Source organism: Vibrio sp. 10N.247.311.13, assembly GCF_041467595.1.
Taxonomy (GTDB): Bacteria; Pseudomonadota; Gammaproteobacteria; order Enterobacterales; family Vibrionaceae; genus Vibrio; species Vibrio crassostreae_C.
Window position 1 is genome coordinate 1 of the sequence record NZ_JBFSUX010000018.1, and the last position, 57,671, is coordinate 57,671.

At 44.7% G+C, this 57,671-nt stretch carries 45 protein-coding genes and 2 pseudogenes (1 of these 47 running past the window's edge); 20 read left to right on the forward strand and 27 right to left on the reverse strand.

Going from position 1 to position 57,671, the window contains the following annotated elements; all coding sequences use genetic code 11:
- Nucleotides 1–76: 76 nt before the first annotated feature.
- The 3 genes from AB6E52_RS09995 to AB6E52_RS10005 form a co-directional block, all read right to left on the reverse strand.
- The gene (locus AB6E52_RS09995) at nt 77–739 is read right to left on the reverse strand and encodes an OmpA family protein (RefSeq protein WP_170967992.1); all 663 of its coding nucleotides are present in this window, start codon (nt 737–739) and stop codon (nt 77–79) included.
- Nucleotides 740–951: 212 nt separating this feature from the next.
- Nucleotides 952–2,175: an HlyD family secretion protein gene (locus AB6E52_RS10000; RefSeq protein WP_017081815.1), complete on the reverse strand. Its 1,224-nt coding sequence runs from the start codon at nt 2,173–2,175 to the stop codon at nt 952–954.
- Entirely contained in the window at nt 2,176–2,496 is a 321-nt protein-coding gene (locus AB6E52_RS10005) for a hypothetical protein (RefSeq protein ID WP_017072398.1), read from the reverse strand.
- Nucleotides 2,497–3,131: 635 nt separating this feature from the next.
- Between AB6E52_RS10005 and sstT the strand changes: the two genes are divergently transcribed.
- Nucleotides 3,132–4,346 carry a serine/threonine transporter SstT gene (sstT, locus tag AB6E52_RS10010; RefSeq protein ID WP_004732110.1) on the forward strand — a complete coding sequence of 405 codons (1,215 nt, stop codon included), beginning with the start codon at nt 3,132–3,134 and terminating at the stop codon, nt 4,344–4,346.
- Nucleotides 4,347–4,554: 208 nt separating this feature from the next.
- On the opposite strand, the gene AB6E52_RS10015 is transcribed toward sstT, so the two are convergent.
- The 3 genes from AB6E52_RS10015 to AB6E52_RS10025 form a co-directional block, all read right to left on the reverse strand.
- Nucleotides 4,555–5,766 (reverse strand): tetratricopeptide repeat protein, encoded by a 1,212-nt coding sequence (locus AB6E52_RS10015; RefSeq protein ID WP_102320670.1) that lies wholly within the window; start codon nt 5,764–5,766, stop codon nt 4,555–4,557.
- A 352-nt stretch (nt 5,767–6,118) separates the two neighbouring features.
- Entirely contained in the window at nt 6,119–6,721 is a 603-nt protein-coding gene (locus tag AB6E52_RS10020) for a response regulator transcription factor (RefSeq protein WP_048609831.1), read from the reverse strand.
- An 11-nt stretch (nt 6,722–6,732) separates the two neighbouring features.
- Nucleotides 6,733–8,604: a sensor histidine kinase gene (locus tag AB6E52_RS10025; RefSeq protein ID WP_102320671.1), complete on the reverse strand. Its 1,872-nt coding sequence runs from the start codon at nt 8,602–8,604 to the stop codon at nt 6,733–6,735.
- Nucleotides 8,605–8,813: 209 nt separating this feature from the next.
- Between AB6E52_RS10025 and dsrO the strand changes: the two genes are divergently transcribed.
- The 5 genes from dsrO to AB6E52_RS10050 all read left to right on the forward strand — a co-directional run bounded on the left by dsrO (nt 8,814) and on the right by AB6E52_RS10050 (nt 16,141).
- Nucleotides 8,814–9,650 (forward strand): sulfate reduction electron transfer complex DsrMKJOP subunit DsrO, encoded by an 837-nt coding sequence (dsrO, locus tag AB6E52_RS10030; protein ID WP_102320672.1) that lies wholly within the window; start codon nt 8,814–8,816, stop codon nt 9,648–9,650.
- Nucleotides 9,647–10,795 carry an NrfD/PsrC family molybdoenzyme membrane anchor subunit gene (gene nrfD, locus AB6E52_RS10035; RefSeq protein WP_102320673.1) on the forward strand — a complete coding sequence of 383 codons (1,149 nt, stop codon included), beginning with the start codon at nt 9,647–9,649 and terminating at the stop codon, nt 10,793–10,795. Before dsrO ends, nrfD begins: the two co-directional genes overlap by 4 nt.
- A 14-nt stretch (nt 10,796–10,809) precedes the next feature.
- Nucleotides 10,810–13,902 (forward strand): tetrathionate reductase subunit A, encoded by a 3,093-nt coding sequence (locus AB6E52_RS10040; protein ID WP_102320674.1) that lies wholly within the window; start codon nt 10,810–10,812, stop codon nt 13,900–13,902.
- Nucleotides 13,903–14,428: 526 nt separating this feature from the next.
- A complete protein-coding gene (locus AB6E52_RS10045; protein WP_102320675.1) occupies nt 14,429–15,070 on the forward strand; it encodes a c-type cytochrome in 642 nt (213 codons plus the stop codon).
- A 9-nt stretch (nt 15,071–15,079) separates the two neighbouring features.
- Entirely contained in the window at nt 15,080–16,141 is a 1,062-nt protein-coding gene (locus tag AB6E52_RS10050) for a c-type cytochrome (protein WP_102320676.1), read from the forward strand.
- A 141-nt stretch (nt 16,142–16,282) separates the two neighbouring features.
- Here the strand turns inward: AB6E52_RS10050 and AB6E52_RS10055 are convergent, their stop codons facing one another.
- Both AB6E52_RS10055 and AB6E52_RS10060 read right to left on the reverse strand, forming a co-directional pair.
- On the reverse strand, nt 16,283–17,212 hold the full coding sequence (locus AB6E52_RS10055) for a LysR family transcriptional regulator (protein ID WP_017058846.1): 930 nt from the start codon (nt 17,210–17,212) through the stop codon (nt 16,283–16,285).
- 26 nt (nt 17,213–17,238) lie between these two features.
- The gene (locus tag AB6E52_RS10060) at nt 17,239–17,679 is read right to left on the reverse strand and encodes an Lrp/AsnC family transcriptional regulator (RefSeq protein ID WP_009845852.1); all 441 of its coding nucleotides are present in this window, start codon (nt 17,677–17,679) and stop codon (nt 17,239–17,241) included.
- A gap of 141 nt (nt 17,680–17,820) precedes the next feature.
- On the opposite strand from AB6E52_RS10060, the gene AB6E52_RS10065 reads away from it, so the two are divergent.
- A complete protein-coding gene (locus AB6E52_RS10065; protein ID WP_102320677.1) occupies nt 17,821–18,405 on the forward strand; it encodes a LysE family translocator in 585 nt (194 codons plus the stop codon).
- 52 nt (nt 18,406–18,457) lie between these two features.
- Here the strand turns inward: AB6E52_RS10065 and AB6E52_RS10070 are convergent, their stop codons facing one another.
- On the reverse strand, nt 18,458–18,847 hold the full coding sequence (locus AB6E52_RS10070) for a DUF1294 domain-containing protein (RefSeq protein ID WP_102320678.1): 390 nt from the start codon (nt 18,845–18,847) through the stop codon (nt 18,458–18,460).
- A gap of 156 nt (nt 18,848–19,003) precedes the next feature.
- Between AB6E52_RS10070 and AB6E52_RS10075 the strand changes: the two genes are divergently transcribed.
- The 3 genes from AB6E52_RS10075 to AB6E52_RS10085 all read left to right on the forward strand — a co-directional run bounded on the left by AB6E52_RS10075 (nt 19,004) and on the right by AB6E52_RS10085 (nt 25,592).
- Nucleotides 19,004–20,776 (forward strand): alpha-amylase family glycosyl hydrolase, encoded by a 1,773-nt coding sequence (locus tag AB6E52_RS10075; RefSeq protein WP_102320679.1) that lies wholly within the window; start codon nt 19,004–19,006, stop codon nt 20,774–20,776.
- Nucleotides 20,777–21,129: 353 nt separating this feature from the next.
- Nucleotides 21,130–24,828: a pullulanase-type alpha-1,6-glucosidase gene (pulA, locus tag AB6E52_RS10080; RefSeq protein ID WP_102320680.1), complete on the forward strand. Its 3,699-nt coding sequence runs from the start codon at nt 21,130–21,132 to the stop codon at nt 24,826–24,828.
- A gap of 434 nt (nt 24,829–25,262) precedes the next feature.
- The gene (locus AB6E52_RS10085) at nt 25,263–25,592 is read left to right on the forward strand and encodes a hypothetical protein (RefSeq protein ID WP_017058851.1); all 330 of its coding nucleotides are present in this window, start codon (nt 25,263–25,265) and stop codon (nt 25,590–25,592) included.
- A 102-nt stretch (nt 25,593–25,694) separates the two neighbouring features.
- On the opposite strand, the gene AB6E52_RS10090 is transcribed toward AB6E52_RS10085, so the two are convergent.
- Entirely contained in the window at nt 25,695–26,522 is an 828-nt protein-coding gene (locus tag AB6E52_RS10090) for a MalM family protein (protein ID WP_017058852.1), read from the reverse strand.
- A gap of 165 nt (nt 26,523–26,687) precedes the next feature.
- The gene (lamB, locus tag AB6E52_RS10095) at nt 26,688–27,929 is read right to left on the reverse strand and encodes a maltoporin LamB (protein WP_198594323.1); all 1,242 of its coding nucleotides are present in this window, start codon (nt 27,927–27,929) and stop codon (nt 26,688–26,690) included.
- Between the two features lie 434 nt (nt 27,930–28,363).
- Between lamB and glgX the strand changes: the two genes are divergently transcribed.
- The 3 genes from glgX to AB6E52_RS10110 all read left to right on the forward strand — a co-directional run bounded on the left by glgX (nt 28,364) and on the right by AB6E52_RS10110 (nt 33,192).
- Nucleotides 28,364–30,349: a glycogen debranching protein GlgX gene (gene glgX, locus AB6E52_RS10100; RefSeq protein ID WP_017069732.1), complete on the forward strand. Its 1,986-nt coding sequence runs from the start codon at nt 28,364–28,366 to the stop codon at nt 30,347–30,349.
- Between the two features lie 240 nt (nt 30,350–30,589).
- Nucleotides 30,590–32,332, forward strand: coding sequence for a diguanylate cyclase domain-containing protein (locus tag AB6E52_RS10105; RefSeq protein ID WP_102320682.1), 1,743 nt, complete (start codon nt 30,590–30,592; stop codon nt 32,330–32,332).
- 131 nt (nt 32,333–32,463) lie between these two features.
- Nucleotides 32,464–33,192, forward strand: a complete 729-nt coding sequence (locus AB6E52_RS10110) for a tRNA (adenine(22)-N(1))-methyltransferase TrmK (RefSeq protein ID WP_017069730.1) — start codon at nt 32,464–32,466, stop codon at nt 33,190–33,192.
- A gap of 105 nt (nt 33,193–33,297) precedes the next feature.
- Here AB6E52_RS10110 and AB6E52_RS10115 read toward each other — a convergent pair whose 3' ends face one another.
- Entirely contained in the window at nt 33,298–34,242 is a 945-nt protein-coding gene (locus tag AB6E52_RS10115) for an acyltransferase (protein WP_017063993.1), read from the reverse strand.
- 332 nt (nt 34,243–34,574) lie between these two features.
- Between AB6E52_RS10115 and AB6E52_RS10120 the strand changes: the two genes are divergently transcribed.
- The 3 genes and pseudogenes from AB6E52_RS10120 (at nt 34,575) to AB6E52_RS10130 (ending at nt 36,715) form a co-directional block, all read left to right on the forward strand.
- The gene (locus AB6E52_RS10120) at nt 34,575–35,375 is read left to right on the forward strand and encodes a ferredoxin--NADP reductase (RefSeq protein WP_017063994.1); all 801 of its coding nucleotides are present in this window, start codon (nt 34,575–34,577) and stop codon (nt 35,373–35,375) included.
- 65 nt (nt 35,376–35,440) lie between these two features.
- Nucleotides 35,441–35,521, forward strand: a pseudogene (locus AB6E52_RS10125) (cytoplasmic protein); the annotation flags it as partial.
- 201 nt (nt 35,522–35,722) lie between these two features.
- Complete coding sequence (locus tag AB6E52_RS10130; protein WP_017066331.1) at nt 35,723–36,715, forward strand: 2-hydroxyacid dehydrogenase; 993 nt, start codon at nt 35,723–35,725, stop codon at nt 36,713–36,715.
- A gap of 120 nt (nt 36,716–36,835) precedes the next feature.
- Here the strand turns inward: AB6E52_RS10130 and AB6E52_RS10135 are convergent, their stop codons facing one another.
- The 8 genes and pseudogenes from AB6E52_RS10135 to ltnD all read right to left on the reverse strand — a co-directional run bounded on the left by AB6E52_RS10135 (nt 36,836) and on the right by ltnD (nt 46,195).
- Nucleotides 36,836–37,708: a patatin family protein gene (locus AB6E52_RS10135; RefSeq protein ID WP_050647742.1), complete on the reverse strand. Its 873-nt coding sequence runs from the start codon at nt 37,706–37,708 to the stop codon at nt 36,836–36,838.
- A 217-nt stretch (nt 37,709–37,925) separates the two neighbouring features.
- Nucleotides 37,926–39,377, reverse strand: a complete 1,452-nt coding sequence (locus tag AB6E52_RS10140) for a catalase (protein ID WP_102320683.1) — start codon at nt 39,375–39,377, stop codon at nt 37,926–37,928.
- Nucleotides 39,378–39,663: 286 nt separating this feature from the next.
- Nucleotides 39,664–40,840: pseudogene (locus AB6E52_RS10145) on the reverse strand (glycerate kinase).
- Nucleotides 40,841–40,953: 113 nt separating this feature from the next.
- On the reverse strand, nt 40,954–42,408 hold the full coding sequence (locus AB6E52_RS10150) for a GntP family permease (protein ID WP_017086589.1): 1,455 nt from the start codon (nt 42,406–42,408) through the stop codon (nt 40,954–40,956).
- Nucleotides 42,409–42,586: 178 nt separating this feature from the next.
- Nucleotides 42,587–43,363: a 2-oxo-tetronate isomerase gene (gene otnI, locus AB6E52_RS10155; protein ID WP_102320684.1), complete on the reverse strand. Its 777-nt coding sequence runs from the start codon at nt 43,361–43,363 to the stop codon at nt 42,587–42,589.
- Nucleotides 43,363–44,010 (reverse strand): aldolase, encoded by a 648-nt coding sequence (locus AB6E52_RS10160; RefSeq protein WP_171349682.1) that lies wholly within the window; start codon nt 44,008–44,010, stop codon nt 43,363–43,365. The genes otnI and AB6E52_RS10160 overlap by 1 nt, the downstream gene beginning before the upstream one ends.
- Before the next feature lie 11 nt (nt 44,011–44,021).
- The gene (gene otnK / locus AB6E52_RS10165) at nt 44,022–45,278 is read right to left on the reverse strand and encodes a 3-oxo-tetronate kinase (protein WP_102320685.1); all 1,257 of its coding nucleotides are present in this window, start codon (nt 45,276–45,278) and stop codon (nt 44,022–44,024) included.
- A gap of 2 nt (nt 45,279–45,280) precedes the next feature.
- Nucleotides 45,281–46,195 (reverse strand): L-threonate dehydrogenase, encoded by a 915-nt coding sequence (ltnD, locus tag AB6E52_RS10170; protein WP_017072298.1) that lies wholly within the window; start codon nt 46,193–46,195, stop codon nt 45,281–45,283.
- A 280-nt stretch (nt 46,196–46,475) separates the two neighbouring features.
- On the opposite strand from ltnD, the gene AB6E52_RS10175 reads away from it, so the two are divergent.
- Both AB6E52_RS10175 and AB6E52_RS10180 read left to right on the forward strand, forming a co-directional pair.
- Nucleotides 46,476–47,234, forward strand: a complete 759-nt coding sequence (locus tag AB6E52_RS10175) for a DeoR/GlpR family DNA-binding transcription regulator (protein WP_017072299.1) — start codon at nt 46,476–46,478, stop codon at nt 47,232–47,234.
- Nucleotides 47,235–47,414: 180 nt separating this feature from the next.
- Complete coding sequence (locus tag AB6E52_RS10180) at nt 47,415–47,876, forward strand: hypothetical protein (RefSeq protein ID WP_102320686.1); 462 nt, start codon at nt 47,415–47,417, stop codon at nt 47,874–47,876.
- 43 nt (nt 47,877–47,919) lie between these two features.
- Here AB6E52_RS10180 and AB6E52_RS10185 read toward each other — a convergent pair whose 3' ends face one another.
- From AB6E52_RS10185 to AB6E52_RS10200, 4 genes are all read right to left on the reverse strand, one after another.
- Entirely contained in the window at nt 47,920–50,151 is a 2,232-nt protein-coding gene (locus AB6E52_RS10185; RefSeq protein WP_102320687.1) for a hypothetical protein, read from the reverse strand.
- Nucleotides 50,152–50,582: 431 nt separating this feature from the next.
- On the reverse strand, nt 50,583–50,921 hold the full coding sequence (locus AB6E52_RS10190; RefSeq protein ID WP_017060926.1) for a hypothetical protein: 339 nt from the start codon (nt 50,919–50,921) through the stop codon (nt 50,583–50,585).
- Nucleotides 50,922–51,120: 199 nt separating this feature from the next.
- Entirely contained in the window at nt 51,121–52,095 is a 975-nt protein-coding gene (locus AB6E52_RS10195) for a Gfo/Idh/MocA family protein (RefSeq protein WP_102320688.1), read from the reverse strand.
- A 3-nt stretch (nt 52,096–52,098) separates the two neighbouring features.
- Nucleotides 52,099–52,422: a putative quinol monooxygenase gene (locus tag AB6E52_RS10200; protein WP_102320689.1), complete on the reverse strand. Its 324-nt coding sequence runs from the start codon at nt 52,420–52,422 to the stop codon at nt 52,099–52,101.
- Between the two features lie 106 nt (nt 52,423–52,528).
- Here AB6E52_RS10200 and AB6E52_RS10205 point away from each other — a divergent pair, with 106 nt between their 5' ends.
- The gene (locus AB6E52_RS10205; protein ID WP_017069718.1) at nt 52,529–53,386 is read left to right on the forward strand and encodes a LysR substrate-binding domain-containing protein; all 858 of its coding nucleotides are present in this window, start codon (nt 52,529–52,531) and stop codon (nt 53,384–53,386) included.
- A gap of 28 nt (nt 53,387–53,414) precedes the next feature.
- Here AB6E52_RS10205 and AB6E52_RS10210 read toward each other — a convergent pair whose 3' ends face one another.
- The 3 genes from AB6E52_RS10210 to AB6E52_RS10220 form a co-directional block, all read right to left on the reverse strand.
- Nucleotides 53,415–54,623 (reverse strand): winged helix-turn-helix domain-containing protein, encoded by a 1,209-nt coding sequence (locus AB6E52_RS10210; RefSeq protein ID WP_102320690.1) that lies wholly within the window; start codon nt 54,621–54,623, stop codon nt 53,415–53,417.
- Nucleotides 54,624–54,657: 34 nt separating this feature from the next.
- Nucleotides 54,658–55,305, reverse strand: coding sequence for a DsbA family oxidoreductase (locus AB6E52_RS10215; RefSeq protein WP_017060931.1), 648 nt, complete (start codon nt 55,303–55,305; stop codon nt 54,658–54,660).
- Between the two features lie 180 nt (nt 55,306–55,485).
- A complete protein-coding gene (locus AB6E52_RS10220) occupies nt 55,486–56,283 on the reverse strand; it encodes a Cof-type HAD-IIB family hydrolase (protein WP_102320691.1) in 798 nt (265 codons plus the stop codon).
- A 262-nt stretch (nt 56,284–56,545) separates the two neighbouring features.
- Here AB6E52_RS10220 and AB6E52_RS10225 point away from each other — a divergent pair, with 262 nt between their 5' ends.
- A protein-coding gene (locus AB6E52_RS10225; protein ID WP_017064013.1) for a glycosyltransferase family 2 protein crosses the window boundary here: on the forward strand, nt 56,546–57,671 show its 5' portion. Its footprint extends 38 nt past the window's final position; the window shows 1,126 of its 1,164 coding nt (coding positions 1–1,126); it begins with the start codon at nt 56,546–56,548; the stop codon falls past the right edge of the window.

Below are 57,671 nucleotides of genomic sequence, written 5' to 3' on the forward strand. Positions count from 1 at the left end.
AATAATCACCCATACTGGCCGTTTCTATCTGAGATCCAATTAGGAAACAAAGCCTGAGAAAGGTTGCATCACCTCGCTAGATGGCTTGGATACTGATCTCGACACGGCGATTGCAGGCTCTTCCGTCTTCGGTTGCATTGTCACAAATAGGGTAACGTTCACCAAGGCCGCTGGTACTGATTCGTCCACCTTTCACTTTTTGATTCACTAAGTAAGCTTTTACTGAATCAGCACGTTTCTCAGACAACTGCTGATTAGAAGCATCATTGCCAGTACTGTCGGTATAGCCTTTGATCTGCAAATACGAATCTGGGTACTCGACCAATATTCTCGCAACACCATTCAATGAATTGTATACCGTCGCTTCAAGTAGGTATTCACCAGAGCGAAAACCGATGCCGTTTTCCATCACCAACACTAACTCATTTTCACCAACACGCTTTACTTGAACGCCTGAATCTAGCAACTCCTGACGCAAAGCGTCCTCTTGCTTATCCAGTGAGTAGCCGACTCCTCCACCGATGAGACCGCCAGCCGTTGCCCCAATTAACGCTCTCTTTTTCCGTTCTTTTGAATTATCTCCAGACAGGAGACCAATCGCAGCACCAGACAAAGAACCAATCGCAGTCCCTTTTGTTGTGGAATTCGTTTCCATCTCACCAGTCGTTGCGTCCTGACGTTGAGTCGCCTGACAGCCCACCAAGCTCGTTAATAGCAACAGAGAGATAATAGGTTTAATGCATCTTTTTATTTCAGAAGATATGAATAGCATAAATATATTCCAGTTAAATTTAGACTTTCGATTAAATATTCACTGAATAGCAAACATATTAAAATTACAGACCACGACTGTGGCCCGTAATTTCATTAATAATCTTATTTTGAATAATTCGGAATTAAATAACCGAATTAACTCTAGTTCTAGCTCTAGCTCTAGCTCTAGCTCTAGCTCTAGAAAGAGTAGAAATAGTAGAGCTGCGACTTCATACGTAAAATGATTCCACGTATTACATCAAGAAACGCCATAAGCTCTGTTGGCTTTTCTCCGCTAATCCAAGCTAAACCAACCGAGCCGACTGGTACGCTATAGCCTTCAGGTTCAAAGACTTTCAACCTAACAAAGTGATGTTTGTTTTGTAGGTTCTTGCCTGTCGTAGAGCGAACATTCTGGTCAAAGCCAAGCAAGTTACTTTGCGCTTCGCCGGTTGCTTCAATAATACCTTCAACCTCTGCCGTGAATACTTTCCCTGGATAAACTGGCGTTGTAAATTCAGCCAATTGACCCGGTTTAACATTTCTAATCGCTTGATGATTCACTCTCATCAATACGTATTTCTCGTTGGTGTACATCTGCAATCGTGGAACTCTAGAAACAAGCTGACCTTCACGAAGAATAAAGTTAGTCACAAAGCCATCAGCGGGTGCATAAATCTTGGTGCTATCAAGATCCCATTTTGCTTTATTCACCTTCTGAATTGTTTCGTTAAAGTCTGACTGACGGGATTCAACCGAGAGTTCCGCTTTGGTTATTTGTAGCTTGGCTTTCTCTACATCAGATTTCTTTTTGCTCAGCTGTGACTCAAGCTTGGCCACAGTGTACACAGCAGAATCGGCGACCGTTTGCTGGTTATCAATCATGCTTTCAGTGATCGTATTACGCACGACTCGGTTTTGTTCAAGATAACGCTTCAACGTTCTTTTCTGTAAGTCTCTATTTGACTGAGCAGCTGAAAGCTCACTTTGTGTCATTTCAAAATCATGTAACGCTGCCTGATAGCTGGATTCAGCGATTTTTACTTCTTCAGCCGCAGTGCTAACCGCTACGTTTGCCGAGTCGCGCGAAATCTTCGCTTGTTCATAAGCAATTTGATAAGGCTCGTTTTCAATCTCATAGATTAACTGCCCTTTCTCAATGCGTTGGTTAGGGGTGATATAAATCTGGTCGACCTTACCCGAGACATTGGTTGAGGTTGGGCGAAGCTGAATGTGAGGAGACTGCACCACAGAGCCTCCCGACAAATCCATTGGTGTATAGTTAATTAATCCTACCCACACAAATAACAACCAACCACTGCCTCCTAGATAAGCGAATGCTTTCGTCCCTGTGTTCCAAGGCATGCCAACAAGTCTTAATAAATAGATGAACAAACACCAAACCGCTAAACCTTCTAACATTTAGACATCCTCTGATTGATTAACTTGAGCCGGAGAATTCCATAAATCACGCAGTCGGATAATGGCTTTTTCAAAATCTACAAAAGCAATGATAATGGCGAGCACCCACACCCAGTGCCAAATGAAGCCAATCCAAGTGAGCGCGGTAATCAACCCTATCTGATGGTGGTCAGTCTTATGAGCCTTTTGAATAGGGATCTCGTGAAGCTTCCAAAAACCGAACAGGCCAGCCGCTATGGTGCTGATCAGCACGATAGCGGCTGCTATATGTAAAACGGTATCTGCAGAGGTCTCTACATAAGGGATACTGATTAAACTCATTGCTCATACTCTTGTAAATTAAGACCAACACAGGATATATGCCACCCACTTACAACGGCAATTTTAGATAAATTACGTCATATAAAATAACATGATGATATAAATCACCAGATAAGGTGTGCGATATATCAAAGTAGCAAGGTATTAAGTTCAGTAGCCTGACGCTATTAAGGAGAGCTGATGAGATTCACAGCTAACGCTGCTTAAGTAGGTGGGAATGCCGATAGAAAGATTAGATAACGACAAAACATGGCAAGTCATGCACCAACGTAGATTAAGCAAAGTAGGTGATGTCTATGATGTCTGTTGAAGTGGCTTTTTTACCTATACAAGTTTAGGCAGCTATTTCCGAACACAATGTTTTTATCAGTAATGGTTTACACACCATAAATACTAGAACATTAAGCCAATGGAACATTATTCAGCAGACTTATACCTCAACAAAAGCACAAAAATTTAACATTTAGCTCTAAAAACACCACGCAGCGCAAACAATCACCCTAAAAGTAAACTATTCCTAGACACCCTCTTAGATCCCGCTAATATGACCGCCCATTCCACTAGTGTATAGTTGGATTTGGTACAACTTTATAAAAAATACATCACTATAATAAATTAACAATTGCAGGTATTTTATGCAAAATCACAACATGCTCGCCCGCATCGCTCGTGGAAATCTCGTTCTACAGATCCTTGCTGGTATTGTTTTCGGTGTCGTTCTCGCCATGGTTTCTCCTTCAGCAGCTCAAGATGCAGGCCTATTAGGTAGTCTGTTTGTTGGTGCTCTGAAAGCTGTTGCCCCAATTTTAGTATTCATTCTTGTTGCAGCTTCTATCGCAAACCAAAAGAAAGGTCAGCATACTCATATGCGTCCAATCATTGTGCTTTACCTGATTGGTACGTTCTCTGCAGCACTGACTGCTGTAGTACTGAGCTTCATGTTCCCAACCACTTTGACACTGGTTGCTGGCGCTGAAGGTGCTAACCCTCCTCAAGGTATTGCAGAAGTTCTTCATACGCTTCTATTCAAGCTTGTAGATAACCCAGTTAGCGCACTAATGAACGCGAACTACATCGGTATTCTTGCTTGGGCAATCGGCCTTGGTCTTGCACTGCACCACGCATCTGCAACAACCAAAGCGGTTTTCGAAGACCTTAGCCACAGTGTTTCACACATTGTTCGCTTCATTATTCGTCTTGCGCCATTCGGTATCTTCGGCCTTGTTTCGACTACATTCGCAACAACGGGCTTCGATGCATTAGCAAGCTACGGTCAACTGCTAGCGGTTCTACTAAGCTCAATGCTGATCATTGCTCTTGTCGTTAACCCACTGCTTGTCTTTGTAAAGACAAAACAGAATCCATACCCACTTGTACTGCAATGTATTCGTGAATCTGGTGTAACAGCATTCTTCACTCGTTCAAGCGCTGCAAACATCCCAGTGAACATGAACCTTTGTAAGAAGCTAGAGCTAGATGAAGATACTTACTCTGTATCAATCCCTCTAGGCGCAACCATCAACATGGCAGGTGCTGCAATCACCATCACTGTGTTAACGCTTGCAGCTGTACACACAATGGGTATTGAGATTGATATCTTCACTGCGATTCTACTAAGCCTTGTTGCTGCAATTTCAGCATGTGGTGCATCAGGCGTTGCCGGTGGCTCACTGCTACTGATTCCTCTAGCTTGTGGCCTATTCGGTATCTCAAACGATGTAGCGATGCAGGTTGTAGCGGTTGGTTTCATCATTGGTGTGATTCAAGATTCGGCTGAAACAGCACTTAACAGCTCAACTGACGTAGTGTTCACTGCGGCTGTATGTAAAGCTGAGCAAAACAAAGCTTAACAGCTCTTGGGTATTAGGCTTTAGCTCTAAGCTCTAAGCTCTAAAAGCAAATAGCACACAAATAAAAAGGGAAGCATTCGCTTCCCTTTTTTGTTGTCTTGGTTTTCTAGATTACGGTTAGAAGCTATATAGATTTATAGATTTATAGATTTATAGATTTATAGATTCAGTCATTTTTGTCTAACTCATCAAAGCTAACCAACACGTTTTAGTGGTTGCTTTTCCAGCTTGGATCCACGGCTGCCTGACTGAAGTCTAGAGGGTCACTATTTGGGGTCGCTTGTCTCTCTGTTGATGCTTGCTCGGAATTAGGTTGTTGGCTGTAATCAACATTCGTATCTTGAGCACTCGCCGTTTGAGTATCTAGATGGCTGGTCTCTACACTTAATGGCTCAGCCTCTTCATCAGACGCTTCTTTCACTTTCTTTGGAATCGGTATATTGCGTTTGTAAAGCTTGTTGAGCGCCTTAATAATTGAGTGCTTGGTGATTGCTTGTTGGGTCAGCTTGGTCATGATCGGTTTAGTCAGTGCTTGTAAGCCCACAACCGCATCGACACCTAGCTCACCGCCCACTTTATCTCTCTGCTGCTTAGCTTCTGAGTAGCCAAAATGAGCAGATAGGAATAGCCAGATATAAGCAATTGCATTACCGTGTTCACCATGGTCGATCCACGCTTCACCCGCTCTAAACATTGCCTCTGCACTGTTCTTTTCTGCTGCTGTCTCAAACCAGTACACAGCCTCACCATGGTTCGGCTCTACGCCAACACCATTTAAGTAACTCATACCCAGTTTGATCTTGCCGTCTAGGTTGTTTTTCTCTGCCGCTTTGCGATACCAATCAACAGAGCTTTCTGCAGAGTAGTCTGGATTTTCTTTGTCTAGGCACCAGTCACCCATGAATAGCATCGCTTCGGTATTACCACCAGCGGCAGACTCTTCAATATAGGTGTAGCCTTTGGGGATGTTCTTCACGGTCCCACGTCCATGAACCAGGGCTTTACCCATCTCAAATTTCGCCGACATATCGTTATCTAAGGCAGAGATCGCAAGCTGCCAAAAGTTGGCTTGTTCTCTCAAGATCAGATCTTCTTTGCGCTTCATACTTAAGCGAACAATGCCGTACATGCCGTTGACGTTATCCAAATGCGCCGCTTTATCGTACCAATATAACGCTTCCTTGATATTGTTACGTTCAGCCTCTTTCGCTAAATATAGAATCGACGGGACATGCCCTGTTTCTGCTTTAAAGTGGCGCTCTTTTTGCTCTTGGATACGTGCCTTTTCAATCGCCTTTCGGTAAGCGACAGCTCGCGCTTTACGTTCTTGTTCCAAGCGCTGCTTTCTTAGTGATAAAGAAATCAGCCACACAGCAACAAGTATTAACGAAAGAGCGGTCGCACCAATTGCGATTCCCATTGTACTCATAAAATATTTAACCTAACTCGGCAGATACAAGACTCGACGTTGAGAGTGTGTTCTACCCATAGTGAATGTTATGTTTCGAATTACAGGGAAAAGTGCAGTTACTGGCACGTTCCGCCTTAAAATGAACTTAGTTCAGTATCTCAGGATTACATTGCGATAAGAAGCCTAGGAGGTTCAATCCGTATGCAGTCCATAGACGATGTGATCTTGCTTCAATATAGATAAATTATGAAGGCTGCCTTTCATCAGGAAAGTCCTAAAGCTTAGTGACGAAATTGATGTTTTTCCCATCAACAATTTCGTGCAACTGCCGTACAACTCTCTTACAGGAATAGCTCTATACCTAGGTCAATTGACCGTATATGTAAGCCAACTCGGCAACCGTCTTCGCTGAGAATTTCTTCATCAAGCTTGCTCGGTGTACTTCCACTGTTCTCATGGCAATGCACAATTCATCGGCTATTTTCTGGTTACGCTTACCGTCGATAATTTGTTTGAGGATGTCTATCTCACGCTCGGTTAACGACGCGTACGCTTGGCGATACACATTCATGTGTAAGTGCTTTTCTGAAGCGTCCAAACCTTGCTTGATCGCCTCAGCTAACTCATTGCCTTTAACTGGCTTTTGAAAGAAATTCACCGCGCCGGCTTGTAAGGCTTCAACCGCCATTGGCACATCACCGTGCCCCGTCAGGTAAATCACCGACAGTGGGCTCTGCGCTTTTACCATCAACTCATGAACTTGCTGCCCTCTCATCTCTGGCATTCGGCTGTCTAAAACCACACAACCCGGCGCACTCAAGTCCACTGAGTCTAAAAAACTGGGGCCATCTTCAAAAGCTGATACAGTGAAATCATGCTCTTCTAATAAGAACACCAACGAATCGCGCATCGACTCATCGTCATCAACCACATAGACAGGAAGCCTTTGATGAAGTTCAGACATAACAAGATTCCTTATGAATCATTTGAAAGAGAGAAAGGCAGTGTCACCGCAACATGACATCCATGTGGGGTGAGTGACGTGATCGTCATTTGACCACTGTGATCTTCAATAACATCTTGGCAAATCGCGAGCCCAAGCCCCAAGCCATTTTCTTTGCTGCTCACAAAGGCTTGAGTCACTTCTTGTTCAGTGAAATCTAAGCCCGTTCCGTTATCGATAATCGACAACATTATTTTATCCGGTTGATACTCGGTAATCACTTTAATTGTCGATGGTTCGTTGTTTTTGTTACCAATATCAGACGTAGCGCTTTGTTCGCGATGCATCTGAGCATTACACGCATCAGTCGCATTGTTGATCAAATTTACAACCACCTGCTGCAATCCGACGGGGTCAACATGTAGCGTGATAGGTTTACCCACGACATAACGTTCAATGGTTATCTTGTGTTTCTGTAATCGAAATTGCAGTAGCTCGATGGTATCTGTAAGAAGAACTTCTATATCAGTTTGAGATTTATCTGATGAGCGTTTTTTGATCATGTTTCTTAAGCGCTGGATGATCGCATCAGCACGGTCCACTTGCGACTGGATCTTCTCTAATACAGGCTCTATGTCAGTCAGCGGTTTGTTCTTCGAAATCCGCAGTAAACCACCTTCGCTATAATTCCGAATAGCTGCCAAAGGCTGATTAATCTCGTGTGCCAAGCTACTTCCCAGTTCACCAACTACCGCGATTCGTTGTGAGTGCTCTAGCTGTTCACTCTTACTTTTCAGCTTATAAAGCGTCGCTTCTAGTTGCTTTTTGCTGCGACTGAATTTGTATTCTAGCCAGAAGTGGTAAGCATTCAGAGACACGACAAGAATAAAGAACGCCCATGCCCACTGTTGATTGTACTTGAGCCAGATTAACGCTTCTTTCCACCAAGGTTGTTGCAGTGGATGCATGTCGAGTTGTTGATATAGCTTGTCGATCGCCAGCAAGCTTGTCGGTGACGTCCAACCCGATGCATTCGCTGCAATGGCTGGTGCACTGCTCTTTGGCATCGAAAACAGCACCTGACTCATTTGTTTAGCCAGTGCCGAAGAGGCTCGTTCTGTTTTGGCAAACGACCAATTAGAATACAGAGGTGTAGACACTTGGCATCGGAAGCCTTCAGGCGCTTGATTACCGATGATTCGATATTGCCCAGCCACCAGCAAACCTTCACTGATCATGTTCTCAACTAAACAGCTTGGTACGACAGCCGCTTCAATGTGCCCTTCACGTAGTTGATACAAGCTGGCGTCGATCGGGAAACCTAAAAATTGGGTGTTAGAGAAAAAGTGATTAGGGTTCAGCCCTTCTTGCATTACTTGGTAACGCATAGTCAAGTAACCGCCAAACGCATTTTCAGAGACAGCAGCAATCGGCTTTCCACTAAGTTGCTCAAACGAGATATACGGTGACATTCTTCTGACCACTAATGCAGAACCGATACTGCGCGTGCTGCTCACACCTTGATCGTCGTAATTGTGACTGGTCATGGTCGCCATCCAAGAGAGCGCGTATTGACGTCCTAAACGCACTGCTTGGCCGGGATTAGTGATAACAAAATCGACCTCGACCTTCTTTACCGCTTCCGCCATCTCTTCCAAATTAAAAGGCTTGAGAACAAAGTGTTTTCCTGGGATACGCTCAGACAACCAGTCCATCGTTAGTTGCCAGCGTTGTTGCGCTGCAAGTTTACCCCTGATGGCTAAAACACCCACTTCAATCGTCTGATCTGATTCAATCGTACTTGTCGCTACTGAAACAGGTTCCGTTTGAGCAGCGAAACAAATACCTGCACTCAAGTTCAGCCAGCACGTACTGATGAATGTGATGAAGTTGCGAACAGTCACGGACATCTCTTTATTCAATCGGATTACCTATTCAATGATTTCTCAACGCGTTGAAGCACTTTTAAATAAAGCATAACAGCTAGATAGCGAAAACCACATTTGTTCTAGATCAACTTTGATCTGGGTATGTGGAAATCCACAATACCCCGTGAACGGTCAAAAACTGACAATGAGCCTAACAGATCGAATACCCATTTATAGGTACCTCTATGGACTCATTGAAAAGACGGTTTCTCAGCCAATTCGGTAAAGTTTCCGCCGGCGCTGCGCTCATTCCCATTGCCGGAATCAACACCGCAGTCGCAAGCACAGCCATTCGCAATAACAACCAACCTGACCGCAAAGGCGAAATAGGTAAACGCTACGCCATGGCGATTGATTTACGTAAGTGCGTTGGCTGTCAGGCGTGCACTGTTGGCTGTAGCGTTGAAAACCAAGCACCAATTGGCCAGTTCAGAACCACCGTAAAACAGTATGAAGTCTCCCTTGATGATGGTTCGACTGCTCAACAAGACGTGAAATCTTTCATGTTGCCTCGCCTCTGTAATCACTGTGATAACGCTCCGTGCATCAAGGTTTGTCCAGTTCAAGCGACCTTCCAACGTGAAGACGGCATTGTAATGGTCGACAACAAACGCTGCGTAGCCTGTGCTTACTGCGTTCAAGCCTGCCCTTACGACGCTCGATTCATCAATAACGACACCCTTACCGCAGACAAATGCACCTTCTGCGCACACCGCCTTGAAGACGGCTTACTGCCTGCTTGTGTAGAAACCTGTGTCGGTGGCGCGCGTGTCATTGGCGACCTTAAAGATCCAAACAGCGAGATCAACCGTCTGCTCAATGAAAACCAAGACGACATCAAGGTGCTTAAGCCAGAGCAGAATACCAACCCCCATGTTTTCTATATCGGCATGAACGAGCGATTCGTTAGCCACATTGAAGGCCAACCTGCGATTTATGATCCAGCCGCCATCGATAACTCATCCTCTAGCAAACAAGAATTGGCAATCGCGACACAAGGCAAACAAGGAGAGACAGCATGAATATCACTGAGGTGTTAGTCCCCGCTCAAGAGATCGCTTGGCTACCGTGGGCGGTTCAATATTTCTTCTACATAGGTTCAGCCTACGCGGCCGCTATTTTGTTCTTGATTGCACTGATCTTTAAAAACTCAACCAGTCACCAATTCCGTTCTGCCCTTGTGCTTGTGATGGCCATTGGCGCGATTGTTGGACCATTAGCGCTTACTGGTGACTTGCACCAACCGGGACGTGCGTGGCACTTCTATGCTCATATTACGCCTTGGTCATGGATGTCATTGGGCTCTTTGTTTCTACCTTTGTTTTCTGGTCTGGCTGTCACGACGGCTTGGGTTTACCTGCGTGATGACATCGCACAGCTTAAACAAAGTGAAAACCCATTTCTAAAACGACTAGCTTGGCTAACACTGGGCCAGTGGCAATTATCGAACAAACTGATGATTGCTCTAGCCGCTGTCACTGCTGTCTCTGGCTTAAGTATCGCGCTTTACACAGGTGCCGAGATTGCAATTTTGGCGAGCCGACCGCTTTGGCATCAACCGGCTTCTCCGCTGCTTTGGTTTACGACCGCATTCTTTTCTGCAACGGGATTAACGTTGTTGATTTGGGCTCTACTGCCTTCAAACAAGCCAAGCTTAAAACCAACAGACCTCGCTCTAGTACAAAGAACCATTACCTTAACGGGTGGCCTTGCCATCATTCTCACCTCGATTTGGGCATCTAACCATGGTCACTTCAATCTGTATGAGAACGACGCTTGGGGCATTAATTTAGGCATCATGACCACCAGCATTTTGCTGTGCATGATCTTAGTGCTGCCACTACAACGCCTATCGCAAAGTAAGCTAGGAATTATCTGTGTTGCGCTTGCGACCATTATTTCAGCATGGGCGGTACGTTGGGTCACCATGATGGAAGTTCAAACCATTCCTCGTTTTGATGTGGGTCCATTCCCTTATGAATTACCAATGGGTAGTGCTGGGTTACTTGGCATCGTTGGCATGTGCGGCCTGTGGCTAGCACTTGCGTTGTTCGCCTCTGAAATCGTGTCTGCTGGATCGTCAAGATCAACTGGCTCTGCGACAAAGACAGCATCTAAGCCAAACCAAAACACATCATCACCACTTAACCGCTCACATAGCTTGTAGTCTGAGGAATCATCATGGATAACAAACGTCGTCAATTTTTGAAAACAGGCCTTGCTGCCGGTGGTGTTGGAGCTTTTGCTGCAGGTTATGCGACAACCACAAAGCACATGGTTCACGGTGCTATCGATGGCACCGCAGGTAAGAAAACCAATCACATCCATCACGGTAATTCGTTAGAGACGGAATACAGTGTCGATGAGCAAGGTGAGATCTCGCCGAATCCAAACCAACGTGTTGCACCATCTATGTGTTTTGGTTGCTGGACACTGTGTGGCTTACGTGTACGTATCGACAACCGTAATGACGAGATCTTGCGCATCTCGGGCAACCCGTATCACCCACTATCAAGCGACCAACAGATCCCGTTCAAAACACCGGTAAAAGACGCCTACATTGGCTTGTCTGGTGAATCCGGTATCCATAACCGTTCGACAGCCTGCGCACGCGGTAACGGCATGTTAGAGATTCAAAACAGTCCATACCGAATCACTCAACCGCTCAAACGCGTTGGTAAACGTGGTGAAGGTAAGTGGGAACCAATCAGCTACGAACAACTTATCTCTGAGATCACCGAAGGCGGTGACTTATTCGGTGAAGGTGAAGTTGAAGGCTTACGATCGATTCGCGACATCGAAACACCACTCGATCCGAACAACCCTGAATACGGACCAAAAGCCAACCAACTGCTTGTGACCAATGCCGGTAATGAAGGCCGGGATGACATCTTGAAGCGTTTTGCATTTAACAGCTACGGCACACGCAACTTTGGTCACCACGGATCTTACTGTGGCTACGCGTTCCGCGCAGGTTCAGGCGCAATCATGAACGATCTAGACAAGTTCTCGCACTTAAAACCCGACTTCAACAACGCAGAGTTCATTCTTTTCATCGGTATGTCTCCGGCTCAAGCGGGTAACCCGTTCAAGCGTCAAGCAAGACAATTGGCTGAGGCTCGTACCAACGGAAAACTCAGCTACACCATAGTGACACCAAGCCTTCCGGCAGGATCGTCAAGCCTTGCGGCGGGCGATCGCAATAACTGGCTACCGATCAAACCGGGCACCGATTCAGCATTAGTTCTTGGCATGATCCAATGGATCATCGACAACCAGCGCTACAATCACGACTTCTTGTCTCGCCCAAGCGCACAAGCGATGAAGAAAGCAGGCACCACACACTGGTGTAATGCATCTCACCTTGTGATCAGTGACGAATCGCACCCACAAAATGGGCGTATGCTTCGTGCATCGGATATAGGGTTGCTAGAAACAGGCGAACCGATGTCTGACGATGACGGATTCATCGCACTCAATGTGACAACGTCACTATTATCATCGCATATTCAGGTGAATGAAGCGGCTCTGTTCGTCGATCAAGATGTAGAAATCGATGGTCAGACTGTTCGCGTTAAATCTTCTCTGCAAAGATTGAAAGAAGAAGCCTTCAAATACGACCTTGCTTACTACAGTGAGCAGTGTGAGATCCCACAAGATCAGATCATTGCGTTAGCAAAACGCTTCACCAGTTACGGGACAAAAGCCGTCGTCGATACTCACGGTGGCAACATGCACACCAACGGCTTCTACAACTCATTCTCTATTCTGATGCTGAACGCTCTGATCGGTAACATCAATGCAAAAGGCGGTGCGATGGCTAAAGCGGGTGGCTACCCGACTTCTGTTGCAGGTCCTCGTTACGACTTTACTAAGTTCAAGGGTAAGACTAAACCTCAAGGTGTATTCTTGTCCCGCAGCAAGTTCCCGTATCAAAAAACCAGCGAATACAAACGTCGCGTTGCAGCCGGTGAGTCACCCTACCCAACTCGCGCGCCTTGGTACCCAATATCTGCGCCGCTGCTAACTGAGCATTTGTCAGCGGCGATTGATGGCTACCCATATCGCGCAAAAGCGTGGATCAACCACATGGCGAACCCACTTTATGGTGTTCCGGGTTTAGACAACTTGCTGGGTGAAAAGCTTAAAGATCCCAAACAGCTGGGTTTGATCGTCTCTATCGATGCGTTCATCAATGAAACAACAGCACTCTCCGATTACCTTGTGCCAGACACAGTAACCTACGAGAGTTGGGGTATGGCAACACCGTGGCATGGCGTTGCAACTAAGGCGATCACTGCTCGTTGGCCGATTGTTGAGCCTAAAACCTCACGCACTCAAGACGGACGTGCCATCAACCTAGAGAACTTCTTTATTGATCTAGCAAAAACGCTTGGCCTAGGTGGCTTCGGCGACAACGTAATCAAAGACAATCAAGGTAACTGGCACGGTATTCATAGCGCTGAAGATTTCTACCTGCGCTCGGCTGCTAACTTAGCGTTCGTAAAAGGTGGCGTGCCGAATGTCGATGCGGAAGATATTGTTTGGTCTGGTCTAGAACGCTTAGTGCCTGTGATGAACAAAACACTCAAGCCTGAAGAGATGCTCAAGGTAGCGTATATCTTTGCGCGTGGCGGTCGTTTCGAAGACGCCACCAATGCCTACACCAATGAAACCATGAAGTACAAATGGACCAAACCACTGGCAATCTGGAATGAAAAGCTCGGTACTTCTCGCAACACCATCAGTGGTGAGCAGTACATGGGTTGCCCGACATGGTATCCACAAAAGCTTGCAGACGGCACACCTTTGGCAGAGCAGTTCCCAGCAAAAGAGTGGCCATTTACCCTAACCAACTTTAAGTCCAACATTCACAGTGCGGTATCGAATTTGTCACCACGCTTGGAATCTATCAAGGGGGTAAATCCGGTTTACATCCACCCGCAAGACGCCTCTTCTGCGGGTATCAAAACAGGTGACGTATTTGCGATTGAAACACCGAGCTCAACCACACATGCGTTGGCGATGGTGATTGATGGCATCAAACCGGGAACATTAGGCTTTGAACACGGCTTTGGACACAAAGAACTCGGTGAGCGTGCACACTGGATTGGTGACACACAACAACCGGTGAAAATGAAGTCAAACGATGGCGTTAACATCAATGATATTGGCTTGATTGATCCGACGAGAGAAGGCAAAGGCGTCATGTTGGATTGGGTTGTGGGGGCAGCAGCAAGGCAAGCGCTTCCGGCTAAGATCTACAAGGTCTAGCTTAAACTCAGCAAGCTATAACTTAATCACTCATTCAAAACACTTCCTTATCTGATTTGCAGATGAGAACACAACAGGGCAACTTCGTCATTCGAGGTTGCTCTGCTTTTTCGTCCCCTTGATCTAGAAAAGCAGGCTATTTGGATAAACGTCCAATCTACATAAAGTACCCAATCTAGATAAAGCATCCGCTCTAAATAGAGTAATCAACCCAAAGCCATTAGGTAATCTTCATTTCACCACAACTTTTTTAGCCCGCATCCATAAAGCAGCTATGCTTATACAATCGATGCCATAAAAGAGCCTTAACAAGCAGTTATACCGAGGCGAACATGGCAGTTCCCTTGCATTTCATAAACGGCAGTTGGATCAACCTATAGAAGTTCACATCAATACCATTATGGTGATTGAGGTTATTAATGTGAGACTCACCTCAAGTTCCAAGTGAATTAATGTGGAAATCCACAATAGCGCGAACAACCAATTATGTCGAAAATGCATGCATTACAACCAATAGCGACGCCTCATGACTAAGCTGACAATTAAAACTCAAACTCTAACGCTTTGCATCGCTGCTCTAGGAAGCCTTTCTTTATCCGCTTTTGCACAAGCAGCACCTAATCCAATGCCAGAAGCCGCAGAAACTTGTAGCGGCTGCCATCAAGCCGACGGTAAAGGCATGCCCAACATTGCCCCTATGCTTGCAGGGCTCAATGCTGACTATCTAGAACATCAACTGGTTCTGTTCTCAAGTGGTGAGCGTCAAAGCGCGATCATGACGGGAATGGCTGACGGTGTATCTGATCCCGCAGTTCGTCGTGAGGTCGCAGAATACTTTGCATCACTACCTTCATACGAATTTACCGATTTAGAGCAGCGCGGCTCACAAGCCGATATCGATAACCCGTATCGTAAACTTGTATTCCAAGGTGATTGGGATCGAAACATTCCTGCTTGTGCTACCTGTCATGGACCAAGTGGTATGGGCGTAGACAAATTTCCTCGCCTAGCAAGCCAGCATGCCGACTACATTCAGACTCAGCTCAACGCTTGGAAAAATGGCACTCGTAAGGGTGATGATTTGAACATGATGGGTAATATCGCGGGCAAGTTAACCGATGATGAGATCAAAAACCTGTCTTACTACTTCGCCTCTTTCCGATACTAAAGGGCTCGCATGAAAACATTACTTCTAATTACCGCAACCCTTGCCTCTGGAATCGCTTATGCCGAAGCAGAGTTGCCAGATCGCCAAACCGAACTGCCCGCCGTTGAGAAGCCTCAAGATAACAAATATCTGGTGCCACGAGACTTGGTTGATATCCCTGCTGGGGAATTTGGTGACAAAGTAAAACTGGGCTATTCCCTGTTTGTCGATTCACAACAGATGCGTGGTACGTTCGTAGGCAATGAACAAAACTGTGTAAACTGTCACATGCAAGCGGGCATGAAGCCTAACGCAGCACCTCTTTGGGGTGCGTACATGGCCTACCCTGCGTATCGTTCTAAGAATGACAAGGTAAACAGCTACGCAGAACGTATCCAAGGTTGCTTCACCTACTCAATGAATGGTCTGCCACCGGCTGAGGGTTCAAAAGAGATGGTCGCACTGACGGCGTATTCATACTGGCTGGCGATGGGCGGCATCTTAGACAAGAACGGCATGCAAGATACACCCGTTCCTGAGATTAGCGATGCCGACTTACAAGTCGGTGGTAAAGCGGAAAGCTTCCCTCTCCCTGAAGAGCTGTTAAGCAAATACCCAATCGATGGCCGCAGTAAGTTGGCAGGGCGTGGCTATCCTAAGATTGATAATCCTGAACAAGAGCCATCGATAGCGCGTGGTGAAAAGGTTTACCAAACCAACTGCCAAACCTGTCATGGTCAAAATGGTGAAGGTATTAAAGGGGCTGACGGACGTTCATACTTTCCACCATTGTGGGGCGAAAACGCGTATAACTGGGGCGCGGGTATGCACCGGGTGAACACCGCTGCCTATTTCATCTATGAAAACATGCCGCTTGGAAAGAGCCAGCAACTTTCGATTCAAGATGCATGGGATGTGGCTGCATTTGTGAATAGTCATGAACGCCCACAAGATCCTCGATACAAGGGTGATGTTGCTAGCAATGCTAAGCGCTACCACAATCACCAAGGTTACTATGGCAAAGAAGTTGATGGTCATGTACTAGGTACCAAAGCTTATCCGAGTGGTAAAGAAGTGATTCATGAGCATTAATAGGTATTAGTGAATATGAGCCGTTCACGCCAGCTATAGCTAAGCTTTACATTGTAAATCAGTGATAGCCGGAACAATTAAAAAGGAGCCAGATCGTGTGACGATCTGGCTCCTTTTTAGTTTGAACTATTAGAAACACAACTAACCTTGCTGCATCTTCTCCCAAATCGTCGGAGAGCCGATATAGTCTTGAACCGTCGTAATGAACTCTTTGACCAGCTTGGTCTGTTTACGGTGCGGATACACAGCGTAGATTGCAGTATCAATCGTTGAAATCGGGTAATCTGGAAGCAACGTAACCAAGCCCAGATCTTTCATTGAGGCATACAGGTTTGATTGGTCAAGGAAGCCATAGCCTAAGCCATCTTTTACGCAAGAGACCATGGTGCGAACATCACTCACCTTATAGTTGCCACGAATCGTCAGGCTTTGAAAGGTATTACCATGCGGCTCTTCACTGATACGCAAGTGATCGACTGTCATATCGCCATTGGTATAAATCACCGCGGGTAGCGCGAGTAGATCTTGTGGCGTCTTCGGCTCTCCGTGCTCCTTCACAAAATCGTTCGATGCGACCAACATGAAGTTACTGTCGGCAATCTTCTTCGCAATCAAATTCGATTCAACAAGCTTACTGAAGCGAAACGCGATATCAAACTGCCCGGCAATGATGTTGGCGATCTTATCGTCTAGTGAGAGTACGATCTGAACATCTGGGTACTTTCTCATGAACTGAGTGATGATAGGTTGCAAATATTGCTGCCCAAAATAGATCGGTGAAGTAATTCGTAGCACACCTTTGGGTTCAGACTGGTATGAATCTGCAATTCCTTGGATCTGATTGATGGTGTCTTTCAGCACATAGGTTTGTGCGAGAATATCTTCCCCGGCCGAAGTCAACGAAAACGAGCGTGTAGAGCGGTTAAGCAGCTGAACACCTAAATCTTGCTCGAGCTTTTTGATCTGTTTAGAGAGTGATGAGTTGTCCATGTCATGTAAGGTTGCCGCTTTGGTAAACGACCCTTGTTGAACCACATCTAAGAACAATAACAACTGATTGGTATTTGGCACTGTGCCTCTCCTGAATTAAAACTCGACTAGCGTTCGTCTTTGGGTGTATCCATCACAACCATGGTCGTAATAGATTGCACCTGAGCACATTCCCCAAGCACATCGGCATGAAACTTCTTATAGCCCGGTAGATCTTTGGTTTCTACCCTTAGCAAGTATTCGTTGGCACCGGTAATGTTGTGACACTCCACTACCTCCTTTTCCATACTGACGTGCTGTTCAAACTCCAGCTGAGCCGCTTTGCTATGGCTTGATAACCCAATCGAAACATAAGCAATAAAACCGACCCCCATTAGCCCATTATCCAGAACCGCACGGTAACCTTGAATGATGCCTTTACGCTCAAGATCCTGGACGCGTCTTAAGGTCGCAGAAGCCGACAAGCCAATCCGTTCTGAAAGCTCAATGTTGGAGATTCTGCCGTCCAATTTAAGCTCTTGCAATATCCTTTCGTCAAATCTGTCCATAAGTACTTATTATTGTGCATTTAGTGATAATAGAGGAAATAAAAGCACATAATTGCCCCACTTTCCACCTACTATGTTTCTCAACACGTGAAAGTCATGACCGGTCAGTCACTTCGTTCATTTTTTTGCTGGAGAACCATAATGCCTTTAGAACAACTGAGCGCACTTGCCTTGTTTGCGTTCGTCTCGACCTTCACGCCGGGTCCAAATAACATCATGCTTATGACATCAGGAGCAAATGTTGGCTTTGCCCGCACTATTCCGCACATGCTTGGCATTGCTCTAGGGTTTGCAGCCATGTTGCTGCTGGTTGGCTTCGGTTTAATGGGTATTTTCAACGCTTATCCGGTTACGCACCAAATATTAAAGTACCTGAGCCTTGCTTACTTGGTTTACCTAGCGATTAAAATAGCAAAGAGTGGAAAAGCTAAAAGCACTGAAGCTTATAAACCGATGACCTTCATTGGCGCGGCAAGTTTTCAGTGGGTTAATCCGAAAGGTTGGTCAATGGCACTGACAGCCATTTCTGTTTATAGCAGCGGTAGTTCATGGTGGGAGCTTGCGATCATCGCAGGTATCTTCACGCTCGCCAACTTACCATCCGTGACATTCTGGACAGCGGCAGGTAAACAACTGCAACACTGGTTAACAACACCAGTCCGTATCAAAAGCTTCAACTACGGTATGGCAGGCTTGCTGTTAGCCTCAACGATTCCGATGTTATAACAAAATAGCTTTCCTATGATGGTTAGTAAGTGATTACTAGCCATCAATTTCATTACAAGTATCCAATAACCTCGCTAAGCCAACGTCCAAACGTCGCCTGCCCGCTCGGGGTTAGTGTCCACACAAACGCCGCAACATTCACTGCCACTGTCACCCAATATATCGCTCTGAACGGCTGTTTCTGCGTTTTATGACGCAGCTTATCTTGAGCGATCAACGCCCCTAGCCAACCACCAGCAACAGAAAAAATATGCAGGGTTTTCTCTGGCACACGCCAATTGCCATTGATCGCTGCTCGCTTGTCCTTCGCGTACACAAAAAACGTCACCACACCGATAACCAAATACCACACCAACAGCGCTTTAGAACTTTCTGCAAACAACACAGATACCGCCACCAGAACCAAATAGGTGATAACGATTTGAATAGATGAAGACAACATGACTCCTTTTGGGCAACAGCTCACATACTGTAGCGATTACGCCCTGTAGATTTTGATAAGGATGAGTAAGGCATATTGTAATTCGGTTAGCCTGCAAAGAATAAACAAGCCCTTTCATCCCTACATAACATGATGGAAGTTAAAGGAATTATAAATATGTACAACCAAAAGTACGCCATCTACCAAGTTTTTACGCGTTTATTTGGCAATAAAAACACCCAACATGTTCCATGGGGCACAATCGAGCAAAATGGCGTCGGTAAGTTCAGTGATTTTACCGACAAAGCGCTGTCTGAAATCCGCAAACTCGGTATGACTCATATTTGGTATACCGGAGTGCCACATCATGCGCTCATCAATGACTACAAGCACCTTGGTATTTCAGACGATCACCCTAGCGTGGTAAAAGGCCGTGCGGGATCACCATATGCCGTCAAAGACTACTATTCCGTAAACCCAGATCTCGCAGACAACCCTGAATGCCGACTAGAGGAGTTCGAGGCACTAATCAAAAGAAGTCACGACAATGGTTTAAAAGTGATTATCGATATCGTACCGAATCACGTTGCGCGTCATTATAAAGGCTTAAACAACCCAGAAGGTGTCAGTGACTTCGGCGCTCAAGATGACACAACGCTGGAATACCACAAAGACAATAACTTCTACTACATTCCCAACAGCACCTTTGAATTGCCAGACATAGAGCCCGCCTTTACGCCGCTAGGTGGTGAACAGCATCCCAACCTAAACTCCCCGTTTATAGAGACGCCCGCCAAATGGACAGGTAACGGCTCACGTTTAGCCAAGCCTAATTTCGATGATTGGTATGAAACGGTGAAAATCAATTATGGCATGCGACCAGACGGTTCAAAAGACTTCCCTGAACTACCGAGTGACTATGCTCAACGCAATTACATGGATCATTTCCGTTTCTGGGAATCTGTTTATGTGCCTAACTCTTGGGCTAAATTCCGAGATATCGCCTTGTTTTGGTTGAATAAAGGTGTTGATGGGTTTCGCTACGATATGGCTGAGATGGTTCCAGTCGAATTTTGGAGCTACCTTAATTCATCTATAAAGATGAAAAACCAAGATGCCTTTTTAATGGCTGAGGTGTACCAACCGGACTTATATCGCGACTATATCCACTTAGGCAAAATGGACTACCTCTATGACAAAGTAGATCTGTACGACGGTCTAAAAGACATCATGCTAGGCAATACTTCCACGGCTATCATCCCCAAAATCCAACATCAAATGATGGATATTGAACATCACATGCTGCACTTCTTGGATAACCATGATGAACAACGCATCGCGTCTCCTGAATTTGTAGGTGACCCAAATATAGCGAAGCCTGCAATGCTAGTCAGCGCGTTATTGAGTAGTTCTCCAACCATGATCTACTTTGGGCAAGAAGTCGGCGAACCGGGCGCGGAGAATGCAGGCTTTGGACAGCCCTCACGAACTTCCATATTTGACTACATCGGAGTCCCACAACACCAAAAGTGGATGAACCACGGCGCATTCGATGGCGGGCTATTAGACGAAAACGAAAAGCAGCTGCGTCACTTCTATCAAAAGGTAATGAACTTTTCGCTAGAGCACTCATCGATAACAGGTGATTACCAAGACTTACACCAGTGCTGTAACTTAAGTGATTCAGTCTACGCATTTCTGCGCTCTGACCACCAAGAGCTAACCATTGTTGCAGCTAATTTCAGCCAACATACCACTGAAAATATTCACTTTAAGATTCCAAGTGATGTAATCCAAAAACTCAAATTAGTTGATGGTCGTTACATACTCAATGAATATATTGAAGGCATAGCGCAACAAGTGCTCGACATTGAGAACAGTGTTGGCAGTTTTAATATTGAATTGAAACCGCTGGCGTCTTTGGCTTGGGTGTTATCCTTAAATGGATGATATACCTATCAATATAAATTACCGCACAGCTCGCTTTTAGCTAATTGATAAATAACTTAATTTCCACATTAAATTAACACTCTCTCAATTCGATATATTACTCACAATAATAAGGATGAGCTCTCATCCTTATTAACTACGCCTAGCCTCTACGCCTTACATTATTGATATTATGCAAATGAGTCATTGATCCAATAAATTTAACTTAAACCAAATACAAAGCGTGATATTGACACTAGGTTTCCTATTTTTATATATTAAAAATAACTTTATACATAGCCATCACAAATAGTTGACCTTGGTTAAAGCTAGGATATTCATCTTCATAAAAAGTGAAATATGGATATCAAAACGTGAACAACATAAATATTAATAAAATTATCTCTCTACGAAATACCTTCAACAATACCAAAAAGAAGAGCTTCAAACGCTCTACATTGGCCAAAGCAATGTTACCGCTCTTCACCGCTACTTTGATCGCGGGTTGTGGTAGTGATAATGATAGCGACAACGGTACAGCCCCTGGCAACAGTGGTTTATACCCTGCAGCTGAAAACGAAGTCGTTATTTACTACAAACGCGATGTTGCCGCTGCCAGCTCATCTGGCTCAACTTACGACGGTTGGGGGCTGCACCTTTGGAATGGTGAAGGCTGTACCAGCACAGATTTAGTCGGCATGGGATTAAGTGAAACCGGAACCGACTGGAACAGCCCTTACGAATATGATGGTATCAGCGATACTTACGGTGCCTATTATGTGTTGAAAGTTGACCCAGATGCCTCTGACCCACACAAATGCATGAACTTCATCTTGCACAATGGTGATGAGAAAGCATTTGGCAGTGCCAATTCTAAAGTCGAGTTAACTAAGCTTGGCGATTCACAAGGCGTATTTGGTTTCCATGGCAGCAGCGAGTTGTACTACGACCCTATTTCAGAGCGACCAGTCAATATTGATGGTCAAAAAGCACACTGGCTAGATGCAACCACAATTGGTTGGGAAGCGGCTAGCAATGCAGACTCTGTGAAGCTTTTCTATGCACTAGACAACAGCATCACAATGAACGATGACAAAGAGATTGTCGGTGGAACTGCAATTGAACTAAGCAAAGACGGAGAACTATCTTCTGAATTGAAAGAGCGTTTCCGACACCTTGCAAGCTTACCTGCCCTAGCTATCGATGTTGACGACAGCACACTTCGCACTATTTTAAAATCTCAGATAATTTTTGTTGCCTACAATGCCAATGGCGATGTTATCTCTTCAACTGAGGTTCAAAAACCTGGTGTGCTTGATGCGGTATTTGCTAGCGAAGATGCTGGTAATGCAATGGCTGAAGAACTAGGCGCAATTGTTGAAGGCAGTGCGGCGACCTTCAAGCTTTGGGCACCAACCGCGCAAGATGTAGAACTCGTTCTATACAGTGAAGATCTGCTAAGTTCACAAGTAATCCCGATGACGGAAAACACTGAGACAGGCATTTGGGCGACTGATGCCGTGTCTAATGCAGTGAACAGTTATTACCGTTACCAAGTGAAGGTTTATCACCCAACCACAGGCAATATCGAAACTCGCCTTGTGACAGACCCATACTCTCTCAGTTTGTCAAAGAACTCAGCATACTCTCAAGTGATTGACCTGAATGATTCAACCTTGAAACCAGCGAACTGGGACAACTACCAACGACCAACCGTAGAGAAAGACGAAGACCACGTACTTTACGAATCACACCTACGTGACTTTAGTTTCAGCGATAAGCTCGGCACAGCTAGCCTAAATGGCAAGTACCTCGCTCTTACAGAAGCCGATCGTGAGTCGGTCAAACACCTACAAGCTCTCCAAGAAGCAGGTTTAACTACGCTGCATATCTTACCAGCATTTGATATCGCTACCGTCGATGAAGATGCCGCGAGCCGTGTTGATATCACCGACACCGTAGGAAAACTGTGTGATGTAAAACCGACAGCTACCTTATGTGGAAGCGAAGACGAAAACAAAGTCATCGAAGACGTACTCGATGGTTATGACCCTTCAACGGGTGACGCACAAGCATTAATGAATGACCTTCGTATGCTTGATAGCTTCAACTGGGGCTACGACCCATTCCATTACACAGTTCCTGAGGGAAGTTACGCGACCGATCCTAATGGTTCTCAGCGTATTCTCGAATTCCGTCAGATGGTCAAAGCTACGCACGACATGGATCTTAAGCTGATCATGGACGTGGTATACAACCACACCAATGCGTCTGGTGTGAACGATAAGTCGGTACTGGATAAGATTGTCCCTGGGTACTACCACCGTCTTAACGTCAACACTGGTGGCGTAGAAAACTCGACTTGTTGTGACAACACTGCGACCGAAAACCTGATGATGGGTAAATTGATGGTCGACTCACTTAAGGTGTGGGCTGACGACTACAAAGTGGATGGTTTCCGTTTTGACTTGATGGGCCACCAGCCAAAAGATGTAATGGTCGAAGCATTGGAAGAAGTGCGCAAAATCGACCCGAATACTCTGTTCTACGGGGAAGGCTGGGACTTTGGTGAAGTCGCCAACAACGCCCGCTTCGATCAAGCGAACCAAATCAACATGGCAGGTACAGAAATCGGTACCTTCTCAGACCGTTTGCGTGACGCCGTTCGTGGTGGTAGCCCATTCGATGGTGGTGTCGACTCAGAAGGGAACCACCCACTTCGCTTTAACCAAGGCTTTGGTAACGCAGCGATTGCCAACGAAGAAACCAAAGTTGATCAAGATTCGATCAATGGTCGTTTACATAACCAAGACCTTGTTCGTTTAGGTATGGCAGGTAACCTCGCAGAATACGTACTGATTGATTACAAAGGCGATACCAAACTGGGTAAAAACGTTGATTACAACGGCGCGCCAGCTGGTTACACCAAGATGCCTTCCGAGAACATCTCTTACGTTTCCAAACACGATAACCAAACACTTTGGGATAACAACGCTTACAAGATCGCCACTGGTACTAGCTCTGCAGAGCGTGCGCGTATGCAGTCTGTATCGCTTTCTACCGTGATGCTAGGCCAAGGCATACCATTCATCCATATGGGTTCTGAACTGCTACGATCTAAGTCTATGCAGCGCGATTCTTACGATTCTGGTGACTGGTACAACCGCGTCATGTTTGATGGGACGGACAACAACTGGAATGTTGGCTTACCTCGTGAAGATAAAGATGGTGCAAACTGGGATCTGATCAAAACAATCATTGCTGACAGCGCGGCTAAACCAGACTCAGACGACATTGAGCTAACTAAGCAGCAATTCCTAGAGCTATTAAAGATCCGTAGCTCAAGCGAACTGTTCCGCTTAGATACAGCTGACGAAGTTATGAAGCGTGTCGACTTCCGTAACGTTGGCGAAGATCAAGTCGAAGGCCTGATTGTCATGTCGATCGATGATGGCGTGTCTGCGGGCGACGATCTTGACCCTGCAAATGATGCGATTGTGGCAGTTGTAAACTCAACTAATAAATCTCAATCATTCAAAATCACAGGAGCAACCGGCTTTACACTTCATGACGTTCAACAAAACTCGGCTGACGACACAGTGAAAGGTGCAAGCTTCGCCGCTGAAACCTTCACAGTCCCTGCACTAACGACAGCTGTGTTTGTACAAGCACAAAACGGTGCTCAAGGCGCTGGTTTGCCGGTTGATAACTCAGACAAGGATGTATCTAGCATTCCTCCGTACGGCCAAACAACCGTCTACGTTAAAGGTGACATGAATGGATGGGGCGCAACGGATGCTTGGGCAATGAACTTTGTTGCTAATGGAGTGTACTCTGTAACTGGTTATTTGGAAGTGGGCGAAAATAACTTCAAGTTTGCCGATGCAGATTGGGCAACGCCTAATTTAGGTTGCGACTCTCTTGAACTTGCTGATGGATCAATCGACCTAGGTACTGATGGTAACTGCCAACTAAGCGTAACAGAAGCTGGTAGCTATACATTCACTCTGAATGCGATTCACGAGCTGGATGACGATGTAGATGGTCCAGTTGTTTCAGTAACCAAGAATTAAACTATAAAGCTTAGATTCTAATAAAAAGATAATAAAACCAGCGAAAGCTAGCCTTTGGGAGACGTCAGTCTCCCTTTTTTACAACTATTGAACCCAGCAGATTTAAGCAAATAATAAACAACTGCATCGCCCATTAAAATTCGGGGCATTTCCAACCATACTTTATAGCCCCTACATTCGATTACATGGCTGAAAACTTAGAACTAAAGGGAAAGGATATTCCTTAGAACCGTTAAAACCAAATCTTAACGATATATCATAGTAGGAATGCCGCTCTCCCTTAAGTGAACAGAATTAATCCTGGCAGCCTTTTTTGAAGGGTTACGCCCTACAATTACGATTAAAATACATTCAATTCTCGATGTAATATTCTATCAACAGCAAAACACCGCAGTTGTTTGCGGTGTCGTTAAATTTTGATTAGGAAAACTTCCATGAACCGTAAACATATCATCAAAACCATCCAAATGGGCATCGTGACTACAGCATTGATGGGCGGGATGGCTTTGGCTAATACCACTGATCTTGTAGAATCTACCGACGCTGCTCGCGCCCTGGCACATACTCCTAGCACTGCAACAACGCAACAAATACAAGCTGAAAATGCCGCGCACAAACAGGCACTGCAAACACTTGAAAGCAACGGTAATGTTGATCAATATATGGAAACGGATAAAGCAGGGGAAACGACTACTGGTCACGTATCAAAATGCGAAAATACAGAAGTCCCTTTAGGCGAGAAAGTTGCTGAACATTGCAAATAAAAAGCATATACATTAAAGCGGTATTCGATAGGGTTCCTTAGAAGATGCTAACCGATGCTTAACTTACAAGCATTGCACTTTTAAAGGAACCCTTTATCTATATTACTTGGCGTTGACGGCTCGCACAAAGGCTTCTTGTGCACCTTCTATACCAAGGGCTTTTGCTTCATCTAATAAGCTAAGTGCTTTGGGAATATTGTCTGCGTCTACTGCTGCTTGAATGGCATTATGGTAGTAAGTTTGTGTTTCTGGTTGAATAGTCTCAACCTTAGCTGCTGCCGCTGGTTTAGCGTTAGATTCACTGCTAGAGCCAAATGAGAAGAAGCCCACTCTATCAATAGTCACTTCAATCTTACCGACATTCGCGTTTGGAACGGGGATGTCTTCTACTTCTGGCAGGTAGTTACCGCGGCCTTCCGCATCTAAACGTGCAGGGTGAATGACATCAGTAAAACCACCAAGATCTTCTTGCTCTGTATAGATAACTAAGTAAACAGATTCAGCAGTTGTCGGTGGGTAAAAATCATTTTCTGCAACAAGACGGTTGCCCAAATGCAACCTAGGCTTCGCGTATTCGAAGCTCTCTTTGCCATAACGCTCTAACTCGCGACCGTTTTTATCGTAAATCACGGCATTCGGCACAAATGCTGTATCACCGATCATGCTGGTGATCTTAATAGAGTATTCACCGCGATCCGCTGGTAGCTCGATCGCTACTACAGGGCTGTTTATACCCTGATAGTTTAAAATTTGACTGTCTGGTGTTACATCGAAAATTGCCGAGCTTGGAAGCTTCATCGGGGCAAATTGAAGACCAGCAATAGAGTTAACTTGTTCAGCCTGTGCCACTTGCACTTGCTCGACTACTTGTGCAGATTGACAACCGGCCAACGCAACACAACCACTCAACATTAGAGCTTTAAAATACATAACCCTTCCTTCTTGTTATTTTTTTAAGAAATTTACTAACTTTAATTACCACAAAGAGAACTATTCACCTAGGGAACGATCAACTTAATCGTACATTCCTTAAAAAAATAGCCGACGCGAGCCGGCTATGAATTAGGACAGTTTAGGATTGGTTAAGCTAAGTGTTTACCACCAAGCTTCAGCTTGGATACCGAACACGTACTCAGTATCGTCGCCGTTGAATGCATCTTTGTTTTCAGTATCTAGGATGTAAGAACCGTAAACACGAATTTCAGGACGAGCCCAGAAGCTGTCACCCATAGCCCAAGCTTGAGCTACTGTGAATTTAGCGTTACCGAAGTCTTCGGTCGCTAGCCCCGTCAGTGGGTTGGTTTCGCCACCAATGATGCGCTCACCAGCGTTGTAACCAGCTTCGAAGATTGTACGCATAGTGTCGTTCCACTTGTACATTGGACGAACTACAACTGAGTATTGGTCGATATCGAAAGTTTTGTTTGTGTAGTTACCATCTTTATCAGCACCACCGATGTCGCTACCAGATAGGTATGCTAGTTGGTGACCCATTTCCCAAGATTCGCCTAGGTTCATTACACCCCAGTTGATCAAACGGAAACCAGATGCATCGTTGAATGCTTCAGTACCACGAGCGTAGTATGTACCTGAACCCCAGAAGTTAGCCGCCTGAACACCGTAACCGTTAGTACCGTATTGAAGGATAGTTTGGTGGAAACCGTTATCCATACCTTGGTGAATGATCGCAGAAGCTAGTAGGCCATCATCCGCTTCTTCACTCTTATCATCAGAGTCAGTTGCAAAGTTGTACGCTAATGCTAGCTCTAGAGATGCATCTTGCCATAGGCCAATGTTCGCTAGACGAGCATCAAAAATGTAACCTGTAGACTCGTCGTGGTCACCGTCTTGAATCAGCGCAACAGAAAGCTTCTGGTCACCAATAGATAAGTTTTCAATACCACCACCGGTACCTGACGTGTTTAGGAAGTAAAAGTCAGTGATGTGGATATCTTTACGTTGGTAGTATGTTTTACCAGCCCAAAGCGTTGCTTCTTTGTCTGAAGCGATCACGCCTTTAGCTTTAACAGCAAATTGTGCAACGTTGAAATCACCGTCTTCCCAACCATTAGAACCGTTGTTGCCTTGAGCAATCATAGATTCTACGCGCCACGTTTGCTCGCCAGTTTTTAGTTCTTCAGCTAGACCAAACTCGTAGTAGTTGTCATTTTCGTTACCTAGACGACCAATACCGTTTTTATTTACTGATACGTCGCCGTTACCGTTACCGCTAATACCAGTACCAGCACGCATGTAGCCATTAAAATCTACAGCGAACGCAGAGCCAGCAGCTAATGTAGTTGCCACTGCAACAGCAATCAAACTTACTTTTTTCATTCTTAACTCCATTAAGGACGATTTATTTTAGGTTTTTATATTTTTGCTCTCTTGCGGCAACCAAAGGCAGTAATGGTAGTCGTAAGATAGAGAGGTTTAGGGTTTCCCCTGATTCGTTTCAACGGGGTCAATATTAAGAGGGGATGACAAATTTGACTTCCTCCGCCCCTAAGTTAATTAAGGGGGACTAGAGGGGAGTAGAAAATATACAGAATGGTGTTTTAAAGAGGTAGATCACTTAATATAGGAGGAGTAGACAGCACACAGATCTAATTATTCAACATAAGTGAGATCTAGCTCAAATATATAATTTGAACTTCATCGATGAATTATTTTTTTTACCGTAATTAATCTGTGAAGTTGCTTGACCTTATTGTGACAAAGCTTTTTACTTATAGTTCACTGATGTTGATAAACGAACAAGAAATCAAGCAATGACTAGAACGCTCGCTCGCCCTTATCCGCTAGGCGCAACGCTAGGTAACACTGGCTGCAACTTCTCTATTTATTCTCCTGACTGTAAATCTCTTTCACTCGCTCTTTTTGACGAGAACGACGAATTCACCACTTATAAATTGGAAAATGAATACGCTGATATCAGATATGTCTTTATTGATGGTATTAAAGCGGGGCAAAAATACGGCTTCATTGCCGAAACGGACAATGGCCCTATCCTGCTTTCAGACCCGTATGCCAAAGCAATAAGCGAACCGCTCGATTACGTCACGCCATATACCAATGAAAAAAGCTTTGCTATGGCGAAATGTGTCGTTGTTGATGACACCTTCGATTGGCAAGATGTAGAAAAGCCACGCATTAGCCGCGAAGATACCGTTCTTTTTGAAACGCATGTAAAAGGTCTATCTCAACTGCACCCAGAAGTGGCTGCCAATACTAAAGGACGCTACTTAGGGTTAGTGAGCCCTGAAATGCTTGCGTTCTACAAACAGCAAAATATCAACTCTCTACAGCTTTTGCCCATTGCCGCATGCATGCATGAACCACACCTATTAGACATGGGTAAAGTGAACTATTGGGGTTACAACCCATACTTGTTTATGGTGCCTGACCCTCGCTACGCAGAGAAAGATGCCGTAAACGAGTTAAAGACTGCGATTCGCGAACTGCACCGCAATGGCATCGAAGTCATTCTAGACGTGGTGTACAACCACACAGCAGAAGGTGGGGAAGGCGGAACCACCTTCAACCTAAAAGCACTCGATAGCCGCTACTACATTAAACATGGCTGCCATTACGCGAACTTCACTGGCTGTGGAAACACCGTCGACCTTACCCACCAGCCAGCACTCAACCTAGTCATGGATACGCTTCGTTACTGGGTAAGCGAATTCCAAGTCGACGGCTTCCGTTTTGACTTGGCAGCGACACTGGGGCGCGAAGGTGACAACTACAACCCTGAGGCTGCTTTCTTTAAAGCCGTAGCTCAAGACCCTGTACTTAAAGAAACTAAGTTAATCGCAGAGCCGTGGGATATTGGTCCTAATGGTTATCAAGTGGGTAATTTCCCGCTTGGTTGGAATGAATGCAATGACAAGCTGAGAGACATCACACGTAGCTTCTGGCGCGGTGATCAGGGTTACCTAAAAGAGTTTGCTACACGCCTAATGGGCTCTCGTGATATCTACAGTGCAGCGCACTGGCCTTACAAACTCACCGTCAACTACATCACTTACCATGATGGCTTCACCATGCAGGACCTTGTCTCGTACAAGCACAAGCACAATGAAGAAAATGGTGAGAATAACCGCGATGGGCATGGTGATAACCGTTCTGAAAACTACGGTGTTGAAGGTGAAACCGAAAACCTGTTAGTTATCGCAACACGTGAAAAGCAGAAACGCAACTTCATGGCGAGCCTGCTGTTTGCTTTTGGTATTCCTCATATTTTGACGGCCGATGTGTTATCTCATACTCAAAAAGGTAACAACAACGCTTACTGCCAAGATGGCGTGACCAGCTGGCTTAACTGGGAAGATTCAGAGCGCAAGACTTACTTCAAGACTTGGTTATCTGAAATGATCTCTGCTCGTCAGCAATACATGGTGCCGTTTATTAAGGCATTCAGTGGCGAAAAGCGTAACTCTAACCGCATCTTCTGGAGCCGTGTCGATGGCACACTTATGGAGCATGACGACTGGAACCGCTTAAGCTCAGTCGCTTTGCATTTAGGTATTGGTAAAGATGGCGACGAGTTAATTTATCTTATCAACCAAACCAATGCGCCAGCACGTTTCTCGTTACCGAATGACCGTGAACAAAACTGGGTAACCATCTGTGATACCAACTTGCGAAACGTTAAACCCGGTCATGCAGAAGGTGAAATGTTGTTGTCGCCAACTTCGATGGCAATTTTGCACTATTCGCCAGATCAGGCTGATTTGATTAAAGCAAAAGCTTAGTCAGCTTAATAAAACACCGAAAACCATAGAAGCCAGTTATATTTACAGCTGGCTTTTTTGTTAGCTGAATATCACAAAAATCATTCATCCATATGGAATCATTTGCATTGATGTGGTTAATGAAACTGTTTAGTATTGCCGTACTATAAAAATGAATCTATAACGTCTTTGGATATCATGGCTTTACCTAAAACATTAATTCGGCTTTTTAAACCATACATTATTTTATTAACTGGAGGGATGCTCTATCTTGCTATGACTCAGCTTGAAAAAGTAGAAACAGCAGCAACAGAACAATCATCATCAAACATTCGTATCGCAAGCTCTACCATTCGTTCCAACATCGAAGCCACATTCGGCAAACTCTATTTTTTAGAAACCAGTCTAGGCTTGCCTAAAACGGCTCCAATCGGTGATAAAAAATTCAGAGAATTGAGTGATAATATTCTAAGAAGAACACCAAATTTCTCCGATATCGTTCGATACCAACCTAACTCCCAACATTATGTCTCCACTCGTGGCCTTCCTCTTTCCAATGAACAAATCGCCACAATACAATGGCATTCAATAGACGGTGTTGTAGAAGATTTTTACATCTCTTCCGTTTACCAAAAAGCCGATGGACGATGGGTTTTCGCCGTTAAACACACTGCAGAAAAGCTCAACGAAGAAATATGGATTGAGTTTGATTTAATGCATACCACGCAAGGTTTAAGAGATTTAAAAACGCTTAATAATGGCTATGTATTTGTTGTAGACAGAGCAACAGAGCGACTGGTATTCCACCCGGATCCACAGCGTATCGGTTCTAAATCCATCAGCTTCCATGCAGGGATCAGCCACCAACTCTCACAAGGTGAAACCGTTGGTAAGCACGAATATTACTATCAAGATAACTTCAAAATATCGGTATTTGACGCAGACAACAGCTTAAATTGGGTGTTCATTGCGGGCACTGACCGCCATGACATCTTAACCAGCTCACATCAATTTACGTTGACGGGCTTAGTACTGGGCTCACTCCTGCTATTGTGGATTGGTGCCAACTATCTGGCTTATCGTTTGAACGTGTCCTTGTCGCAACTGAATAAAGTCGATGACCTTGTAAGCTTTAAGCGAGAGTTAAAATCCATACTGGATAGTTTCACCTACCAAAAAGGCATTCAATTCTGTCTCTATCAGCTTGAGAACCACGCATTCAGTACCATCGACTATCACGGAAACAAATCCACGGTACATTGTGACAAAGCCCTTGCAGAGCGATTTACACCGGACACTATGGCTTACCGAAGTGGTAAGTACGCCGATCCACTGGCGTGTAAACTCAAAATACACCAACGTCATTACTGTATTCCTTTGCACTCTCGTCAGCAGTTGATCGCAGTGTTGTACGTAAACGTAAACTTACCGATCAGCCAGAGTATTCTACGAATGATCCGTGATTACACTGAAGTCTCTTTGTCTAACTTACTGCTTCAACATCAATTGAGCAGCAAAGATCTGATGACGCAGTTAGACAATAAGAGCAGTTTCAGCATCGCCATCGAAAACTACGTGAGCGAGCCCGATACCTATGTCGCTCTGCTTGATATCGATAACTTCGACCACGTAAACCGAGCCTACGGTGAAGCGGTTGGCGACAAGATGATCAAGCTGACTGCAGAATCGATACGCAGTTACTTCCCCAAGCCAAAGGGACTTTGCTTGGCTCGTGTTGGAGGAAAGGAGTTCGCAGTATTATTCAAAGCCAATGATGTGAAAGATGCCAAATTCCAGCTAGATCAGTGCAGAGTCGCAATCGCGGAGAAAACCATCGTCACTCCAGATATCACCTTATCGCTAGGGGTTAGCGTGGGATACTCGCGAATAGAGGGTGAAACAGACTCAGCTTTAGCGCTGGCGGAACAAGCGAAACTTATCGCGCAACAACTTGGTAAGAACCGAGTGGAAGGCCATATCAGAGCCGTTGCCAAAGCATCGTAAACCTATACTTACATTTCTGTAGCCACTACAAAGCACCTAGGATTCACACCCTAGGTGCTTTTGTTTTTCTAGAAAGTCATTACAATGCGCCTTCGATAAGACAACATCCCTTTTCTAACGACACGAGCCTTATGAAGCTAAGTAACCGACTGCAAACTCTCCATTCCCTTGTCAGCAATGACTACCAACATATTTGGGACTGTTGTTGTGATCACGGCTTCTTGGGTGTTCAACTGTTGTCGGATAACAAAGCACCTCAGCTTCACTTTGTCGATATTGTCCCGTCTCTTATGAGCGATTTGGAAAGCAAACTTACGCGTTACTTTCCGCAAGGTGCAATAGCAGAACAGAAAGTGACTAGCCAATGGCAAGTCTACTGTATGGATGTCGCAGCTATCCCGCTTGAGAAACATACTGGCAAACACCTGGTGATTATTGCGGGCGTCGGTGGCGATCTTACTCAAAAGCTCGTCGATGATATTCATCGTCAACACCCAGACAAAGCGATCGATTTCTTGCTTTGTCCGGTGCATCAGCAATTCGAGTTGAGAAGCCATTTAAAGGCGATCCATTTTGGTCTTATTGATGAAGTGTTGATTGAAGAGAACCGTCGTTACTACGAGATTTTATTGGTGAGTAATAGTCGCGGTGATTCAGAAAAGAGCCAAACCGTTAGCGAGATATCAAACGTCGGTGACAAGATCTGGACACCAAGTTGTGATGAACAAGTGAAGGTATCACAGCAATACAAAGCCAAAACATTGCAGCACTACTTACGTATCCATCAAGGACAAGAGAAGCAAGGCAAACCTAGCCAAGTAAAGCATATTATTGATGCTTACCAGGCGGTTAAGCCATAGTAAGTACTAACTTAATGGTTTGAATATTAAGAAAGTCAAATTAATAAGAAAGCCGATAGTTCAATGAGCTATCGGCTTTATTAATGCTATCGATTCAGTTTTAGCTTACTGTTCTTGTTTCTTATAAGCCACATCAGGCTCGTCAACTGTCTCTACCTCAGAAGGCTTATCAACCCCATAAACCGTATCAAGGTAGACGTCTTTCTCTTTCCACGTGCTGTTCAACCAATTGTGGAAGCGACGTTTAAAAGCCTTATCTTCAAAGTAATTACCGTTCACGTTCTCATCCATTGGATGCAATTTAATACGCACAACGACCTTAGTCATTTTGCCCTTCAGCATATCTTCAAACGGAGAGGTTTGGTTTTCAGGGTAAGCTAAGGTCACATCCACGATGCCATCCAAAATTGGGCCCATTGCAGATAAAGCAAATGCCACGCCCCCAGTTTTCGGCTTCAATAAGTGGCGATAAGGGGTCTTTGCTGACGCCAGTTTCTCGTGGTTTGCACGAGTCCCTTCAACAAAATTAACCAATGTTGTCGGTGCTAATTTGAACTTAGTACACGCTTTATTGATTGCATTAAAATCATCATTACGGCGTTCTGGGTTGCGTAATAGGAACTCACGAGAGTGGCGTCTCATGAATGGCATATCTAAGCCCCAGCAGGCCAAGCCAACAAATGGTACGTACAACAATTCATGTTTCAAGAAGTACTTCGTCATCGGCATTTTGTCTTTTAGGATTGAAGACAAAATCACAATATCTGCCCAGCTTAGGTGGTTAGACATCATCAAATACCACTGCTTGGTCGAAATATCTTCCCCCCCTTCCACTTGCCATTCGATATCGTTATTGGCGTTCAACATCCATAAATTAAGAGAAGCCCAACACCAGAATGTGAAGTTAGCTAAGCGAGTGCATGATTTTTGAACGACAGAAATTGGCAAAATAAGTTTGATTAGGGCAAACAGGCTCACAGCCAATGCGGTGAATGCAGTATTAATGGTCACGAACAATACGTTCAAGGCCATACGAAGATTATCAAGCATAAAACACAGTTATATTGAGAACGAAAGCCGCCATTATACGCATCTATAAATTATTCTCTTCAGTAATTGATTGAATATCCTAGGGGTCAAACCACTCAACCTATGTTAACGATGTTCAACCAGCTAAAGTCTATTAAAACGAAACCAAAAACACATGTACGAGTCATTTGGACTCAAATAGTATATTGTCTTTTTGATAACATTCGACCCAATAATTAACCTCCAATCAGTATTGATAAGCATTCTCATTATTGGCGTGGTACATGCAACTCTAAAGTGTAAATAGTTGAGTATCCTTAATGAGATAACTTCTCTTCTTAAAGGTGGATGATATGACAGATATTCCTCATGGTTTAGTTACAGGCAAAGTCCTAAACAAAACAGAATGGACAGATCAATTGTTCTCACTCCAGGTTAGTGCACCTGTCTCTTCTTATCAGGCAGGTCAGTTTACTAAGCTTGGCTTGCTCAATAACGAAGGTGAGTTTGTGAGACGCGCTTATTCTATGGTGAATGCACCAGAGCATGAGCAAGGACATCAGCATCTAGAGTTTTTGATTATTAAGGATCAGAACGGTCAGCTCTCGCCTCAACTTCACGAATTGCAAGCTGGTGATGACATCTTTGTCGGGAAAGACCCAAGTGGCTTTATGACATTAGATGAGATCCCAGAGATCGCCGACGATCTATGGATGCTTTCAACCGGAACCGCGGTAGGCCCATTTATCTCAATACTTGAGAGCATGCAGATACAGCAAAATGAGTTGGCTTCAGACAAAGCCTCTTCATTCAAGAATCTGGTTCTAGTGCATGCTGTAAGAACAGAGCAAGACCTGACTTATCGAGATCGTATCACTCAACTCGTTAATCACTTTCAAGGGAGACTTAAATATGTGCCAATTATTTCTAGAGAATCAGTTACCGGAACTTTGCGCGGACGAATCCCAAATTTGTTACTTGGAGGCGACCTCGAGCAAGCCGCGTCTGTCGCTTTCAATCAAACCCGCAGTTTTTTCTACCTTTGCGGCAATCCGCAAATGGTTCGTGACACAAGCGAAGCGCTAACTAGCTTAGGTTTCGAAAAGCACTTACGCAGAAAACCCGGTCAATTCAGCAGTGAGAACTACTGGTAAATAACAACCGCCACTCGTTAGACAGAAGCACAACTTTCAAAGAACAGTTAGAGAAGAGGTTTTATATGAGTCATTTACGTATTCCGTCACACTGGAAAATTCAACGTTCCACACCCGAAAGTAATATTCATTCAATATTGATGAACTTATAAGCAAGCAACTTCGTAATGTGATTTTTAATGTTCAATAAGTGAAGACAAAAGATCAAATAACCATAGCAATTACAATGACTAATGGTGATAGACAAGAGAAAAAAACTCTAGCACACTGAATAGAGTTATTAGTTTTAATCCCGTTTCAGAGAATGAATTAGTGGGTTATTTATATTTTAGGTAAGAGAGGAAGCCATGCTCAACATTGCTTTTTTTAGCTCAAAATCATACGACGAAAAATCATTCGAACTGGCAAAAGGCGAACTCAACGCTGAGTTTCATTTTCACGATTTTCGACTCACCACAACAACAGCAAAAATGGCGCACGACAACGAAGTGGTTTGTGCGTTTGTAAACGATGACCTATCGCGAGACGCGTTAGAGATTCTTGCTCAAGGCGGCACCAAGTTAATCGCGATGCGCTGTGCGGGCTTTGACAAGGTCGACCTAGACGCAGCCAAAGAGTTTGGCTTGCAAGTGGTACGCGTTCCTGCTTATTCACCAGAGTCAGTAGCAGAGCACACGGTTGGCATGATGATGTGTTTGAACCGTAAACTACACAAGGCATACCAACGCACTCGTGATGCGAACTTCTCTCTTGAGGGGTTAGTTGGCTTTAACTTCCACGGTAAAACGGTCGGTGTGATTGGCTCGGGTAAGATTGGCCTAGCGACGATGCGAATTCTGAAGGGTTTAGGCATGAATATCCTATGCTATGACCCATATCCAAACCCGTTAGCTGTTGAGTTAGGCGCTAAATACGTTGAACTCGACGAACTTTACCAAGAGTCTGATGTGATTTCTCTGCACTGTCCGATGAGTAAAGAGAACTACCACTTATTGGATGCAACGGCATTTGAGAAGATGAAAGATGGCGTGATGATCGTCAACACCAGCCGTGGTGAACTGCTGGATTCAACCGCAGCGATTGAAGCGCTCAAACAAAGCAAAATCGGCGCGCTTGGTCTTGATGTTTACGACAACGAGAAAGAGCTGTTCTTCCAAGACAAATCTAACGATGTGATTGTCGATGACGTATTCCGTCGCCTATCTGCTTGTCACAATGTATTGTTCACAGGTCACCAAGCTTTCTTGACCAAAGATGCTCTGTTCAACATCGCCAATACAACGCTCACCAGTGTTGATGCCTTCTTTGCTGGCAACACCAGCGGTAACGAACTCGTTTAATCGCTAATTGAGTTAATAGCAGACTGAGTTAAAAACAAACTAGGTCTACAAATACAAAGCCACGCTATTCTGAAGTGAACAGCGTGGCTTTGTCGTTTATCCAGTATCCTAAAAACGTTCCTAGACGCAGAAATGACAATCTTCGGTGTCTAAACCATACACGCCTTTTCGAATGGCAAGGTGCTCTTCACCCGCTTTAATGCCCATCTCATAACCTGCATTAAGAGTACTTTGATCCATAGTTAAACGCTTTACTGCGAACGCTTCTGGCGGCGCTATCACTTTAATGGTCGCATCTTTGGGTGGGTTACGAATGAACTCCAGAGATTGATTGTAGTTGTCGGCACGCACCGCCATCGACTCAGCAATATTTGGGAATTTCTTTAATAGTTTCTTCAGCATCCATTGGTGCTTTTGAGGCTTCATTCGGTAACTTAAAGGATGAGAAAGAATCACCGTAATGTCTCGCGCACCACGACGGTATGCTTCACGCACCGGAATCGAATCCGCGACACCACCATCGGTATAACAGCCACCAGAGAAACACGGTGTTTCGCGGTAAGCGATAGGTAAAGCGGTGGTCGCTTCCACCACGTTAGAAAGGTTTTCTGGCTTAATATGGTAGTAGTCTGCACTGCCCGTATCGACATTTGTGACAGCAGCAATGAGTGGGATACTTGAAAACAGCTCACCACAATCGAGCGGATAACGTTGATTGGATTCGTTCCATAACCATTTAACGTCTACCAAGTTGCCGCCCTTGGCAAAGCGAGCAGGGTTAAAGAAGGTCTTATCGGTCGCCATCGTGGTGATCACATCATAACTGCGTTTTGGTGCATGAGATAAGTAGCCAACCAGATTCGACACACCTGCAGATACGCCGATGGCAAAGTCATAAGGACGGAAATCGTCTTGCATAAAGGCGTCTAAAACTCCGGCAGCAAAAATGCCTCTCATTGCTCCACCTTCAACGATTAATGCGCTCTTATTCATCTCAAACTCTTCTACTTTATAAACTGATAGTCGTAGAATAATCCCATCACTCTTACAAAGATAATGGGATAGATTTATCAATTCGATAGGTAAAAACTATCAATGTGGATTATTAAATTTTTCAATGATTTAGGGTTGCTTAATAAACAGCGAGATCAAAAAAGGCCGTTGAGTGATTCACTCAACGGCCTTTCAATTAACGAATCAAGATGATTGATTACGACTTAAATTCGCTCACATCGATTTCAAGCAGTTTACCAATGCCTTCACCGTATGCAGGGTCAGCTTTGTAACAGTGTCTTAGGTGACGCAATTGAATCTCTTTTGGCACGCCGCCTAGGTTGCGAGCAGTGTTATCAAAAAGAATCGCTTGCTTCTCTGGTGTCATTAGGCGGAACAAGTCACCCGGTTGCGAGAAGTAATCTTCATCTTCGCGGTGATCCCAGTGTGCTGCTGCGCCATCTAGGTTCAGTGCTGGTTCAGCGAAATCTGGCTGCTCTGCCCACTGACCTTCGTTGTTTGGCTCATAACCTAGTGTGCCACCGAAGTTACCATCGACACGCATCGCGCCATCACGGTGGTAGCTGTGTACTGGGCAACGAGGAGCATTCACTGGAATGTGCTGATGGTTAACACCCAAACGGTAACGTTGTGCATCGCCGTAAGCAAACAGACGGCCTTGTAGCATCTTGTCTGGCGAGAAGCTGATACCTGGAACCACGTTCGCCGGGTTGAATGCTGACTGCTCAACTTCAGCGAAGAAGTTTTGTGGGTTACGGTTTAGCTCAAATTCGCCCACTTCAATTAATGGGTAATCAGCGTGAGGCCAAATCTTAGTTAAGTCGAATGGGTTGTAAGGAACCGTTGCCGCATCAGCTTCTGGCATAATTTGAACTTTCAACGTCCATTTCGGGAAATCTTGGTTATCGATGCTGTCTAGCAAATCGCGTTGGTGGCTTTCACGATCATCACCGATCACTTGTGCCGCTTCTTCGTCAGACAAGTTCTTAATACCTTGCTGAGATTTGAAGTGGAATTTAACCCAGAAACGTTCGTTGTCAGCATTGATGAAGCTGAACGTGTGACTGCCGAAACCATGCATGTGGCGGTAAGTCGCAGGGATACCGCGATCACTCATCACGATAGTAATTTGGTGAAGTGCTTCAGGTAAAGAAGTCCAGAAATCCCAGTTGTTCTTCGCGCTGCGCATGTTAGTGCGAGGGTCACGTTTAACGGCGTGGTTTAAGTCTGGGAACTTAAGAGGATCACGAAGGAAGAATACTGGCGTGTTGTTACCCACCATATCCCAGTTGCCTTCTTCAGTATAAAACTTCAACGCGAAACCGCGAATATCACGCTCCGCGTCCGCTGCGCCACGTTCGCCCGCTACCGTTGTAAATCGTGCAAACAGATCCGTCTTTTTACCGATTTCAGAGAATAGTTTAGCTTTGGTGTATTGAGTAATATCGTGAGTCACAGTGAAAGTGCCGTAAGCCCCTGAACCTTTCGCGTGCATACGACGCTCTGGAATCACCTCACGATCAAAATGCGCCATTTTTTCTAAAAACCAAACATCTTGAAGAAGTTGAGGACCGCGTTTACCCGCAGTTTGGACATTCTGGTTATGAGCAACAGGACAACCCGCAGCTGTAGTTAATTTTTTACTCATCATCTATTCCTTATTACCTTTTAGATGCACCATCTTTGTTGCATCTTTACTTCTGAATGGTGGCTATTCATCACACAAAACCACGCAGTAATTAAGGATATAGAATACGCCTGGGCTAAAGTAAAATATAATCGTTTGTATTTATCGTTATCATGGATAAAACCTATCAAATTAATGATCTAAATCATAATCATTCAATATTGACAATAATATTTACAATATAATAATCATGAACTTACAACACGCAGAAAACCAAAGCTAGGCGCAGCCTACCTCGTAGAAGCCACTATTTTTGAGATATTTTGTGACCTAACCGTAAAGTCGCTGCGATATTTCTTGCCGTTCTTGTTAAGTTAAGCTCCGCCTCTTGTAATACTTTTTCTAAAGTTTGTGGCGATCTTACAGTTCCAAACAAGCTGCTCATTTCGCCGTAAAGCACTTCTACTTCGGTGCCTAAAGATCCGGCAATTCCTATGGTTGGAATGCCCTGTAAGCTCGCACGTTTGGCAATGCCATAAGGTGTTTTTCCTTGCAGAGTTTGATTGTCCATTTGCCCTTCACCGGTAATCACAAGATCTGCGCCTTTCAATACTTCATCGGCTTGCAAAACATCAAGCACCATCTCAATACCCGGTTTAATCTGCATGTTAAACAACAAACCAAGCCCCATTGGAGCACCACCAGCCGCGCCATAACCAGTACGCTTGTGAACGGGATCATCCCCACGAACACAACCTTGCGATTCAACTACTTGATTGAGCAAAATTCTCAAGCGCCTTATCAAGCATCACAACTTGTTCTGGGCTTGCGCCTTTTTGTGGGCCGAATATATGGCTAGCACCGTTATCACCACACAACGGATTATCGACATCGCACGCCACAATTAACTCGATATCAGCATAGCGTGAATCTAAACCAGTAAGATCAATCGATGATAAATCAGCTAGTGCAACGCCACCTCGGTTAAGCTCTTGCCCTGCATTATCTAACAGTGTCCCACCTAATGCTTGAACAATACCTGCACCGCCATCATTAGTTGCACTGCCACCCAATCCAAGAATAATCGTTTGAGCGCCCTGCTCTATCGCCTCCAAAATCAATTGCCCCGTTCCGAATGAAGAAGCAATCAATGGATCACGCTGCTCTGGTTTCAACAAGTCCAAACCCGATGCAGCAGCAATTTCAACCAGTGCCGTTTTGTTCGGGTTGCTATTGGATGACTCAAGCATCGCCCATTCAGCATTAACTTGTTGCCCTAACGGCCCTTCGACTTGCCTATGTCGCTTTTCACCAACAAGCCCTTGGAGCAATACATCCACAGTCCCTTCACCACCATCAGCCAAAGGCAATGTTACGTATTCAGCGTCTGGGAAGATTTCACGAAAGCCCTTTTCAATACACGCCGCCACAGATACAGCCGATAGAGATTCTTTAAACGAGTCTGGTGCAATAGCAATTTTCATACTGAGAGATCCAAAAGATTAGTAATTTTGATGAGTGCCCGATCCAAAAATGCCCCTATTGAAGATCAGCAAGCTAATCACTTAATAGGGGCAGTATATAAAGGTAAGTAGTATTAGTTAGTAACGGCTGTCTTTACTTGTGATTTCTCTTTGCTTTTTAGCCACACGAATACAGCACCTAGAACCGCAATTGGAATCAGTGGGTCGATCAACGTACCGCCTTTACCAAACACTAAGTTTAGAATCATGATGATGCTTGCACCAATCGCCCATGCGATAGTTGAAGACACAGACCAGATCTTAATTTGGTCAGCAAGTTCAGTAATACCTAACGTACGGTTGATGATGTGGAAGTATGAATCGTTCAAATGAGAGAAGCCAACCGGACCTACCGCACATGCAAGTGCTACGAATACTGGGTCTAGACCTAACGTTTCAACCAATGGCAGCGTCATCGTTGCTGCAACCATCATTGATGCCGTTGCTGAACCTTGGATTAGACGAAGCATTGAAGCAATTGCTAGTGGTACAAGTAGTGGTGGAATACCGCTGCTCGCGATAGCTTCGGCTACTTGAGGGCCAGCACCTGATGCTTTAAGTACTGCACCCATTGCGCCACCACAGCCAGTTACCACAAGAATTAGACCTGTAGTAGACAGAGCATCATCCATAGAGCTAACCATGTCTTTGCGCTCAATATGACGAGTAAGACCGTATAGCGCCATAAGAACACCGATACCAACAGCAACCACTGGGTTACCAATCAACGAAATAACGTTGTGCATTGCAGTGTCACCTTGACCAACAAGCGTGTTGATTAGGATGAATGCGATTGGCAGCAGAATTGGACCGAATGATAAAAAGTTACTTGGTAGCTCTCTGTCATCTGTTTCTTTTACTTTCTCAAGGTTTGCCCAATCAGCTTGGTTAGTAATCCATGTCTCACCGTTTGGTACGCGGTAGTACTCGTTACCTACTCGGCGAATATAAATCATAGAAAGAAGCATCATAGGGATAGAAACCATCAAACCCCATAACATGTATTCACCTAGATCTACACCCAGAATTCCAGCCACAGCAACTGGACCCGGTGTTGGTGGCACAAGTGCGTGAGTGATAAGCAAGCCAAGCGCTAGAGTTACACCAAGGCCAACCGCTGACTTACCCGTATCACGTGAAATTGCGCGAACAAGAGAATGCAAAATGATGTACGCAGAGTCACAGAAAACTGGGATAGCGACAAGTACACCTGTAAAACCTAGTGCTAAGTCTTCACGACCTTTACCACACAGCTTTACAAACGTTTTTGCCATTCTAACAGCCGCACCAGAACGCTCGAAACACGCGCCCATGATAACGCCGAACGCGATAATCAAACCAATACCACCAAGCACGCCACCAAAGCCGGCTTTAATTGCGTTGATCAGCTCTGTTGGTGCCATACCAGCGAATAGCCCCATGATGATACTTGCAATAATCATCGCAAGCGCCACTGGGATTCTTGTTTTAATGATCATGCCCATCATGGCTAAAATGCCAATTACGATGCCTATCAGTGCTCCATCCATTTTTATATTCCTTTTGTCTCTTTCTTCATTTTTAGAAAATTTGTAGGGTGGTGCATATGGGTGATACCGGGTCACCCATTGCACTTTATCGTTATGTGTTGGCTTACCTGTAAGCCGTGTTATCTAAATCAGTTTTTACTTTTATGATTCGTTACATATAAACGCCATTCACACCGCGCTATAAATAACTTTTTACCCAGCTAAGCCCCTCTTCTGTCGTGCTTCTTGGGTTATATTCACAGCCAATCCAACCTTGGTAACCTGAATCATCCAAAACACTAAATAAATGTGGGTAGTTCAGTTCGCCTTCCGATGGTTCATGCCTCTCTGGTACAGAAGCAATTTGGATATGACCGGTATAAGCAGCAACTTCACGAATCAAAGTACTTAAATCACCATCCATGATTTGCGCGTGATAAAGGTCGAGTTGAAGTTTCACATTTGGTCTATCGACCAACTTAATCAGTTCGACAGCTTCACGTTGATGCGCCACAAAATAGTTCGGAACATCACGGCTATTAAGAGGTTCAATCATCAATTCGATGCCTTGCTCAGCAAACTTATCAGCCGCAAAACGAATGTTTGAGATGAAGGTTTCAACGTGTTGTTGCTTAGTAAAGTTCTCATTCAATATGCCGGACATTGCATGGACTTTTTTACAGCCCAGAGCTTTCGCGTACATAAGCGCCGTATCAACACTAGCTTTAAATTCCTCTTCACGATCTGGAATAGCGGCAAAACCACGCTCACCCGCATCCCAATTACCTGGAGGCATGTTAAAAAGCGCCTGCTCAAAACCAAATCTCTGCATTTTTGCTGCAAGCTCTTCGGCCTCAAATGCATAAGGGAATAGGTATTCAACAGCTTTGAAACCGGCTTGGTGTGCTTTTTCAAAACGCTCTAGAAATGGTACTTCTGTGAATAACATCGTTAAGTTTGCTGCGAACTTAGCCATTATTTGCCTCTCCCTTTTAAATCCATCACTTCTTCGTCCGTTAGGTAACGGATATCATTCCCTTTCAATAAGAATGCTAATTTGGCGGTCTCTTCTAGCTCTTCAGCGTTATCAACGGCATCAACAAAGTCAGTGCCTGTTACTACTGGGCCGTGGTTTGCTAACAAAAATGCTCGATAATCACCTGCTCGTTTTGCCAACTCTTCAGCGATTTGTGGGTCACCCGGACGTAGGTAAGGAATCACTGGTAACTCACCAATTCGCATCACGAAATACGGTGTGAAAGCCTTAATCGCGTTATTACGATCCAACCCTTCAAGGCAAGACAACGCGGTAAGGTAAGTAGAATGCAAATGAACAATCGCATTGCATTCTGCATTATTTCTATAAATCGCTAAGTGGAATGCCGCTTCTTTAGAAGGCTTCTTACCTGAGATGTGGTTGCCATCGATATCAACAACCGACAATTCCTCAGCGACAAGGCGACCAAATGAAGAGCCTGTTGGTGTTGCTAGAAAATGCCCATTAGGTAATTTGATAGACAGGTTACCTGCACCACCAGTGGCGTAACCTCGTTCGAACATTGAACGAGCGAGCGTGACCATTTGCTCTCTTAACTGCTGCTCGTTCATCAAAACTTTACTCATTTGAATCTCGCTTATGAAAAGAATGATTGAGCTTTAGCGAAGAAGTTTTTATCACCAAAATTGCCCGATTTTAGCGCTAGTGATAGCTCACCTTCGACCGATTTAACCCAAGGCACACCTGGTGCGATTTGAGGGCCAATATGAAAACCTTTCACGGCTAGACTTTGCGTCACTACGCCTGATGTTTCACCACCAGCAACAATGAAGTTTTTCACACCATGTTGGTGCAGTTTGATAGCGAGTTGACTAAAAAACTGTTCAACGGCGTGGCTTGAAGCTTGTGCGCCGTACTCTTCTTGAATGGCTTTCAGTGCGGCGGCATCTGCGGTTGCATAAACCAAAGGAGCAAACTCGCCTTGGTTATTGGTCATCACCCAATCGAACACATCATTGGCGTATTGATCATTGGTTAAGCAAGCCTTCACATCGATAGCAAAGTGAGGAGCAAGCTGCTTGTATACCGCAACTTGTTGGTTAGTCATCACTGAACAAGAACCAGAGAACACAACGGTTGGTGCTTTGACTGGGCTACCGGCATGTTTTGCATCACTTTGGTCAGCAAGATGTCCTGTCCAATTTTTAGCGATACCAGCAGCTAGGCCTGAGCCACCTGTGATTAGCTTCAGAGATTTAGCCGCTTGACCTAACGTCACCAAGTGCTCTGCATTAAATGCGTCTACCACGGCGTAGCGACTACCTTGAGCTTTGAGTTCGTTAAAACGAGCGGTAACCGCATCAGCGCCCTGTTCAATCGTTTGAAAGTTAACTAAACCGGAAACACCTTCTGATTGTGCGTCCATCATTCGAACCACACTTGAATCCGTCATTGGTGTAACAGGGTGATTACGCATACCTGAATCACTGAGCAACTCACCAAAAACAAACAAGTGACCGTTGTAAACCGTGCGACCATTTACTGGCAATGCAGGGCAAACCATAGTGAAAGATTCTCCAAGTTCCGCCAAAAGTGCATCTGTTACGGGACCAATATTGCCCTCAGCGGTACTGTCGAACGTTGAGCAGTATTTAAAGTAAAACTGTTGGCAACCTTGAGATTGAAGCCATTTAAGCGCAGTAACCGAATCCGTCACCGCTTGGTCAACTGGGCAAGAGCGAGATTTAAGGCTGATCACCACAGCATCTGCTGATGTGTCAAACTCTCCCGTTGGAATCCCATTCAGTTGAACAGTGCGCATACCGTTTTCAACCAAGAAACCAGCAATGTCTGTTGCACCTGTAAAGTCGTCTGCAATAACACCTAATAACATGATTATTTCTCCGCCTTTGACGTGTTTACACCCGGCAGGTCAATACCTTGGAAGACTTTTATCACTGCACTGTCGTCTTCTTGACCAAATCCAGCATTACTCGCGCTAACGAACATGTTCAGTGCAGCACTTGATAATGGGAGTGGGAATTTCAGGTTTTGAGCGGTATCTGATACCAAGTTCAAATCCTTCACAAAGATATCAACCATAGATTTTGGAGAGTAATCACCATCGACTACGTGCTTCATGCGGTTCTCGAACATCCAAGAGTTGCCCGCTGCATTCGTAACAACGTCGTACATCAAATCAAGCGGAATGTTTGCGCGTGCGGCTAGTGCCATCGCTTCAGCGCCCGCAGCAATATGAACACCTGCTAGTAACTGGTGGATAATCTTAACGGTCGCACCAAGGCCAATGGTCTCGCCGATGTTGTAGACTTTAGCTGCAGTTGCATCAAGTACCGGAGCCAGTGCTTCAAATGTGGTCACCGCACCTGAAGCCATAATCGTCATTTCACCCGCTTCTGCTTTTACTGCACCGCCGGACACTGGCGCATCCAGCATCACAAGATCATGTTCAGCAAGCTGAGCTTCGATTTGTTTCGCGTCTTCTGCTGAGATCGTTGCCGAGACCATAACTGGCGTGTTAGGTCTCAGTGCCGCCGCAAGACCAGTCTTAAACAGTACCGTGTTAACTTGAGCTGCATTCACAACCAATACCAAAACTGAATCAAGTTTGTCGGCAAACTCAACCGCGCTTGTAGAGACCGCTTTTGCGCCATATTCACCCAAGTTTTCAAGCGCTTGCGGATTCAAATCGAAACCATATACATCAAGGCCTGCACGCACGCATGACTTCGCTGCGCCCATGCCCATAGAACCTAAACCGATAACACCAACAGATTGAACTTCTTTCATAGCAAGATGCCTTTCACGTAATTATTGAATTCTAGATTTGTTAATTCTTGTTTATGTTTGTGATTATATGTGAAGCAATCGAATGCGACTTAGTGACAAGTCACACATTTAACAAAAGTTAACATTAATGAGTAATTTAACCCTTTAGAGGCATTAGATAAGGGTAATTTCGGCAGCAATCACAGTTCTAATTGCTATTTCACAACAGATATTCACAGATATTCACAAAACAACCAAAGATTGATAGGATGATGAAAAATAAGAACATAGAAGAAGAATCATGATTCCAGCGGAACGTCAGAGAACCATTTTGTCACTATTATCACACCAAGAAGTGATCAGTATTTCTGAGCTTGTTGAGCACTTAGAGGTGTCTCATATGACTATTCGTCGAGATATCGTAAAGCTAGAGACATCAGGGAAAGTGATTTCAGTTTCGGGTGGCGTTCAGCTGACTAAAGCACTTCACAGCGAATTGTCACACGACATCAAGGTAGAACAGCAAGCAAGCGAAAAAGCTCAAATAGGTCAACTAGCTGCTCAATTGGTTCCTGAGTATTCGACTATCTACTTAGACGCTGGAACAACCTCTTTGGAGATCGCTCACCAACTTGCAGGGCGAGATGATCTGCTTATCATCACCAATGACTTCGCGATTGCCGCATACCTAATGAACAGCACACAATCTGAGATTTACCATACTGGTGGCAAGATTGACCGTGAAAATCAATCGAGTATTGGGGGAAAAGTAGCTGAGTTCTTGGCAGGGATGAATATTGATATTGCGTTTATCTCTTCTTCATCTTGGAATCTAAAAGGGCTCTCGACACCTTGTGAAAATAAGGTATTAGTCAAACAAGCCATTGTTCAAGCAGCTCATTCAAACTATCTGATTTCAGACTCAACCAAATACGGACGTATCGCTACTTTCCACGCCTTAGATTTAAGTGCGCTTGATGGCGTGATCACCGACATTGATCTTTCGAGTAGTGTGATTGATGAGCTTCAAGACAAAGGCATCAAGGTCATTAATTCGTAACGGATCCCTCATCAAATTTCAGGCTCACCAACCAAACATTCAGAACCTGAATACCACCACTCCAAAATCATCTGTTTATCTACTCGATAAAAATAATTCTTACAATTAAGCGTTTATATTCATTAATAATATTGGCGGCGGGCGGCATAATAGCCGCGAATCCTTCTAACGAGTTTGGTTATGTTCTACAAGCGTCTTTTGGTATTGGCTTTACCGCTTACTTTTGTGTTTCCCATCCATGCTGAAACGTTTGGTGAGCGAATGGCGCGCATCGAACAAGAGAATGTACTGGCGAAAACCATGAGTGAAGAACAAGTTGAATTGATACAAAAAGTCGTACAGACCAACCACTGCGCTAAAGTGGCGTTAACCCATCACCAACGCATTTTGGGGCAATATAAGGTTGAGACGTCTTCTTCGGAGTTATTCGTAAAATGGCGTCAACTCGGTAAGCAGTTAGACGCTCAATACGAGACAGATTACCCCGGCTACCCTAAGCACGATTTTCAAGAATATCCAGCAGCTTCAAGCAAAGTCGATGGCTACCTTTTTGCTCTAATCGACAATGGTTTAAACGAGCAATCGTGGATCGCCAAAGAGTTTAAGCAGTGTAAAAAGAATAAGCTCATATCCCGAACCTAAGCTCTAGTCTGCTCTGGTTCGAGAGCACTCACTCGCATTGGTTCTAATAAAGTAAGAACAGCCCTTCATAACCGCCAATTTCGATTTCACTCACATAGTCACCAACGTTGCCGTTAGCATCAACAGGTTTCATTGGGACATCCAGCGCAATGGTGAGTTTTGCCGCGTCATAAAAGCTCTGATTCTTACCGTGGAAATCCGTGCGATACAACACACGACCATTGCTGAACTCTCTCGCTAACACCATGTCCTCAGGACCACCAGCAACCACCTGATTTTCAGATTGATACATAAAGTACGTGAACGTCGGTAGAACGTGAGTCATGCCATTGGGCAGATCAGCATGCACCATTTCGTTCATCGAGGAATCGCCAACGATGGTGTAGTCAGCAGGCTGAGGTGTCGTTGTCGAAAGCATCAAAGGAATCGGCGCAAAGCCATGTGGGATTTGATGACTCGGCTCTCCCAAGTCAACGGCCAATAACGAACTGGGTTGGTAGGCGATGTTTTTAGGGACACCACTTTGCCAGAAAGTGTCAGCCGTCGTATTGCCACTTCCATAGACGTAACCATTGTTCCACTGATTAAAGTAGCTATGTTGAGCGTGTCGATTGAGGTGGTAGATCGCTAGGGTCGAGTATTGGTCTTGCTTCCAATTATCTTCACTATTTCCAAGATACTGAACTCGCCCATAACGCGTTGTCGCCTGAAAAATAACACTTTGCCCATTGTAGGCGAGCGCAGAATTATCCCAGAATTTTGAGATCCCCGAGTAACCACTAAACCCAGTAGACGGAAAAATGTAGTGCTCGCGTAAATACAGAGAGCCCGCCTCGCTAAGATGAGACTGTCCATTTCGACCCAGTAAGTTCGCGGTTCCGATATTCAACCCAATCGACGCATCACTTTCTAAAGCAGAAAGATTTTTGAGAAACGCTGAAAATTGTTGCTTGTAGAGATCATCCGCTTGATTCGAACCCGCAACAGCTCCTAACTCTTGAACATGCCCGCCAGAGTGAACATAGAACTGGTTCGAGCCAATGAGTTTATTTGTGTCGTCGTTGTACGCACCATTCAAACCTTGTCTTGCCCAGCTTTGCTTGTAGTAGCGATGAATAGCAGATAGATAATCCGCGTTTGCGACGTTCGTTAGCGACCAAGATGAGTTAGCGCTCCACATTCGACCAAATGGCACCACTCTTGATTCCCAACGAAAACGTGCTGTCGCGTTCTTATTGGTTCGATTTCGATACTCGCTTGGCGACAAGTAGTTATCACCATCTAGGTCTGCAGACACATCAAAACCACGGATTTTTCGCCATTGGCTGATAGCATTGCCGTCCGGGGTTGAAGTCGGAGCATCGGTTAACTTGACGGTTGGAAAACTGTTTTTGAGTTTTACTTCTTTTAAACGCGGCCTGTCGTCGGCATTCTCACTTTGCCAACGAACTCTCACAACGTATAAGCGCCCACCATCTCTCAAAAAGGTTGAACCAAAATACTGGCCGCCGCCATAACTCGCACCGCTCCCATCATGAGTTGTAGCTCTTAACCAGTTATCCGGAAGGTTCCAGATCACCGATTGGTTTTTGGTCATATTGAGCGTTTTGTCTTTCTTTACATCAAGCCTTTCCCATTGTGAAACCCTACCCTGAGAATCAATAGCAGTTGGGTATTCAATCCAAAATTCACCGCTGCCAGCAAACTGTGAGAACTTAAAGGTCAGCCGTTCGAACTGTTCAGCATGATAGACATACAAAGCCCCACCCTGTTCGAAATTCTCAAACACATCGGCATCCCACGGAGGCTCTTGATACAACCAAAAACCAGCATGGTCTTCACTGGCTGTATAACCCAAGATCATAGGTTTTCGGTTTAAAAGGGTCTTTTCGCCATGAGTTTTATCAACTTCGGCAATGACAGTATCTTCAGAAAAGTGCAGGAAATAGTCTTCGAAATTGAGGCCTTCTAACTCAGCTTGGTTACGGAGATCGTTCTCCAACCAACCCGAGTTCATCGCCATGACTTGGTTGTACATATAACCAATTGTCGTGGCCCGCTCATTGTCGGCTTTGTCGGCATAAGCTCCGAACACAATATCACTGTTGGAAATTTCCCAATCAATGACGGCATTCGTAGATAGTGGGGAGCCCAAAAGATCAACACCAACTTCATGTTGCCCTGGCATCACAACCGCTGTACCAACAGCAAAAGCGTAACCAGCGATTAAACATGACGGTATGAGTGCGAGCAGCCCAGAAATGTAGGTTTTCATGATTCAAATTTCCTAATCGATACTGTCATGCCTTAAATCACAAAACGAAAAGTCAGCCAACTTACGTGTCAATTTAGGAATCAAAATACGAAAAAAGTATCGACTACATGGCTCTATTGTTCAAGTGCTCGTCTGTCTTGTTTCATCGGTGGCAAGTAAAACGAGCAAATGCCGATTCAAAATCAATGCATTAAGGAAAATATAAGTTTTTGTGATTTTAATTTTATTTGGAAACCAAGTATCTCCGGCTAACGAGAAATCAGCTCAGATTTTCTCAAAATGAGAATAATACGGTTTGGAAGATGAGAAGTTATCAGAGCCTAGAACTCAGAATAGGACTTGGATTTGCTGTATCGAATCTCAGTTTGAGCGCCACACTATTGAAACTCAATTTGGATAGGCTGTCTAAACAAGAACGATGACAACGCTCCTTAAAGCCTCTTGTTCCACTTCCCTTGATGGTCGCGATCGCAATTTTCTTGCGTATCGTAGCTAACATGCTTATCGATATTCTTCAGTTGAATTCCAACTTGATTGAACGCTTGTTGAATAGCCCCTGAGACACTCTGTTGACCTTCGCCACTTAAGAAGTTCGTTCTATCCTGATTGGTATCGAATACACAGACAATTTTCAAACTTTGCGGAAAAGATGAGAAGTTGACCGAGTGAGTCACCCATAAAAAACCATCGAAGCCTTTCAGCGTGTCTTCACAAACGTCAGTTAACACGTCTCTGATTTGATTCTCGATTTTCTTATCTGATTTACGCATGCGGCAAAGGTCCTATTTAACACCTTAAAAAATAAGGTTTTTCGGTCAGTTTCGTACTAGCTGATATTGGACACTGTGGCGGTTTCAAATGCAAAGTATTTATTGGGGAGAGTCGACTGGAAGATATAGAGGAAACGCCTCATGTTTGATAGCTTACGAGGCGATCAAACATGAGACGAGTATAGAATTTACTAAAACATTAGCTCGCCGCTTGTTCCCAATCAGTTAATAACTTCATGATTACGCGAGAGTCTTGATGAGTTGCCATTGGCGCAGCAAGTTGTGTGTCACCTCGCTCAACCGCTTGGCGAATATTACGCACTTGATAATGGAAGCCATCGCCTTGCGCTTCGACTTTCACTTCACGTGTCGACGTTTCATAGATCTCTACCGTAAACGTGTTTTCTGCCGTCGGTAGCCATGGATTAGTATCTAGCGTGATACAGCCTTTGCTGCCTAGGATCGTAAAACCATGCTTTAAACCGTGGTCTTCAGCAGTGTGGATTTGTGCGGTAAAACGGTCGTTGAAATGCATCATCGCCGACGATTCACAGATATTGCCATCTTCGCCTCGTCGACCGATTGCTGAGATCTGCACGTCATCGAACACGCTCTCACCAAATTGCTGCTGCGCAACAGAATGAACCAGCGACATTGGATAACAACCTAGGTTGTACAACGCGCCTTTGCTTGCTGGGTTCACGAACTGATCAATCGCCGCAACGTAGGAACCTTGAATTGAGCGCACTTCGCCGATCTCACCAGTTGCCAGTTCTTGATGAAGCTTGGTGATAAGTGGATGGTTTAAATACATCAGACCTTCAGCAAAGAATACGCCCGCTTCTTTCACGGCTTGTAAAGCTTGCTCGGTTTTTTCCATATCAACCGATAACGATTTTTCACACAAGATCGCTTTGCCTTTTTGAGCCGCTTTAATCACATACTCATGATGAACATGGTTTGGCAGAGCAATATAGATAATGTCGACCGACTCATCTTCAATCAAGGCTTCATAGCTGTTGAAGGTTTGTGTTGGTTGGTATTGGGCAGCAAACTCGTTAAGTGTTTTTTCAGTGCGACCAGCAACGGCATACAGCTCGCTTTGAGCATCGCCTTTAATTGCATCCGCCATTACACCTGAGATAAAACTGGTTCCTAGAATTCCCCATTTCATGTCTTAGCTCTCCTGCTCTTGTGCTTTGATAGGCCCACGTTGCGTTTCGAATGCTTGAACCAACTCGGTAATATCACGCTCAATAAACGCTTGGGTATGAGGCATCACAAAGTGCTGATTGATCGCCTCGCGGTTTGCGTATTGCTCAAGCAAGATCACACGATCGCTTTGGCTTTGATCATAGGTTGCAATTGCTTGGAGGCAGCCCGGTTCGCTTTGCATGTCTAAACAAAACTGTTCGATAGCTTCGAGCGCAGCTGCTCGTTCTATGTTGGTTTTGATCTTAAGTTCGGCAGTAACAAAGATAGTTTCATTCGTTTGAGGCATTGCACGCTCTTATTTTAGTTAATTATCGGTTTGCCATTAATATAATTAACCCCTAATAATTGATAAACTCACGTTTTGTTTATTGTTTATCAACCAAAAGTGTTCAATGGATAAGTTAACCAGCATGAAAGTCTTCGTCTATGTGGTGGAACAAGGTAGCTTTCGCAGCGCCGCAAACCACTTCAACCTGTCGGCGACCATGATAAGCAAACATGTCCATTCCTTAGAAGCCAGTTTGAAGTCTCAGCTGATCCACCGCACCACGCGTAAGCAATCGTTAACCGATTCAGGACAACTTTACTATCGTGAGTGTAAGCGAATTCTCGAAGACATCAGCAATGCAGAGAACCTGATTCAAACCTTGGAAAATCAACCACAAGGCACGGTAAAAATAAACTGCCCTGTCACCTATGGAAACAAGGTACTTGCCCCTATCGTGGCCAAATTTCTCGCACATCACCCAACCATCAACGTTGAGCTGATGTTGAATAATGACCTTGTCGACCCTTATTCATCCGACATTGACCTGATTGTGCGAATTGGCGACCTGTCCGATTCAAGCTTGGTCGCAAGGTATTTAGGGGATTATGAGATGTGTTATTGCGCGGCGCCCGCTTACCTAAACCAACATGCTGAAATCAGAGTATTAGAAGACTTGGCACAACACCCATCGCTTGGATTCAGTTACAGCAGCCAAGCTCCTCACGCCACACCGAATAAAGAACGTGTGCGCTTGATGTCGAATAATGGTGATGTGTTGCGGTATGCCGCCCTGCAGGGTGTGGGCGTGTTGTTGCAACCGACTATCTTAGTCGCAGAAGAGATTGATCGTGGAGCGCTGTTGGAAATCCTACCCGGCATGGCGCCGTTACCAAAGCCGATTCACTTGCTCTACAAAACCAAGCAACTGTCGTTGAAGAACAGAACCTTTGTCGAGTTCTTGTTAGCTGCGTTTGCTGAGTAACTAAGCGCTTTCTAAACAACAAAGACCGCTAGACTGTTTGCCATTGGCTCATCAAGCGCTTGCCAAGATCAGAGGGCGTGGTGTTATGGACGATCATCTCATCACATTGGTTGAACACCATGAAGTGTTTTAGTTCATCGCATAAAGCATGAACCAACAACTCATGGTTTTTAATTCGCTCTTCCACAACCAAGTTACGGATATTGAGCAAACCACTCTTCCTGTCGACCTTGCAATCCATTCGTGCCACCAGCTCACCTTGCCACAGAATCGGTAAGCTAAAATAACCAAACTGACGCTTGGCCTCTGGAACATAGCATTCTAGGAGGTAATCAAAGTTGAACAATGATTGCATTCGCTTTCGTTGAATCAGCAGGTTATCAAACGGAGACAGTATCTTAAGCTTGGTTCTGGAAAGAGGTTGATTCAGCAGTTCAAAAGCACCTGGCAGGACATAGTAATCAGAGCCTTGAATATCTACTTTCAGAACCTGCTTATCTTCAAGCATCTGTTGGAGTGCTCTCTGAATCAAAGGCTTTGTGTTCTTGAGTAGGTAGCTCATTTCCGACGCTATTCCAACTCCGTTAGCCTCTAAGTAACGCTTTATGAGATGCTCGATGTACTCTTGTTCTGTCGGCTCAGAGGTATCAATTCCGCTCGGTAAAACTCGCTCGGTTAGGTCATACACCTTATGAAAGTTAACTCGGCTTGGCACCATTAAGTCGCCTTGCATGAACAATGTTTCTAATGCTTGCTTGGCCGGTTTACCGCCCCAACCGCCGGGGTTTGGCCTATCCCCTTCAAAATCTTTCGCCATCAACGGCCCTTCATTCTCAATACGTTTGAGAACATGAGCCATCAGTGCGTCATCCTTTTTATACCAATGCTTGAGCTTACCGCTCGCAAAGCCATTCTTGCGGTGTAGGCTGAATCGGAAGTCACGCATGGGTAAATACGCGGCGGCATGCGACCAATACTCAAATACTTCTCGACGCTCTAACAGCTTATCAAGATGGTTCAGTTGGTAATCTTGATTGCGATTCCAAAGCGTGTGGTGGTGAGCTCGCTGAATCACAGAGATGGTATCAATTTGCACATAGCCAAGGTTTTCAATCGCAGACAACGTGTTCGCCAAAGCGCCCCCATTGCATTGCTTTTTAGGTGGCAACTTCTTAGGCGGCAGCTTTTGCGAAAGCAATACCAGTTTTTGAGCTTGAGCGAGTGACAGTGATTCCATGAAATTCAGACTCTAATTGATAGCAATGATCCGTTTATGATTCAGCAATAAGCTCTTGAAGAATCTGCTTGTAGGTTTCTACCGTCTGCGCGCCCGTTACTGCACTCTTACGGTTGAACACCACAGTAGGAACCGCAGAGATCCCCATGCGTTGCCATTCAAACTCTTGCGCTTCAATTTGCTTCAAGTTGTCGGTGTTCTTTAGGCGCTTCAGTGCCTTCGTTGAGTCTAAGCCAACCGCTTCAAGCTCTTGTGCAATGACTTCAAGATCGGACAGGTCTTTTTGCTCTGTGAAGTGAGCAGCAAAGAAGCGTAGCTTTAACTCAGTCTGTTTGCCGTGCGCTAGTGCAAAATCGAGAAGCACATGCAGGTGACGGGAATTGACCATTCTCATACTGTCATAGAAATTGAAATCGAAACCAACCGCTTGGCCGCGAGCCGAAAGCTGTTCTCGTGAACGTTGGCTCTCTTCTGCGCTAGAACCGTATTTTCTCATGATATGGGCACGCAGGTTTTCGCCCTCTTGCGGCATGTCAGGGTTAAGCTCAAACGGCTGCCATTCAAGTTCAATCTGGTCTTCTAAACCAAGTTCCGCAACGGCTAGCTCTAAGTTTTTGTAACCGACTACGCACCACGGGCACATTACGTCAGAAATAATATCAAGTTGAAGTTTCTTGCTCATAATCATTCCAAATATCGTTACTAAGGCGTATCCAATTCAAAGTGAATACCCATCTTTCTGGTTAGACTACAACAAGCTGAACACTCGTTCAAATTTAACTCAATACAACAGCAGCCAACAAAAAAGCCAACTCATTTTCACGAGTTGGCTTTGATAAAAATCGAATCTAGCTTAAGAGCGTTACGCTAGCAACTTCTCAAGTACTTGGAACACACCCGCGTCAACGTTACTTGGCGCACCAAAACGTGCGATCTCTTTCAGCTTAGGATGTGCGTTTTCCATTGCGTAAGAGTGGTAGCTCTCTTTAAGCATTTCCAAGTCATTCAGGTAGTCACCAAAGCTCATGGTCTGCTCGTAAGTGAAACCTAATGTGTTTTGCAGATGCTTGAGCGCCGCACCTTTTGACGCTTCAGCGTTCATCACATCCAACCAAATTTTTGCGCTCACAACCACTTGGTAATTCTCACCAAACTTAGCGTCGATGCTTGGGTTTACTTTCTCTTGTGAACCATCAAAGTGGCAAATAGCAACCTTGATGAAATCGTCTTCTACCGCCAGCAAGTCTTCTACTTGCTCACGGCGATGGTAGTACTTAGAGATCTCAGTTAAAGCACGCTCGTCTTTGGTTTCGATGTATGCCGACTTCTTACCACACAACACAACATGAGCGCCTTCGATAGCTCGCGCTTCTTTGATGATGTCTTTGATGGCATCAGTATCAAGCAAGCAGCTGTAAAGTTCTTGGCCTTTGTGCATCACTAATGTGCCGTTTTCAGCAATAAACATCATGCGATCTTTAAGCGGGGAAAATGTTTCTAGCAAGCTGTAATACTGGCGGCCAGACGCGGCAGCAAAAATAATATCTTGCGCTTCTAAGCGCTCATAAAGATTGAAAAACTCAGGGTCGAGCTTTCCATGCTCATCGAGTAAGGTGCCATCCATATCAGTCGCGATAAATTTGATATTTTGTTGGGGCATGTCGGGCGTACCTATTATTGGATTATGATCATTCGTTATCTTGAGTAACGGTTCTGGGTTCGATTATATCGCTAGAGTCGCTGGTGAATACAATGCTTATTTTACCGCCTGTCAGTCACTGTTTCACATCTTTCCAAGGCAAACGCTAACAGAAGCGCATTCCAGTTTGAAGGGTTAAGTCCTACATACAAGATGTGCGCTAGGTCACACTCCACTATATTCTTTCCTGTCTCTCCATCACTTTATTCCGACCACAGTCATTATGATTTTAGCTATTATTACGACCTTGCTTTGCATCGTTACCGTCAAGTTTCTAATTACACTTGCGAACTTAGAGCGCCATCGTATTCACATTGAACCTAAAATATCGTTCAAAAGAACTGAGTGGCCGACTGTTTCCGTCATTATTCCTGCGCGAAATGAAGAAGACAATATTGAAATCAGCCTTGGCTCTCTATTGAAGCAGAGCTACCCAAAAGACAAGTTTGAAGTCATTGTTGTTGATGACTTTTCTACTGACTCAACCCGTGCAAAAGTAGAAGCATTGATCAGTAAGTTCGACGTTAACGCGCGCTGTATTTCAGGTAGAACGTTACCGACCGGATGGCTTGGTAAGAGCAATGCATGTATGGCTGGCGCACTCAACGCGAGCGGTGAATATGTGTATTTCATTGATGCAGATACCGATTCAGCACCCGCGATGCTACAGAGCGTTATCGACTTTGCTATCCAACAAAAAACTGATCTCTTATCGTTTAATCCAAAACAAACTTTTGCGTCTGTGGCAGAAAAAGCGACCTTGCCGGGCATCTTTCTATCGATCGCATCTTATATGAACTTTAAAAACTCGAACGACATGACTAAGGAAGAAGCGATTGCTAACGGTCAGGCGATGTTGTTTACCCGAAAATCCTACGACGCAGTCGGTGGACACGCCGCAGTAGCAAACGCGATATCGGAAGACATCGCCTTTGCAAAAGTCATGAAGGTCAATGGATTTAAGATTTTCTGGGCATTTGCAGACAAACTAATGAGTACGCACATGTATTCAGACTTCAACTCAATCTGGGCTGGCTTTTCCAAAAACATGAATCTTATTGTGAATTGTCAATCGCAAGCACAAGCTTTAAAAGTCTTCATCAAAGCCAACATCATCGCATGGGCGGGACCGCTTTTGATGCTTGTATCGGCGAACGCCTTCATCAGTGACATGTCTGCCATTCATGCTTATTCGCTCATTGTCAGCTCTGTGATGCTCTTGGTGTCGATCGTCACCTACTTCATTTTGGTTAAGGAACTGTTTGTTCCCGCAAAATTTGCGTTAACCGTACCCTTCGGTATTTGTGTTCAAAGCCTACTCGTGCTGAACAGTTACCGCTTATCTAAAA

Coding starts and splice junctions, on each gene's coding strand:
- AB6E52_RS10000 (WP_017081815.1), bottom strand. CDS start 2,175: ATGTTAGAAGGTTTAGCGGTTTGGTGTTTGTTCATCTATTTATTAAGA.
- AB6E52_RS10005 (WP_017072398.1), bottom strand. CDS start 2,496: ATGAGTTTAATCAGTATCCCTTATGTAGAGACCTCTGCAGATACCGTT.
- sstT (WP_004732110.1), top strand. CDS start 3,132: ATGCAAAATCACAACATGCTCGCCCGCATCGCTCGTGGAAATCTCGTT.
- AB6E52_RS10015 (WP_102320670.1), bottom strand. CDS start 5,766: ATGGGAATCGCAATTGGTGCGACCGCTCTTTCGTTAATACTTGTTGCT.
- AB6E52_RS10020 (WP_048609831.1), bottom strand. CDS start 6,721: ATGTCTGAACTTCATCAAAGGCTTCCTGTCTATGTGGTTGATGACGAT.
- dsrO (WP_102320672.1), top strand. CDS start 8,814: ATGGACTCATTGAAAAGACGGTTTCTCAGCCAATTCGGTAAAGTTTCC.
- nrfD (WP_102320673.1), top strand. CDS start 9,647: ATGAATATCACTGAGGTGTTAGTCCCCGCTCAAGAGATCGCTTGGCTA.
- AB6E52_RS10040 (WP_102320674.1), top strand. CDS start 10,810: ATGGATAACAAACGTCGTCAATTTTTGAAAACAGGCCTTGCTGCCGGT.
- AB6E52_RS10045 (WP_102320675.1), top strand. CDS start 14,429: ATGACTAAGCTGACAATTAAAACTCAAACTCTAACGCTTTGCATCGCT.
- AB6E52_RS10050 (WP_102320676.1), top strand. CDS start 15,080: ATGAAAACATTACTTCTAATTACCGCAACCCTTGCCTCTGGAATCGCT.
- AB6E52_RS10060 (WP_009845852.1), bottom strand. CDS start 17,679: ATGGACAGATTTGACGAAAGGATATTGCAAGAGCTTAAATTGGACGGC.
- AB6E52_RS10065 (WP_102320677.1), top strand. CDS start 17,821: ATGCCTTTAGAACAACTGAGCGCACTTGCCTTGTTTGCGTTCGTCTCG.
- AB6E52_RS10070 (WP_102320678.1), bottom strand. CDS start 18,847: ATGTTGTCTTCATCTATTCAAATCGTTATCACCTATTTGGTTCTGGTG.
- AB6E52_RS10075 (WP_102320679.1), top strand. CDS start 19,004: ATGTACAACCAAAAGTACGCCATCTACCAAGTTTTTACGCGTTTATTT.
- AB6E52_RS10085 (WP_017058851.1), top strand. CDS start 25,263: ATGAACCGTAAACATATCATCAAAACCATCCAAATGGGCATCGTGACT.
- AB6E52_RS10090 (WP_017058852.1), bottom strand. CDS start 26,522: ATGTATTTTAAAGCTCTAATGTTGAGTGGTTGTGTTGCGTTGGCCGGT.
- lamB (WP_198594323.1), bottom strand. CDS start 27,929: ATGAAAAAAGTAAGTTTGATTGCTGTTGCAGTGGCAACTACATTAGCT.
- glgX (WP_017069732.1), top strand. CDS start 28,364: ATGACTAGAACGCTCGCTCGCCCTTATCCGCTAGGCGCAACGCTAGGT.
- AB6E52_RS10105 (WP_102320682.1), top strand. CDS start 30,590: ATGCTCTATCTTGCTATGACTCAGCTTGAAAAAGTAGAAACAGCAGCA.
- AB6E52_RS10110 (WP_017069730.1), top strand. CDS start 32,464: ATGAAGCTAAGTAACCGACTGCAAACTCTCCATTCCCTTGTCAGCAAT.
- AB6E52_RS10115 (WP_017063993.1), bottom strand. CDS start 34,242: ATGCTTGATAATCTTCGTATGGCCTTGAACGTATTGTTCGTGACCATT.
- AB6E52_RS10120 (WP_017063994.1), top strand. CDS start 34,575: ATGACAGATATTCCTCATGGTTTAGTTACAGGCAAAGTCCTAAACAAA.
- AB6E52_RS10130 (WP_017066331.1), top strand. CDS start 35,723: ATGCTCAACATTGCTTTTTTTAGCTCAAAATCATACGACGAAAAATCA.
- AB6E52_RS10135 (WP_050647742.1), bottom strand. CDS start 37,708: ATGAATAAGAGCGCATTAATCGTTGAAGGTGGAGCAATGAGAGGCATT.
- AB6E52_RS10140 (WP_102320683.1), bottom strand. CDS start 39,377: ATGAGTAAAAAATTAACTACAGCTGCGGGTTGTCCTGTTGCTCATAAC.
- AB6E52_RS10150 (WP_017086589.1), bottom strand. CDS start 42,408: ATGGATGGAGCACTGATAGGCATCGTAATTGGCATTTTAGCCATGATG.
- otnI (WP_102320684.1), bottom strand. CDS start 43,363: ATGGCTAAGTTCGCAGCAAACTTAACGATGTTATTCACAGAAGTACCA.
- AB6E52_RS10160 (WP_171349682.1), bottom strand. CDS start 44,010: ATGAGTAAAGTTTTGATGAACGAGCAGCAGTTAAGAGAGCAAATGGTC.
- otnK (WP_102320685.1), bottom strand. CDS start 45,278: ATGTTATTAGGTGTTATTGCAGACGACTTTACAGGTGCAACAGACATT.
- ltnD (WP_017072298.1), bottom strand. CDS start 46,195: ATGAAAGAAGTTCAATCTGTTGGTGTTATCGGTTTAGGTTCTATGGGC.
- AB6E52_RS10175 (WP_017072299.1), top strand. CDS start 46,476: ATGATTCCAGCGGAACGTCAGAGAACCATTTTGTCACTATTATCACAC.
- AB6E52_RS10180 (WP_102320686.1), top strand. CDS start 47,415: ATGTTCTACAAGCGTCTTTTGGTATTGGCTTTACCGCTTACTTTTGTG.
- AB6E52_RS10185 (WP_102320687.1), bottom strand. CDS start 50,151: ATGAAAACCTACATTTCTGGGCTGCTCGCACTCATACCGTCATGTTTA.
- AB6E52_RS10190 (WP_017060926.1), bottom strand. CDS start 50,921: ATGCGTAAATCAGATAAGAAAATCGAGAATCAAATCAGAGACGTGTTA.
- AB6E52_RS10195 (WP_102320688.1), bottom strand. CDS start 52,095: ATGAAATGGGGAATTCTAGGAACCAGTTTTATCTCAGGTGTAATGGCG.
- AB6E52_RS10200 (WP_102320689.1), bottom strand. CDS start 52,422: ATGCCTCAAACGAATGAAACTATCTTTGTTACTGCCGAACTTAAGATC.
- AB6E52_RS10205 (WP_017069718.1), top strand. CDS start 52,529: ATGGATAAGTTAACCAGCATGAAAGTCTTCGTCTATGTGGTGGAACAA.
- AB6E52_RS10210 (WP_102320690.1), bottom strand. CDS start 54,623: ATGGAATCACTGTCACTCGCTCAAGCTCAAAAACTGGTATTGCTTTCG.
- AB6E52_RS10215 (WP_017060931.1), bottom strand. CDS start 55,305: ATGAGCAAGAAACTTCAACTTGATATTATTTCTGACGTAATGTGCCCG.
- AB6E52_RS10220 (WP_102320691.1), bottom strand. CDS start 56,283: ATGCCCCAACAAAATATCAAATTTATCGCGACTGATATGGATGGCACC.